The 56,680-nt window shown below is 57.9% G+C and carries 52 protein-coding genes and 1 pseudogene (1 of these 53 cut by a window edge); 17 read left to right on the forward strand and 36 right to left on the reverse strand.

Annotation, left to right across the window (positions count from 1 at the left end):
* A pseudogene (locus tag Q4Q11_RS02135) lies at window positions 1–418 on the forward strand (hypothetical protein); the annotation flags it as partial.
* A gap of 169 nt (window positions 419–587) precedes the next feature.
* On the opposite strand, the gene Q4Q11_RS02140 reads toward Q4Q11_RS02135, so the two are convergent.
* The 13 genes from Q4Q11_RS02140 to Q4Q11_RS02200 form a co-directional block, all read right to left on the reverse strand.
* Complete coding sequence (locus Q4Q11_RS02140) at window positions 588–1,847, reverse strand: ATP-binding protein (protein WP_498568497.1); 1,260 nt, start codon at window positions 1,845–1,847, stop codon at window positions 588–590.
* Window positions 1,848–2,265: 418 nt separating this feature from the next.
* A complete protein-coding gene (locus Q4Q11_RS02145) occupies window positions 2,266–4,299 on the reverse strand; it encodes a type IV secretory system conjugative DNA transfer family protein (protein WP_498568442.1) in 2,034 nt (677 codons plus the stop codon).
* Window positions 4,296–5,309: a P-type DNA transfer ATPase VirB11 gene (virB11, locus tag Q4Q11_RS02150; RefSeq protein WP_498568443.1), complete on the reverse strand. Its 1,014-nt coding sequence runs from the start codon at window positions 5,307–5,309 to the stop codon at window positions 4,296–4,298. Before virB11 ends, Q4Q11_RS02145 begins: the two co-directional genes overlap by 4 nt.
* On the reverse strand, window positions 5,284–6,516 hold the full coding sequence (gene virB10, locus Q4Q11_RS02155; RefSeq protein WP_498568444.1) for a type IV secretion system protein VirB10: 1,233 nt from the start codon (window positions 6,514–6,516) through the stop codon (window positions 5,284–5,286). The genes virB11 and virB10 overlap by 26 nt, the downstream gene beginning before the upstream one ends.
* Window positions 6,513–7,286, reverse strand: a complete 774-nt coding sequence (locus Q4Q11_RS02160) for a TrbG/VirB9 family P-type conjugative transfer protein (protein WP_498568498.1) — start codon at window positions 7,284–7,286, stop codon at window positions 6,513–6,515. The genes virB10 and Q4Q11_RS02160 overlap by 4 nt, the downstream gene beginning before the upstream one ends.
* Window positions 7,287–7,318: 32 nt before the next feature.
* On the reverse strand, window positions 7,319–8,011 hold the full coding sequence (locus tag Q4Q11_RS02165) for a VirB8/TrbF family protein (RefSeq protein WP_112511778.1): 693 nt from the start codon (window positions 8,009–8,011) through the stop codon (window positions 7,319–7,321).
* A gap of 25 nt (window positions 8,012–8,036) precedes the next feature.
* Complete coding sequence (locus Q4Q11_RS02170; protein ID WP_498568445.1) at window positions 8,037–9,065, reverse strand: TrbL/VirB6 family protein; 1,029 nt, start codon at window positions 9,063–9,065, stop codon at window positions 8,037–8,039.
* Between the two features lie 219 nt (window positions 9,066–9,284).
* Window positions 9,285–9,938, reverse strand: a complete 654-nt coding sequence (locus Q4Q11_RS02175) for a type IV secretion system protein (RefSeq protein ID WP_498568446.1) — start codon at window positions 9,936–9,938, stop codon at window positions 9,285–9,287.
* Between the two features lie 57 nt (window positions 9,939–9,995).
* On the reverse strand, window positions 9,996–11,078 hold the full coding sequence (locus Q4Q11_RS02180) for a lytic transglycosylase domain-containing protein (RefSeq protein ID WP_498568447.1): 1,083 nt from the start codon (window positions 11,076–11,078) through the stop codon (window positions 9,996–9,998).
* Window positions 11,075–13,489 (reverse strand): VirB4 family type IV secretion/conjugal transfer ATPase, encoded by a 2,415-nt coding sequence (locus Q4Q11_RS02185; RefSeq protein ID WP_498568448.1) that lies wholly within the window; start codon window positions 13,487–13,489, stop codon window positions 11,075–11,077. The genes Q4Q11_RS02180 and Q4Q11_RS02185 overlap by 4 nt, the downstream gene beginning before the upstream one ends.
* Window positions 13,490–13,491: 2 nt before the next feature.
* Window positions 13,492–13,791 carry a VirB3 family type IV secretion system protein gene (locus tag Q4Q11_RS02190; protein WP_112512108.1) on the reverse strand — a complete coding sequence of 100 codons (300 nt, stop codon included), beginning with the start codon at window positions 13,789–13,791 and terminating at the stop codon, window positions 13,492–13,494.
* Entirely contained in the window at window positions 13,791–14,129 is a 339-nt protein-coding gene (locus Q4Q11_RS02195) for a TrbC/VirB2 family protein (RefSeq protein WP_112511796.1), read from the reverse strand. Before Q4Q11_RS02195 ends, Q4Q11_RS02190 begins: the two co-directional genes overlap by 1 nt.
* Window positions 14,130–14,148: 19 nt before the next feature.
* Window positions 14,149–15,006, reverse strand: a complete 858-nt coding sequence (locus tag Q4Q11_RS02200; RefSeq protein ID WP_498568449.1) for a lytic transglycosylase domain-containing protein — start codon at window positions 15,004–15,006, stop codon at window positions 14,149–14,151.
* A 201-nt stretch (window positions 15,007–15,207) separates the two neighbouring features.
* On the opposite strand from Q4Q11_RS02200, the gene Q4Q11_RS02205 reads away from it, so the two are divergent.
* From Q4Q11_RS02205 to Q4Q11_RS02215, 3 genes are read left to right on the forward strand one after another with little or no spacing between them, the layout of a single operon-like run.
* Window positions 15,208–15,795, forward strand: a complete 588-nt coding sequence (locus Q4Q11_RS02205) for a hypothetical protein (protein WP_498568499.1) — start codon at window positions 15,208–15,210, stop codon at window positions 15,793–15,795.
* Window positions 15,792–16,121, forward strand: coding sequence for a hypothetical protein (locus Q4Q11_RS02210; protein ID WP_498568450.1), 330 nt, complete (start codon window positions 15,792–15,794; stop codon window positions 16,119–16,121). The genes Q4Q11_RS02205 and Q4Q11_RS02210 overlap by 4 nt, the downstream gene beginning before the upstream one ends.
* Window positions 16,108–16,803 carry a thermonuclease family protein gene (locus Q4Q11_RS02215; RefSeq protein ID WP_498568451.1) on the forward strand — a complete coding sequence of 232 codons (696 nt, stop codon included), beginning with the start codon at window positions 16,108–16,110 and terminating at the stop codon, window positions 16,801–16,803. Before Q4Q11_RS02210 ends, Q4Q11_RS02215 begins: the two co-directional genes overlap by 14 nt.
* A gap of 551 nt (window positions 16,804–17,354) precedes the next feature.
* Here Q4Q11_RS02215 and Q4Q11_RS02220 read toward each other — a convergent pair.
* Entirely contained in the window at window positions 17,355–17,765 is a 411-nt protein-coding gene (locus Q4Q11_RS02220; RefSeq protein WP_498568452.1) for a hypothetical protein, read from the reverse strand.
* Window positions 17,766–17,906: 141 nt separating this feature from the next.
* Between Q4Q11_RS02220 and Q4Q11_RS02225 the strand changes: the two genes are divergently transcribed.
* Complete coding sequence (locus Q4Q11_RS02225; protein WP_113222526.1) at window positions 17,907–18,383, forward strand: helix-turn-helix domain-containing protein; 477 nt, start codon at window positions 17,907–17,909, stop codon at window positions 18,381–18,383.
* Between the two features lie 365 nt (window positions 18,384–18,748).
* On the opposite strand, the gene Q4Q11_RS02230 is transcribed toward Q4Q11_RS02225, so the two are convergent.
* The 6 genes from Q4Q11_RS02230 to Q4Q11_RS02255 form a co-directional block, all read right to left on the reverse strand.
* Window positions 18,749–19,195 carry a helix-turn-helix domain-containing protein gene (locus Q4Q11_RS02230; protein ID WP_112512110.1) on the reverse strand — a complete coding sequence of 149 codons (447 nt, stop codon included), beginning with the start codon at window positions 19,193–19,195 and terminating at the stop codon, window positions 18,749–18,751.
* Window positions 19,196–19,497: 302 nt separating this feature from the next.
* A complete protein-coding gene (locus Q4Q11_RS02235; RefSeq protein WP_498568453.1) occupies window positions 19,498–19,683 on the reverse strand; it encodes a hypothetical protein in 186 nt (61 codons plus the stop codon).
* 39 nt (window positions 19,684–19,722) lie between these two features.
* The gene (locus tag Q4Q11_RS02240) at window positions 19,723–20,352 is read right to left on the reverse strand and encodes an acyl-homoserine-lactone synthase (RefSeq protein ID WP_498568454.1); all 630 of its coding nucleotides are present in this window, start codon (window positions 20,350–20,352) and stop codon (window positions 19,723–19,725) included.
* A gap of 75 nt (window positions 20,353–20,427) precedes the next feature.
* Window positions 20,428–21,186, reverse strand: coding sequence for a helix-turn-helix transcriptional regulator (locus tag Q4Q11_RS02245; RefSeq protein WP_498568455.1), 759 nt, complete (start codon window positions 21,184–21,186; stop codon window positions 20,428–20,430).
* A gap of 271 nt (window positions 21,187–21,457) precedes the next feature.
* Window positions 21,458–22,291, reverse strand: a complete 834-nt coding sequence (locus tag Q4Q11_RS02250; protein WP_498568456.1) for an IS5 family transposase — start codon at window positions 22,289–22,291, stop codon at window positions 21,458–21,460.
* A 35-nt stretch (window positions 22,292–22,326) separates the two neighbouring features.
* A complete protein-coding gene (locus Q4Q11_RS02255) occupies window positions 22,327–23,244 on the reverse strand; it encodes a HEPN domain-containing protein (protein WP_498568457.1) in 918 nt (305 codons plus the stop codon).
* A gap of 133 nt (window positions 23,245–23,377) precedes the next feature.
* Here Q4Q11_RS02255 and Q4Q11_RS02260 point away from each other — a divergent pair, with 133 nt between their 5' ends.
* Window positions 23,378–24,433, forward strand: coding sequence for a C45 family autoproteolytic acyltransferase/hydrolase (locus tag Q4Q11_RS02260; protein ID WP_498568458.1), 1,056 nt, complete (start codon window positions 23,378–23,380; stop codon window positions 24,431–24,433).
* Between the two features lie 7 nt (window positions 24,434–24,440).
* Here the strand turns inward: Q4Q11_RS02260 and Q4Q11_RS02265 are convergent, their stop codons facing one another.
* Window positions 24,441–25,604: a hypothetical protein gene (locus Q4Q11_RS02265; protein WP_113222529.1), complete on the reverse strand. Its 1,164-nt coding sequence runs from the start codon at window positions 25,602–25,604 to the stop codon at window positions 24,441–24,443.
* A 151-nt stretch (window positions 25,605–25,755) separates the two neighbouring features.
* Here Q4Q11_RS02265 and alr point away from each other — a divergent pair, with 151 nt between their 5' ends.
* The 3 genes from alr to Q4Q11_RS02280 are packed head-to-tail and all read left to right on the forward strand — an operon-like array spanning window position 25,756 to window position 28,539.
* On the forward strand, window positions 25,756–26,823 hold the full coding sequence (gene alr / locus Q4Q11_RS02270; RefSeq protein WP_498568459.1) for an alanine racemase: 1,068 nt from the start codon (window positions 25,756–25,758) through the stop codon (window positions 26,821–26,823).
* Window positions 26,820–27,677 (forward strand): DMT family transporter, encoded by an 858-nt coding sequence (locus Q4Q11_RS02275; RefSeq protein WP_498568460.1) that lies wholly within the window; start codon window positions 26,820–26,822, stop codon window positions 27,675–27,677. Before alr ends, Q4Q11_RS02275 begins: the two co-directional genes overlap by 4 nt.
* Before the next feature lie 4 nt (window positions 27,678–27,681).
* Window positions 27,682–28,539, forward strand: coding sequence for a TIGR01459 family HAD-type hydrolase (locus Q4Q11_RS02280; RefSeq protein ID WP_498568461.1), 858 nt, complete (start codon window positions 27,682–27,684; stop codon window positions 28,537–28,539).
* A gap of 212 nt (window positions 28,540–28,751) precedes the next feature.
* On the opposite strand, the gene Q4Q11_RS02285 is transcribed toward Q4Q11_RS02280, so the two are convergent.
* The 8 genes from Q4Q11_RS02285 to Q4Q11_RS02320 are packed head-to-tail and all read right to left on the reverse strand — an operon-like array spanning window position 28,752 to window position 36,643.
* Window positions 28,752–30,449: a dihydroxyacetone kinase family protein gene (locus Q4Q11_RS02285; RefSeq protein ID WP_498568462.1), complete on the reverse strand. Its 1,698-nt coding sequence runs from the start codon at window positions 30,447–30,449 to the stop codon at window positions 28,752–28,754.
* Between the two features lie 60 nt (window positions 30,450–30,509).
* On the reverse strand, window positions 30,510–31,232 hold the full coding sequence (locus Q4Q11_RS02290) for an amino acid ABC transporter permease (protein ID WP_498568463.1): 723 nt from the start codon (window positions 31,230–31,232) through the stop codon (window positions 30,510–30,512).
* Window positions 31,229–31,879 (reverse strand): amino acid ABC transporter permease, encoded by a 651-nt coding sequence (locus Q4Q11_RS02295; protein ID WP_498568464.1) that lies wholly within the window; start codon window positions 31,877–31,879, stop codon window positions 31,229–31,231. Before Q4Q11_RS02295 ends, Q4Q11_RS02290 begins: the two co-directional genes overlap by 4 nt.
* Window positions 31,872–32,648, reverse strand: coding sequence for an amino acid ABC transporter ATP-binding protein (locus Q4Q11_RS02300; RefSeq protein ID WP_498568465.1), 777 nt, complete (start codon window positions 32,646–32,648; stop codon window positions 31,872–31,874). Before Q4Q11_RS02300 ends, Q4Q11_RS02295 begins: the two co-directional genes overlap by 8 nt.
* 54 nt (window positions 32,649–32,702) lie before the next feature.
* A complete protein-coding gene (locus Q4Q11_RS02305) occupies window positions 32,703–33,584 on the reverse strand; it encodes an ABC transporter substrate-binding protein (RefSeq protein WP_112511850.1) in 882 nt (293 codons plus the stop codon).
* A 31-nt stretch (window positions 33,585–33,615) separates the two neighbouring features.
* Complete coding sequence (locus Q4Q11_RS02310) at window positions 33,616–34,752, reverse strand: NAD(P)/FAD-dependent oxidoreductase (RefSeq protein ID WP_498568466.1); 1,137 nt, start codon at window positions 34,750–34,752, stop codon at window positions 33,616–33,618.
* On the reverse strand, window positions 34,749–36,119 hold the full coding sequence (locus Q4Q11_RS02315) for an FAD/NAD(P)-dependent oxidoreductase (RefSeq protein ID WP_498568467.1): 1,371 nt from the start codon (window positions 36,117–36,119) through the stop codon (window positions 34,749–34,751). The genes Q4Q11_RS02310 and Q4Q11_RS02315 overlap by 4 nt, the downstream gene beginning before the upstream one ends.
* The gene (locus tag Q4Q11_RS02320) at window positions 36,119–36,643 is read right to left on the reverse strand and encodes a (2Fe-2S)-binding protein (protein WP_498568468.1); all 525 of its coding nucleotides are present in this window, start codon (window positions 36,641–36,643) and stop codon (window positions 36,119–36,121) included. The genes Q4Q11_RS02315 and Q4Q11_RS02320 overlap by 1 nt, the downstream gene beginning before the upstream one ends.
* On the opposite strand from Q4Q11_RS02320, the gene Q4Q11_RS02325 reads away from it, so the two are divergent.
* The 3 genes from Q4Q11_RS02325 to Q4Q11_RS02335 all read left to right on the forward strand — a co-directional run bounded on the left by Q4Q11_RS02325 (window position 36,536) and on the right by Q4Q11_RS02335 (window position 40,072).
* Window positions 36,536–37,900 (forward strand): MmgE/PrpD family protein, encoded by a 1,365-nt coding sequence (locus Q4Q11_RS02325; protein ID WP_498568469.1) that lies wholly within the window; start codon window positions 36,536–36,538, stop codon window positions 37,898–37,900. The two genes, Q4Q11_RS02320 and Q4Q11_RS02325, sit on opposite strands and share 108 nt — an antisense overlap.
* Before the next feature lie 62 nt (window positions 37,901–37,962).
* A complete protein-coding gene (locus tag Q4Q11_RS02330; protein ID WP_113215856.1) occupies window positions 37,963–38,754 on the forward strand; it encodes an IclR family transcriptional regulator in 792 nt (263 codons plus the stop codon).
* Window positions 38,755–39,076: 322 nt separating this feature from the next.
* A complete protein-coding gene (locus Q4Q11_RS02335; protein WP_498568470.1) occupies window positions 39,077–40,072 on the forward strand; it encodes a GntR family transcriptional regulator in 996 nt (331 codons plus the stop codon).
* An 11-nt stretch (window positions 40,073–40,083) separates the two neighbouring features.
* On the opposite strand, the gene Q4Q11_RS02340 is transcribed toward Q4Q11_RS02335, so the two are convergent.
* The 3 genes from Q4Q11_RS02340 to Q4Q11_RS02350 all read right to left on the reverse strand — a co-directional run bounded on the left by Q4Q11_RS02340 (window position 40,084) and on the right by Q4Q11_RS02350 (window position 43,682).
* A complete protein-coding gene (locus tag Q4Q11_RS02340; protein ID WP_498568471.1) occupies window positions 40,084–41,613 on the reverse strand; it encodes a UxaA family hydrolase in 1,530 nt (509 codons plus the stop codon).
* A 102-nt stretch (window positions 41,614–41,715) separates the two neighbouring features.
* Window positions 41,716–42,447: a response regulator transcription factor gene (locus tag Q4Q11_RS02345; RefSeq protein ID WP_112511863.1), complete on the reverse strand. Its 732-nt coding sequence runs from the start codon at window positions 42,445–42,447 to the stop codon at window positions 41,716–41,718.
* Window positions 42,444–43,682 (reverse strand): GAF domain-containing sensor histidine kinase, encoded by a 1,239-nt coding sequence (locus Q4Q11_RS02350; protein ID WP_498568500.1) that lies wholly within the window; start codon window positions 43,680–43,682, stop codon window positions 42,444–42,446. Before Q4Q11_RS02350 ends, Q4Q11_RS02345 begins: the two co-directional genes overlap by 4 nt.
* Before the next feature lie 295 nt (window positions 43,683–43,977).
* Here Q4Q11_RS02350 and Q4Q11_RS02355 point away from each other — a divergent pair, with 295 nt between their 5' ends.
* From Q4Q11_RS02355 to Q4Q11_RS02375, 5 genes are all read left to right on the forward strand, one after another.
* A complete protein-coding gene (locus tag Q4Q11_RS02355) occupies window positions 43,978–44,994 on the forward strand; it encodes an ABC transporter substrate-binding protein (RefSeq protein ID WP_498568472.1) in 1,017 nt (338 codons plus the stop codon).
* 106 nt (window positions 44,995–45,100) lie between these two features.
* Complete coding sequence (locus tag Q4Q11_RS02360) at window positions 45,101–46,564, forward strand: sugar ABC transporter ATP-binding protein (protein ID WP_498568501.1); 1,464 nt, start codon at window positions 45,101–45,103, stop codon at window positions 46,562–46,564.
* Complete coding sequence (locus Q4Q11_RS02365) at window positions 46,561–47,505, forward strand: ABC transporter permease (RefSeq protein WP_498568473.1); 945 nt, start codon at window positions 46,561–46,563, stop codon at window positions 47,503–47,505. Before Q4Q11_RS02360 ends, Q4Q11_RS02365 begins: the two co-directional genes overlap by 4 nt.
* A complete protein-coding gene (locus tag Q4Q11_RS02370) occupies window positions 47,502–48,452 on the forward strand; it encodes an ABC transporter permease (RefSeq protein WP_112511871.1) in 951 nt (316 codons plus the stop codon). Before Q4Q11_RS02365 ends, Q4Q11_RS02370 begins: the two co-directional genes overlap by 4 nt.
* 32 nt (window positions 48,453–48,484) lie before the next feature.
* Window positions 48,485–49,405 (forward strand): SMP-30/gluconolactonase/LRE family protein, encoded by a 921-nt coding sequence (locus Q4Q11_RS02375; protein WP_498568474.1) that lies wholly within the window; start codon window positions 48,485–48,487, stop codon window positions 49,403–49,405.
* 835 nt (window positions 49,406–50,240) lie between these two features.
* On the opposite strand, the gene Q4Q11_RS02380 is transcribed toward Q4Q11_RS02375, so the two are convergent.
* The 4 genes from Q4Q11_RS02380 to Q4Q11_RS02395 all read right to left on the reverse strand — a co-directional run.
* Entirely contained in the window at window positions 50,241–51,839 is a 1,599-nt protein-coding gene (locus Q4Q11_RS02380; RefSeq protein ID WP_498568475.1) for a purple acid phosphatase family protein, read from the reverse strand.
* Window positions 51,840–52,235: 396 nt separating this feature from the next.
* Window positions 52,236–54,656: a tetratricopeptide repeat protein gene (locus Q4Q11_RS02385; protein WP_498568502.1), complete on the reverse strand. Its 2,421-nt coding sequence runs from the start codon at window positions 54,654–54,656 to the stop codon at window positions 52,236–52,238.
* Window positions 54,653–55,702: a glycosyl hydrolase family 8 gene (locus Q4Q11_RS02390; RefSeq protein ID WP_113215846.1), complete on the reverse strand. Its 1,050-nt coding sequence runs from the start codon at window positions 55,700–55,702 to the stop codon at window positions 54,653–54,655. Before Q4Q11_RS02390 ends, Q4Q11_RS02385 begins: the two co-directional genes overlap by 4 nt.
* A protein-coding gene (locus Q4Q11_RS02395; RefSeq protein ID WP_498568476.1) for a cellulose biosynthesis cyclic di-GMP-binding regulatory protein BcsB crosses the window boundary here: on the reverse strand, window positions 55,699–56,680 show its final stretch. 1,523 nt of this gene lie beyond the right edge of the window; the window shows 982 of its 2,505 coding nt (coding positions 1,524–2,505); its start codon lies off the right edge, out of view — the gene reads right to left on this strand; the stop codon is at window positions 55,699–55,701. The genes Q4Q11_RS02390 and Q4Q11_RS02395 overlap by 4 nt, the downstream gene beginning before the upstream one ends.

The raw sequence follows: 56,680 nt of genomic DNA on the forward strand, positions 1-56,680 counted from the left end.
GGCGGCGCTGCAAGCCGATCTGCAGCGGGAAATCTCCAAGGCCGCCGAGCTTGGTGCGGAGGGTAATACTCTGATCCGTGAGATCGCCGAGGTTGACGAGGAGTTGCGTGTCGCGATTGAGCAGGCGGAACAGTCTCATGATGACCGCAAGACGCCGAAGCCCGCTGATGCGCCGATTGTTGAGGTCGGGACAAATAACAGTGAAAATCTTGGGCCTGAAGAGGAGTTCGGCCGTCGTTCCTCGGAACTGGAACGTGATCATGGTGCTGTTCATCCGGATCGCACGCCCGGAGAACAGACCGGACCAAGTGATGGGATCGGGATCGAGTTGGCGCGACAGCATGTCCGGCGACCTGAGCAGTTGCAGGGTGAGATCGACGACCGACGAGAGCAGGAGGGCGACGAGCGCGAGCAATAGGAGTTGGCGCGATGCGGCGGAATGAGTGGTAAGGGGTCAGGAAACGAGCAGGAGGGTGCCTGAAGGTTTTGTCGCGTTCGGCGCCACGATGATTTGGGTCGTAATGGCGATCGCGATCATTGATTATCGTCTGATGGCGACTTGGATAGCAGGGTGATACCGCTCATGGTCAACTTGGACTTGCCGCCTTCGGGAACGAACTGAAGATCGACACCGGTATCGCAAATTGCCCCTCTCCAAACGCCAGGAGCTGATCCCCGGTGTATATCACCAAGCCTAAGAAGTTCCATTTGGCGGCGGGGCCGCTCCTGAAGATATCGAAATTGTTGAAGTCGGCACGGGAAACGGTCGAGGAGGCTTTCATCTCGAATCCCACGACAACGTTTCCACTTTCCGCCACTATATCTACTTCCCGTCCTCTCCGGTCTCGCCAATGATAGAGACGCCATTCATCGCGCTGCAGGGAGACACATTTCAGCAACTCAGTGAACACGTAGGTTTCGAAAAGTGCACCTAAAGGGGTCTGATCTTTTCCGAGCGCGAAATCGCCTGCCGCCAATCCGCGCAAGGCAGCAGCAATTCCCGTATCGATCAAGTGGCACTTTGGTTGCTTGATATCACGACCGGCCTCGCCGGACGTCCAGGCTGGTAATCTGACGACAAGCGACAGGCGTTCCAGGATATCGACATATTCCCCTACGACCTGCCTTGTGAGGCCAACCTTGTCGCCAAGGTCGGTCATGTTAAGCTCGTTTCCAGTTCTGATGGCAAGTTGATTTATTAACCGGCGCATCGAGTCGGGCCGTCTTATCTTCATGATGTCCGCGACATCCCGGTCCACGATGGTGTCGATATACTCTCTGTATCTGCGTTGACGAGAGCGTTCCGATAAGGGCCGGATTTCCGGATAACCGCCGCGAATGATGCGATCGATCACCTCGATCTTCGATATGCTCCGGCAGGGGGGCAGCGCATTCTGGTCACCACTCTTCCTGGCCCAATCCAGTATCAAGCATGGACCGGCATCATCGATCTCCGCTGAGCTTAAGGGTAGCATCTTGAGTGTCTGAACTCTGCCCGCAAGAGAATCGAGCACATCTGCGGAAACGAAAACATTCGACGAGCCAGTCAGGAGGAATTGACCCATCCTGCGATCAGCGTCGACAACGCGCTTTATTGTGAGCGCAATCTTCTTTGAACGCTGAACTTCATCAATGATGATGGGCTCGTCGTTCGCGGCCGTGATCAAGACTTGCATCTGGCCTTGTGGGTCGGCTTCTATCGCAGCAAGAACATTTTCATCGTCGAACGACACGAAATGGCCACTTCCCAGCATATCACGCACGAGGGTCGTCTTGCCGATTTGGCGTGGGCCGATCAGGTTAACGACCCGCGCGCTTTCAAGTGCAAGCTCTAACTCCGACTTTATTGTCGTTCATATAAGCCGTCGGCCATGGCGATTTCCTGAACCAAGAAAAAAGCAAGATTAATCAGACGATTAGATCTTTGGGGTTGGGGCGGAATGTTAATCACGAGCTTGGCGGAATGTCAATTTAAAATTCGGCAAAACGTTAATTGGCAATATGGCGAAATGTTAATTAGAAAAGCGGAAAAACGTTAATTTGCAATGTCGTCACAGAAACGCTGAGTCAGTGAATTGGGCATAGAGGCGATGGAATGAAGAGCCCCGCCGTTAGCCACAGCGCCATCCAGACATACGATGCCATTCGCCCTGTATTCGGCTCGCCTGACAGAAGTGCACGTTATTGTGGACATACGTATCAATGATGAAAACAGAAAGGCGCGGTCGTGCCTGGTGCGTCCCGGGGAATAAACGCCAAGCTATTTTATGAGTTCACGCCGGAGTCCAATCCAAATTCTTCCGGATCGGGAATGGTTTGTGCCAGGATATCCTGAATGCTTCGCCGTTGGCGCCCCGGCATGTCGGGCGACGCCGCAAGTGACGACGCGACAGCCGCCTTCAGCCTTCGCGCGGAGCTTGCAACACCTGTCTCAGGAACATTCATGCTCGATGGCGTTTCCGTCGTTAACTTCCCTTGCTGCTTGGCAGTGGCTGTTCGCCTAATGGCACGCGCCACCTTCTTCGGTGTCTTCTCGACGATCGTTTGCGTACCGTTGAGTTCTCTCGACTTCTCCGTGCCACCGCTTCCATCGCCGTCGGATGATGTCCTCCCATAGCTGTACATAAGTGCAGGAACAGGCATGGCCTGGATAAATTCGACGACAGGGATCTCCTCGCGATGCGAGCGCGCGATTTCGGCGGCGCTCTTGTAAGGCTCCATTGCATAATAACGCAGCTTGTTGGCGAAGATCGGTCGCTGGCCTTCGATCAGCAGAATCATCCTATCCTCGGGCATCTGCCGAACCTCTTGCGGCATCATCAGGTCGCGCTCGCGAATTTGCTCCACCCTGGTCCGGCGTGGGATGCCCATCAGTTCCAGCGTACGCGATTCCGACTGATAGCGAATGGTGCGCTTACCCAGCGCTCTCGAGGCGTACTCCGCCGTTGCCTGATCGTTGGCGCCGAGGATCAGCTGAAGACCGCAATTGCCAAGCAAAGAATGTCTGGCCGTTTCGCCATAGATTTCGTCAAGGTTCTTCAGATCTTGGATAATGAAAGCTATCTTCACCTTGTAGCCAGCGACATAGGGAAGCTTGTTCAGGATCTCGTCCATCTTTTTCAATTGTCGGAATTCGTCGAGCAGGAAATAGACGGGAAGTGCATTTGCATCGTGCTCCCGAGTGAGCAGATCCATGACCTGCTGAACAAAAAGGGTTAGCAAAGGTCGAAGGATGGTCATATCGCTGATGTTCGGTGCAAGATAAATCGTGATCGGCCGCAGCTGCAGCGAAGCCAGATCCATATCCGTCACGGCTGTCGCCGCGGTCACTCGCTCATTGCGAAACGGTGCAAGCGCCTTCTGGATATCGAGCAGAGCAGAGCGAGCCGCACGTTCGTTTAACGATATGTAGGCGTTGAAACTGTCTATCGTGAATTTAGATAGACCAGGCTCGTTTTCCTTGATCAGCTTCATGAGGACCTGAAGGTCGACGCCGGAGTTGAAAAAGTCGTTTACTTCGCCAAGATTGCGCCGGTTCCTGTAAAGTGGGCTCTCCAGAACATAACTGATCACACCGGCGATCATTTGCTGAGCTGTCGCTTGCCAGACAGCGTTCTCGGATCCGGTCGTTTCCGGAATTAGGATTGCCGCGATGTTCTGGATGTCGATGGTTCGGCTGCCCCTGTCATTTCGTACGAAGTCGAGAGGGTTCCAGCGATGTGTCTGTTTTGATCCTGGAGAAAACAGGAAGATCCGATTTCCCCTTGTTTTTCGATAACCGGCCGTAAGATCGAAAATCTCCCCCTTAAGATCGGTAACGATCATTGATCCGGAAAACATCAAGGCGTTGGGAATGACATAGCCGACCCCCTTCCCGGAGCGCGTCGGCCCGATGATCAAATGATGACGGTCGTCCGCGCGCCGGAGGATGTTGCGGCCAATCCGTCCGAAGATGTGGCCGGGCTTGTGAAACCATCCGCCGCGTCGAAGGGACGTCATATCCTGGAATGCGGCATCGCCAAGCGGGTTTGATGGTCGCCGAAGCCCGACAATCGCGACAATAGAGGCTATAAGGAGAGAGGGAAGAAGCGCGCCGGTCGCGGCCAGCTGCAAAGGCCGACTGCTCGGATACGCCATCAATTGTTGAAACGGCGCCAGCGGATTTGTGGTCGTCATCAACTTGAGAACGCGACCGTCCCTCCATAAAAGTTGCAGGATCAAACCGTAGCTCAACATCCACACAGCGATGGCGATCAGCAGGCAGAAGACGAGATAGACAGGCAGGTAGGACCTTTTCATGAGGGCCGCCGGGAGAAGAAAATCTCGGAGACACCGCGGCGTCCGCCGTTGCGGCGAAGCTGGATCACCACCGGGATGACCATACGGATGTAGGACATGAGATCCTGCTTTGAATAGCCGGACGACATGCCGGCCTGCATCATCATCATGGCGAGTTGCTCATAGGCCCCCATCGGTGTGTCCGCATGCACGGTCGACATGCTGCCCGGATGACCTGTATTGATGGCGCGCAAGAAGGCAAAGGCTTCTGCGCCGCGGATTTCTCCGACAAACAGCCGGTCCGGACGCATGCGCAGGGACGCTTCCAGGAGTGACTGGATTGTTACCTGAGAGTTCCCCTGATCACCACGCGATGCCAACAGATGCACCTTATTGCGATGCGGCGGCAGGAGTTCGCGCGTATCCTCGAGCGTCAATACCCGCTCGTTCTTATCGAGACTCTTGAGGCAGGCATTGAGGAAGGTTGTCTTTCCTGTCGACGTACCGCCGCTGATGAGGATCGATACACGCTCGCGCATGGCCGTTTCGATGAAGTCATGAATGCGGCCCGCTTCCAGCAATCCAAGAAGCCTCTCCTCCGTTTCGCTCAAACCTCCAACCGTCACCGACACCTTGTCGAGCGCGCCGCTGTCACGATATTGAGCCAGCGTAAGATCGCTAATCACTTGCTTGCGAATCGAAATTGCCCCGCCATCTGGGGCGGCGGGCGGCAGAACGACCTGGATGCGCTCACCGGAGGGCAGGGAAGCGCTGAGCAGTGGGTTTGTGCGGCTGACGAACTGGCTGCTGGCAGCGGCAACGCGCTCGCCGATATGCTCGATTTCCACTGAGGTGAGCGCCGGCACATCATGAAACTCCATATGTCGGGCGCCGAGCCGCTCAACAAACACTTCCCCAGGTTTGTTCACGGAGATCTCCAAAACCTCTGGGTCGCTAAGGAAACGCGCCAGCGGCGACAGCGCGCGCCTCAGGAAGTAATGCGGATCATTGCGGGGCGAGGCCACGTTCATGCTTGATCTCCTTCAATGCTTCAGCGACCGGATCTGGATACATGGCGGAGAAATCGAGGTCTTGGCGGACGTAGACGAAGATGCGTTCGCCCTGATGGATGTTGATCGTCGGTGGAATGCGCAGGTTTTCCCCGAGCGCTTGGTTGGCCATGTCAGAGAATGTCCGGGCGATGGTCTCGCGGGCAAGGTCGGCAGCACGATCCGATTGGGACCCGCCGTTGCCGGACGAGCTGTACTGACCGCTGCCATAGCCGGTCAGGTATGAGGAGCCTCCTCCTACGATCGATAGCAGGATGGCTGAGCCAAAACGCTCACGCCATTTGTTATCGATGACACCGGTGAGCCCTGAGCGACCAAGGCTGTCCGCACCGATGCTGTTCAATCGGACGGAAACCCCATCGTCACGCAGCAATCGCGTCCAGATGACGAAAATGCGCTTCTGCCCGCGCGTGAGGTCCGACTGATATTCACCGATCAGGCGTGTACCGGTCGGGATGAGCACACGCCGCCCATCGAAGGAAAAGACGTCTTGCGAGGTGATCGCCCGGATCTGGCCCGGCAAATCCGAGTTGACGGCGGTTTCGAGAATGCCGGGGATCAACGTACCCTCAGGGATGACGGCGTCAATCCGAGCGATCTGGCGGGCCTTTGCCGATCGCTCGCCAATCGCTGTGGCCGCGGCGAGGAATTTGCTGTTGCGATCCTCTCCTGCAACGGTCGGCGCACCGTCGACCGCAGCGCCATTCAACGAGGTACGGTCGTCACCGGCTTTGGCAGTATCCACGATAATCTGTTTCGATAGATAGCGTTTCGCAAACTCTTCCGGCGGTTGCTCGGTATTCCGCGGTGCAGTTTCGACCGCGGCCGGCGGCGGAGGGACGTCGAATTCGGTCGTGTCCGAAAGCTCCTGCTTCTTCTCCTCGGGCGGCTCGGGCAGTTGAATAATATTGCTGTCCGGCTTCTGCTCAGGCTGTGGCTGTTGACGAAGGAAGGATGGCGGGCGAAACGTCGTCGTAGAAAATTCCTCATCCCCTTGAAGGGCGTCCCGCGGTGGTGTCTTCGGTGCGAAGACGAGGATATAGGCAAGCACCGCGCCCACGAGGATGAAGGCTATCCCACCGAGCAGTCGGTTGCGCTTGGCCCGTTGGTCATGAACCTCGCTGTGATCGGCTTCCAGCATGGCTTGCAGTTCGGGCGATCGCTTCATCCGTTGCCGCTCCATTTACGTGCGGTCGCCTTTCCATCGAGGACAGGCGCCATGATCGCCGGGTCTGGCGCACCGAAATCGGGTTTTCCGAGGTTGAAGATACAGGTCCACTGATTGCCGTCGCGCAGCGTATATTGCGTTGCGGTACCGTCGATGACGATGTAGTCGCCCTCGCGCCGGAAATTGCGCAAGGTCTCAGTGAAGTCGGCGTTGACTGCGAAGATTGCGGGAACCTTCGGCCCGAACTTGAGATATGTCTTCTTGCCATCATCGAAGATTACGAGCGGTTTCAAGCGACTGTCGCCGGAAAAGGAGTAGTCGATATTGATGTTCGCTTTGTCGATATTTGAGATGTTCGGATAGGCGGCGCGCTCTTCTGCTTGTCTGCGTAGCGAGGCGTTCAGATGCTTGTCGGGATAGATGAAGCGGATGCCGAAGACCTGTTTGTTCTCCTCTGGCGCAAAGTCGCTGAGTTCGAGATAGTAGATGCGCTTCGTGGTGACCACATTCAGGTTCGTCGCGGCTTTTTTTGCTTTCGGTTTGACGAACAGAATATTGCCCTTGTCGGTCGGAACTACGTCCCAGCTATCGCTGTCGCCAACGGCGATGGTCTCAAACTTCTCTTCTTCGTCAAAGATGATCATCGTCGAGACGCCGTAGGTGGCAAAAACGCGCACCACATTGTTCGGCCGATAAACGACGCTCGTAACGCGAGGATCGAGCCGGCCGGCTACGGGCGTTTCGGCGGCCTTTGCAGCAGATAACGACATCGCGCAGGTCAAGAAGACGAAGAGGCTCCGGATCACTGGCCGCCTCCCGTCACAGTCTCCTGGTCGCGCCGATAGTCATAGACCTGAAACCCCAAGGGGTTCTCAAAGCGCCATTCATTGGTCGCGGGCGTGTCGGTATAGCGATAGCGTACCACGGCGATCCAGTGGCGGACGATCGAATCCGTGTCTGAGACTTCCGTCGTTAAGAAGCGCACGATGCCGGTGCTGTTGTTCGAGAAAGTCACGGACGCGATCTCGGTCATGACACGCTTATTGTGGCCGTAGGCCTTGGCCGGGTTTTTTGGGTTGGTCGCGCTGTAGAGATCCTGCAACTCGCGCGCTGCATTGCCGGTCGAAAGCAGGGCGGCGATTCCGAAATTCTGTTCGATCGCGTAGGGATCATAGCCTTCGCGAGCGCGGATGTAGCGGACAATATTGGCCTGGGTAATCGCCTGCTGTTCGGTAAGATTGGCTGGCCGCGTCAGACCGGTCTTCACCTCGATATAGCCCGTGCTTTTATCGACCTCGACGATATAGGGCTCAAAGCTCTTGAGCGGAACCAGCATGACGAGCGCGATCAAGCTCAGCAGCGTGATGGCGCCGAAGATCATCGTCACGAACCAAGCGAATGTGCGGGACCGCTTGGCCTTCTTGACGATCTCCTGTTCCCAGATGTCGCCATTTTGATAGTAGGTCCGTAGAGCGAAGTCTTTGGTGTCGGCCATGTTGTCCCCTCTTAAAATCGGATGTTCAGTGCGGTGTGCCTTGGCGAGCGATCTTGGCCTGCATGGCCGATTTTGTGGTGGAGGTGTTGTCGCCGTCGCCGTCGCTGCGATCTCTCTTGCGCAAGTTGCGACCCGCACGATAAGCCCCGCGGCCGGCCGCAATTCCGCCGTGCGCCGCTCCCAGTGGATACCGCACTCCGAACCGATGCGCGATTGCGCGCGCCGCGTTGCCGACACCTGCCGCAACACCGGATGTTATGCCCTGGCCGAGGGACTGGATGTAGAGCATGACAAAGGCACCTGCAGCACATAGCAGGATGAAGCCAGCGATGTCGGCAAGGGTCAGCGTTCTTGAACCACTTGCCGCATCGATTTTTGTCAGTTCGGGATTCATGGCGGCAATCAAGAAGGCTGCGATCACATAAATGAACAGAGGTAGCAATGCATAGGTCAGAACCTGGTTGAACCATCCGACACCGTAACCCCGGCTCTTTTCGAACAGCATGCAGGAGACGAAGATCGGTGCAGTTCCGATCAGCACCCAGAGCATCACTTTGGCAAGGATCAGGATGGCAAGAGCAACGGCGATGAAAATACCCGTGGCGAGCATGATCAGGACGCTGACCATGCTGGGAAGGATCGCAAAGTAACCGGATTGCTCGGCAAAGGCGGAAGCCGCCCGGCTTGCCGTCTGCCAGATCATCGACATGCCATTGGTCGGCTCGGTGACGCCGGTTCCGGAGGCGGCAAGGATCGCGCGGCCGACATCTTCCGGCGTGTCGTTGATCCAGCGATAGACAAAATTGTTGAAATTGCCCCAGGAACCGACGAGGACGAGGATCATCACCATGCGAACGATGCGAAAGACGATCTCCCCGACGCTGAGGCGCGCCGTGCCCATGGCAAGCTGCAGGCCGTACCAAGCGACGTATGCGACCAACATCAATCGTAGCAGTGGCACGATCTCATTGCCGACGATCGTGTAGGCCTGCTCGGAAAAGCTTGCACCGGAGTTTTCGATGCGGTTGAGGAGGTCGCCGAGAAAATTCTGCATTCTACTTCGACGCCTCCTGAAGCAGACCGATTGCGGCAAATGCGCGTGTTGGATCGTTGATGGCCCGCATCGGCCCGCATCCGTGACGTTGGTCCTCATTGAACGATGTCATGTTGGCCGGTCGCTTGCAGGGCGCCGTCCTTTCCTTGGGCGTCCCACAGGCTGTTAAAGTCAGGCAAAGCGTCACGACCATGATCAGACCAGCAAGCTGCGGCATCGTCATTTCCCGTAGGTGAGCGCCTTCTTGGTATTGGAAATGTCGGTTAGGCGGCGCTGGTTTTCGGCCTGCAACGACGTGACGGCACCGTTCAAAACGCCGATCATCTCATTGAGCGTCAGCCCGGATTGCACCTGAAGCTGGGTATTCTGATCAATCGAACCCTTAAGATCCTGAGCCGTTCCGATCCGGCTGCCGGCCTGTTCGAAGGCGTCGCGGCGGTTCCCAACCGCCTGCTGCGACCCGTTGACCAGCGCCGATACGCCAAGCACCGTCTTGATCAGCTGTTCATAGGACTTGTCGCCGGAGAAGGTGCTGTTTTCTTTGCCGGAGAGCGACTTCACCAGCTGCAATTCGTTGATGAAGGCGGTCGTCGAGTGCGTGATGTCACCGCTCAAGTTCCCGAAATTTGGGACGCCGTCTTTAAGGATGCTGTCGAGGGCGGGGATTGAAGAGACGCTGAAACCATTGCCGACCGCAAGGTTCTTCAGCGGCCCGGCCGTGCTGGCGCGATCGCCGGTGACGGCCTTCAGGGTATCTTCCACAGTCGTCAGGATATTCTTGTTGGTGTCGAGAATCTTGTCTGTCGTCTCTGCGGTTTTCTTGGCGACCTCATAATTGGTTCGATCGATCACCGGCACATCGGCGAATGCCATGACAGGCAATGCAAACAAGGCCAAGCTGCTTAAGACGATCATCCGCATATCATTCTCCTATGATTGAGGCCGCAGCATCAGCTGCACCTGGTTTTCGCTTTTTCGCATCTCGACGCAGGCCTGCTCGGCAGCGTCCCAGACGCGGTTCTCGCGCCGGTCGCAGATGGTGGTAATGCCTCGCAGTCTGCTCCCGTCCGGTTCTTGATCGGAACTCCGCGAAGAACCGGAGAGAGCGACCGACGAGACTGCATTGCGCGAATTGATCAGCCCGGCCATCGCAGTGCCGAGTTCGATGACGTTGTTCATCATCTCGACATTGGCGTTGCGGACGCTGGAGTTGTGATCCCAGCTGTCCTGGATGGTGCCCGTTTGCAGCTGCCCGATTTGCTCGTACCAGCTTGCAACATTGGCCAAGCTGTCGCCGGTTGCTGCAGTCATCCCCATGGCATTGATCGTCGATGAACGCATCGCCGCATATGCAGATCCTCCTCCTCCAAAATTGAGAGGTATTCCCGACTTGTCCGAGCCGCCAAAGGCTGGAAGCCATTGCCGTGTTATTGAGGCGACGTAACCTTGCGTCTCCTTGAAAGGTGGAATTCCACCATATTTGTTGACGTTGCCGGGTCCTGAATTATAGGCGGCAAGGGCCAGCGAGACGTTGTTGTCGTAACGCTCCAGCTGCTGCTTGTAGTAGCGTGCGCCACCGCGCAGGTTCTGCTCGATATTATACTCGTCCACGCCAAGCTGTGCGGCGGTGCCTGGCATCAACTGGGCAAGGCCGGTGGCACCAGCACTGGATTTGGCGCAAGGGTCAAAGCGGCTCTCCTGATAGATGAGAGCCAGAAACTGGTTTTCATCGACGCCCTCCTCGCGAGCGACACGCCGCACCAAACCGGAGATCTCCGGATTAGCCTCGGCCGACCCGACGGGATCATTTCGGCGTGCGGGCCGATACATCGAGCAGGTAACCGATGTATGGATGCTATGGCGCTCGTGATCTATGTCCTTGATGCCAGTCGTTGATGTATCGCGAGCCTGCCGCTCATCAAGGTTCTTATCGTCTGACACTGGCACGTCGGCTGCCGCCATCGAGGCGAAGATCGTCGAGAACAGAAGCGTTGAGAAGGCAGTGGACCTCATTCATTGTCCTCCCACCCGCAAAATTTATCCAGCCATCCAGTCGGATCCTCGCCATGGATGTCGCGCAGACGTGCGCATTCCTCGATCGTCTCCTTCCGGCCTGAGAGTACCTTAATGAGATCGGGCATAGCGCCGAGATCAAGCCTGGCAATGACACTGTCACTGCCGTGTTTGATGAGGAAGGCGCGCTTTTCTGGAGGGGTGTTGCGGACGAAATGGAACTCTTTTGCTGTCAGGCCGAAACGATGGACGTAGCTTTCCTCGTCGGCGCGGGGGTTGGGAAAATGGATGTTGGTCGCGGACTGTTCGATCAGCGCATGTGCCGCTGGCGAACGCACGATATCGGCCGCCGATTGCGTACCGAAGCCGAGGATGCCGTTCAGCTTGCGGATCGTTTTCATCTTGTCGATGATAAAGTCGCTGAAGATCGGATCCCGTAAGAGCCGCCAGCCTTCATCCATGAAAATCATCACCGGCGTGCCATCGAAGAGCTCATTGAGGCGATGGTAGAGATACATGAGCGCAGGCGTACGCACGTCGTCGTTGTCGAGAATACTGGTCATGTCGAAACCGAAGACCGCATGGCCGGAGAACGACAACACGTCGTAGGGCGCGTTGAACAGCCAGGCCTTCTCGCCTTCGATCCAAGGCCTTAGCCGGGAACAAAGATCGTTTGGGTTGGCGCGTGAGCGACCCGTTAGCAGGCCTGCGAGATTGGCGAGGTTGCGCTCGGCTAACGGTTCTTGCATCAGTCTGACGATGGCGCGCTCAAGGATGTCGCCTTCTTCCTGGGTGAAAGCGCTTTCGTCTCCCGCACGCAACATGGTTTTCAGCAGTCTAAGGAGAAATTCTCGGTTCTGTGCGGTATTGTCGAGCTGCAGCGGATTGAAACCGGCTGGTGTGCCCGGAGACAGAACCTCGTAGGTACCGTTCATCGCACGGATAAAGATCTCTGCACCCCTGTCTTTGTCGAAGAAGACGGCGCGAGGGCTTGGCCGGATCCGGAAAGCCTGCGCGAGCAGAAAAGTCAGGGCAACCGTTTTGCCAGATCCTGTCGGACCGGTCACCAGGAAATGGCCGATATCGCGCTGGTGAAAATTGAACCAATAGGGCGTTTGGCTCGTCGTCTCCAAAATGGTGATCGGGCGTCCCCAATGCAGCCCGTCTTTCCGGCCGGACGCGAAATTGTGCATCGACGATAGGCCGGAAAAATTGGCGCTGGACAGCATGGCTTTGCGGGCGATGTAGGCGTGGTTGCCCGGCAATTGCGCCCAGAACGCTGCCTCCATGTTGAGGTCCTCGCGCAACCAATTGATGTTCATGTCTGTGAGGCGGGAACCAAGATCGGACACAGCCTTGTTGACACCTTCGAGGTCGCGCGACAGGCAGAGCAGGGACAGGTGATGGAAGCCAAAGACGGCCTCCTGATTGAGGAGGCTGTTCAATGCATAGTCGATGTCGTTTTCCACGTCGCTACCAGCCTCGTCCGAGGCGCTGATCTGCCGTTGCAGTCGCGTGATGCGTTCCTGGGCAATCGGCTTGTCGGCCACCGTGAACGATTGGGTCAGAATGAACTCGTGATTGACCTGCAGCAGCCCGTCCAACATTCCCGGGCCTGTGAACGGGGGGTATTCCTTGATCGAAAGCATGGCGCCAAAGCGGTTTTCTTCCGCAGCACCGGCTTGCGCTTGCAATGTCCGTCGGGAAAAGTGCAGCCGCGACGTCCCGATATAGTTCGCGATCCCCATGCGCGGCAGGCGTTTGCTGCGTGGCACACCGCATGTGAGGATCATGTCCAGGAACTCGCAGGGTTCCGAATAGGGGTCGCCTTCCCGATACGTAATGCCGAGTGGCCGCGCGCCGTATTTGGCAAGGTCGCGGACGATATTTTCGGCAAGTTCCTCGAGTTCGCTGACAGCTTCATCGATTTGCACAGCCTCGGCCGCCCGCCCGGCAGCTTTGTCGAGAAAACGCCTTATCTGGTCGCCAGCGGCCAGTGCACCGCGAATGCCGGAGCGAAGAACGGTTAAATAGATCTCGTTGGCGAACATTCGCTTCCTACCAAGCGTCGCCATATAGCGCTGGTCGAGAATGTCGCAGAAGCGGTCTTCGAATTCGCCTGGCATGACTGTGTCGACCTCGCGCCGGATGACGGTCGACCACAGCGAAAAGCGGCTCGATCCGAGCGCGCGGATCATTGTGTTCTGTACGACCGAGCGCATGTTGAGTTCAGCCTGGTCTTCAGTCTGGAAAAAGAGGCCCTCCAAGCGAATGACCGTCATCAGCGCGCCGCCTTCCAACCGAATGACGGAATCGGCAACGTGGCGCAGATAGGGGATGTGAGCGGCCATCGGCCGCTCCCTATGACCAGCTCCGCCAAAGCCCAACTCATCGCGGATCACCTTCAGCATTGTCACGGTCCGTAGGAGTTGGCACCCCAGAACGTCTTGTTCGGGGTTCGGGGTGTGAGCCGCGTTGCGACCTGAAGCACATCGAGGATCCGGGCGTCCCAGGTGCAAAGCGTGAAAAGCGAGAGGTAGGCAACCGGTGCGGTCAGGAAGGCCCACATCGTGTTGGATGCGAGCCAGGCAATGATCGTCAATCCAAGAATGATAACGCCAGCAAGATACGGCACCCCCCACAGCGTCGGCGAGCGGGTGAGGCCGATAACGAGCGGCGTAAGGACGGGCTTGTCGAGGTTGTTGTCGCTCATCATGAACCCACAATCGCGATCAAAGCATCGACGATGGATGGGCCGCCGAAAACGAGCCCGATACCCATGGCGACACCGCCAGCCAGAAACCAACTGAGCCTGCCGACCCAGGCAAGAAAGCCCATGGACATCACGGCGATGATGGCGCACAACCGTCCGAAGGGACCGGTGATGAAGTCCACTACGGCCTGAAAAATCGCCTGAAGCGGCGCAAAGGCCTGTCCGAGTTGTTGGGCAGCTGCGACCTCGGAGAAGACCAGCTGCGAGACCGCAAGGGTCACGCCTGCGATCAGCGCCTGGTGTCGACGACGCGCGAATGAACGAAGCAGTTTTCTCATGTCCTTGTCCTCTTCCCTGTCAGAATTTCATGACGCCACCGACGAACTGGCGCCCGGATACGGCACCCACGACACCGTTACCCCGGGAAGGCTTTGTCGGTTTGTTTGAAGCTTCTCCGGTCCTGCGCGGACGGAGCCCGAGCTGAAAGTTCAAGATCTCCGAGACGTAGTTGATTGTCTCGGAGTAGGGTGGAATGCCGCCATGGTCGCGTACCGTCTTGGGTCCGGCATTGTAGGCCGCAGCGGCAAGCAGCGGGTTTTGAAACTCCTCGACGAGATCCCTCAGATACCGAACGCCGCCGTCGATATTGGCAGCAGGATCGCAGACATCCGTGACGCCGAGGTCACCTGCCGTGCCAGACATCAGTTGCATGGGGCCGCGCGCACCTTTCGGGCTGTTCCGGATACGGTCAAACCGACTTTCCGCCCAGGCAACCGCCAACGCGAAGTCGGGCTTGACCTCGTATTTGCGCGCCACTGCCTCGATCAGAGCGACAATCTCTTCTGACGACAGAGGCGATGAGGGGCAGATATCGGGTGAGGCGGGGTGCCTGAATTTATCATCTACCATGTGCTTTGCGGATTGACTACGGATCGGGCGATGGTCGACAGGTTTGTAATCGAGAGGGTTATCAAATTTGTTCTCTCTGCCATCGTCGGATGCCGGTAGCGCAATGCCCTTCGGATCAAGATAATAGCCCCGCTCGGCGTTGTCCGCTGGTGCGGATTTCTCGTTGGGCCGTGTTGCTCCAACAACAAGGAAGTCCGAGAAATGTGTATATTTATCATATTTATAAGCGTCACTTGCTGAAGCTGGACCGCATCCAAGGCCCAGTATTAACGCTATGACGCTGAGATATTCGAACCTGCCTTGCATGGGATAGCCGCCTGAGTGACCTAACCACAAAATGCTCGCCAAAAGGGAAATGGCACCGATTTTCGATTGAATTATGTTACTAAATTAGGTAACACGTATCTCAAAGGTTTCGAAATGAAAAGAAAAAAATTCAATCTTTCTCCAAATCGAGAGATACCCAAAATGGATACGTCTAAGCTGCGTGGATTCGTCGGGGTGCTGATGTGCGCGGCGCTTGCCGGCGTTTCGGCGCAGGCTGCCGGCTCCGTGAATAGTGACTACATCCGCTCGCTCGCCGCACCCGGGAAGACCGTGCTGGTGATCGAATATTATGGTTCGGACAAGACGGTCGCTAGCCGGAAAGGCTTCGTCTCAAGCGAGGGCTTCAAGCCGATTTCACCGACAGACTTTCGCGTTGACGAGAAGGTGTCATTGCACCTCTACGGGCTTGAACCGTGCCGCGGCGAGATGGTCAACCAGAGGGACGGGTTTGCGGGATCCTGCGATGACTACGCCAAGGAGCAGCTTTCCATCAAGCTGATGGCCGCCAAGGTAATTTTCTGCCGCGCCTTCCTGACAGAGGAGAAGGCAGCAACACAGGATGCGACGTGTTTTGGCTATTACGCCTATCCCGGCACGCTCGACACCGTGGACAATTTGGAGGAGCAACTGGTTTCGATCGGCGCCCTGAGGCTTGCGCGCAGATCGGATGGCAGTCCACTTAGAGCTGATCTCGTCGATGACGAGAAGATTGGACGAGGCGGATTTGGTATGTGGGCCGACCCGCGAGTTCAGGAGCAAGCAAAATGAGATGGCGTCTGCTCCTGGTTCCCGTCGCGATCTTGACGAGCGACGCTTTCGAGGCCTCCGCCGCTTCCACGCCGCTTACGACTGCAGCCACGCCGGTGACAGGCGACAGATGTATCAATGGCGAGTTGCTCGATCCATCGGCTTTGCTCATTGCCAAAGGTTATGCCTTTGCGACCCTCAATGCGGAGTGGCTGCCGATACGCATATCCTACGCCATGGTTGAGCAGTGGGTCAGGGCGCGAAAGGCACCTCTTTGCCAGTTTTCTGACGTCGCACATCCCGCTTGGGTTTTGAGCCGAGGCGTCACGCAGCATGAGGGTCGATGAAATGGCGTTCAGGCTTGTTCTTGCGCTGGCGATATTCCTGGTCCCTGTTCTTGCGACCGCAGCAGATCCTGTCTTAAGTCCGTTCGCAACGGATCCGGTGCGGGCACATGGTCGGAAGACCATCGAAGGGCGAGCAGTAGCGCGCGATGGAAGAACCCTTTGGTTTCCGGTGCAAGGCCGCGCCGTCAGATTGGTCAGCATCGACACATGCGAATTACCACAATGGGCATTCGATCCAAGGAAGCCGACGAATGGCGCGGCTTATGCACTTGCGCCCGTACCCTGCGGAGCAATGGCCAAAGCGTGGCTGAAGCGTACCATTGGGTCCAAAAGCGTCTCTTGCGATATCACAGCTTCGGCTCGTGATGGCACTTTTTCGGGAACATGTCGGGCCGGCAGCCGCGATCTGGCAATCGAATTGCTGCGCGTAGGGCTGGCCCGATTGGCGGCCTTAGATGCCGGTCGCGCAGACTACGCCGGTGCACAGCGCTATGCGATGTCGGCGCGCTATGGGATCTGGGGAACCTACGTTCTCGACATGGACGAGTGGCGCACCAAGGCGGTCGATCGAACGCTTCATCGCCTTCCTGTTGCCGACATCGATTTGTTGAAAGAACGAGATGCGGAGATCACGCCGCGCTTCCATGAGAAAAAACGCAGACCTGCCAAAGCCGACCGTTAGTCGGCAGAGCCCGAGAAAGACTGAAATGAGATCGATTGCTTTGTTCCTCACCTGCTCTGTCAGCATTGCATTATTTACCCACGATAACGCGGATGCCAGCGAATGGGGTTGTGAGGTGCTTCTCTGCGCGGCGTCTTCAAATCCCTCTTGGCACTCCATTGCTAGTTGTCGCCCACCCATGGAAAGGCTGATCAGTGCGATGAAGCGGCCCGGGTTTTCCTGGCCAACCTGTCCGGAAGGCGGAGCAGGGCGGCCGGGCTTTGAACTCTATGCCGATTGCCCATCGGGGTGGACCCCGACGCAGGGCGAGGACATTGGAAGCCGCTCCGGTCAGGGCCAGTTGTCCCAATGCAGGCGCATCGTCGGCGGATGCGGACGGGGGCCGCAAGGCGGCGGTAGCGCCCCGATAGAAAGGGCGAACGGTGTCAGACGGGTCTATTCGGGCGATCACTCCTGTTCCCATACGGAGTTCATGGATAGGCCTCTTCGCGACGACCCCTATTATTTCGACATCAGAGACGGTGCAACAAATGCCACGAGCAGACATTTTTTCAATCTGAGGGAATAGGGCATCCATCTGAAGCGCCCGGAAAATATGAAGTCATACCCTTCAAGTCCTCACCTGCTGAAACGTTCGGACCGGCTAATAGGATCGCAGCCGAGATATTCGAGTGCAGAAGATTTTCAGCAGCCTCCGAAGCGATGACCAGTGCTGCAGCAAGCAAATGGGGTCGATCGTCAACGGCGCCGACTGCGTCGGCTTCCAAAAGAACCTGATGAAAAACCGACCGCGCCACTTGTCGAAGTGAGTGCAATTGTTCGCGGTCCACGTCGAAACGCCTCAGCTGAAGTCGCTTGGCTTGTGCGCCGACTGCGATGAATTGATCAATCAAGTGATCCAGTCGGTCGTGTTCCGGTTTGCGTTCATCGCCCGTCCGAAGGAGGTCTTCAGGATCTGTCATTGGACGTTCCTCCTGCTAGCTTCAAGTATTTCACCGGCGTACAAACTGACGGCGTGTTCAACGCGCGTTTTGGCTGCCGGGCTTGTCGTGATAAGGAGACCTTGTGATATTGAGATTGATTGACGCATTCAGGCTAGCCAGATGGACAAGAAGACCGAACTTTATATTGAGCGAGCGCATCTCGTAGAAGAGCGCGATCCCGAAAACGATAGTCCAATCTACCGACGGCCGGGTTTTGAAGGCGTGACTACGCTTGGCGATATGGACAGCCGCATCGGCGAGGCCTTGCGTGAGGCACGAGAAAAACAGGGACTGACTAGGCCACATTTGGCGCCATTGCTCGGTCTCGCAACACAGGTTTACGGCCGATATGAGCGCGGCGAGGCAAAGCTGCATGTCACCCGGCTGGTCCATCTCAGCGAATTGCTTGATTGTTCGCCGCTCGACGTGTTGTTTTCCGCTGCCCCACATCTTTGGGGAGATACACGAGAAGAAGCCGATATTCGTATGCGGCTGATGAAGCATATTGAACAGCTTCCGTTGGACAAGGCCAGGCTATTGCTCGGCGTCGTTGAGTCATTTCTTGCTCTCCAGCCGCAGAGAGATGAGATCAGTTGACAAGCTTCAACATCTTATCGGCCCGTCCCAATGGTTAGCGAAGGCTCTAGGATCAGCCAGGCCGCCTCGTTCCGATTTCCTCCGGTTGTCGTCACGTCCGAATTTGTCAACGAAACTATAAGCCGTCGCATTTAAGCTACTGCAAAACAAAGGCAATTTGACCGGAGAAATCGAACGGATGCGCTTGGAGATCAGGTCCTCGACAATCATGTCGACGCCGCGGAGAAACTATCCAACCTGGTGAGTATCCAGGCAGTTCTGAGAGATTGTTATGAAAGAGGTGGAGATCGCCGGCCACATGAGTACAGCCGTTGGCCCGATGCGATCGCCGAAATATTGGGACAATTCGCGATGTGCCGGCGCCCTCAGAGCTCCGTCGAAAAAGTCGTTAATAGCGAGATTATTTTCGGTCGCGTCTTTTTGGGAATTGCAAGAAAGGCGTCCACAAGGCGCTGGCCCTCATCTGTCGCAACAAACTCCTCCCTGATGGTCGCCTTCCGGTTCAACTCGCAACTTGCCGCCGTTGAGCCTCTTGTAAGAGTTTCAAAGAAATAGGTAATTGACGTGTCAAGAACTCTTGCGATCTCGTAGAGAGTGGATGAACTCACACGATTGGTGCCCCGCTCATATTTCTGGATTTGTTGAAACGATACGCCGACTGCCGCGCCTAATGCCGTTTGAGACAGCCTAAGTTGCTGCCGGCGCTTCTTGATGCGTTTGCCTATCTCGATATCAGCAATATGCTGCGCGGTGGTATCATCTGTGGCATCGCGAAGGATGGATGCAGCATCACTCAATGTTTTCTGCAACATAACGGCGCTCCCGCTGGCCAGACAAGCTGGCAACCAGAAGCCGGGGAGTTGGAAAACCGTCAACCAGGCGGCCCCATGGACTTTAGCGCGAACGCCTCTTGTATACGCCATAGGCTCCCCGACCATGATTGGTCGCGAAGAATACGCTCGGGCAAAGAGCAGTATGGTTGAAATGGGGTTTCCACGCCCCAAGGCGACTACGTCGCCTGGGTTGTAGTGTATCAACAGGTTTCACGTTTGCAAAGAACTTTAGGACGACGTCCTAACATTTGCGAAAATTGGTTGACCGGCGTATGTGGTACCTAGGTGTCGTCGGGAGGCACGGTCGGTTTCGTTTCAATAACAATCATGCGCAGCAGATAGCGAACGAAATGCAGGTCATCATTGGGGGGATAACGGCGGCATATCTCGTCGATTATCCTGAGCAGTTTTGACGTCTCCTCGTGTACGATCGCGATCGCGAAGCGGCGGGCATCGTCTTTATCCATCACGGATTTCTTGCGACGGACCACCTCCCGGCACCAGTGTTACGCCGCGGCCTGCGGGCGTTGTGGAAAGGCGGTGCGATCACGCCCCCAAGCCAATAGTGATCGCCGTATGCCATATCTTTGCCTGTGCCGCGCAAGGAGATCGTGCGGCAAGTTGGATGAAGCGATCTCTGCTCGATCACCGTTGCCGAGCGAAACAATGTCCAGGCATTGTACTGGATATCCCCGTCGCTTCATCATATTGACAAGCGGTGAACAGGTCACGAAGAGGATGGTTCTAGCGCTCAGTTGCACCAGGCATTCAAGGACACCGGTCATAAGCAGATCAGAGGTCGCATAAGCGCCTATAGAAGCTTGGTGAAGATCCGTTGCGCAGCGGCTCCACTCGAATATATCGGAGCCTATTGGCAGTTTGGCGGTTAAAGGCCGGTGTAAGCTGCTGGTGAAATGGGGACGCGTCGTTGGAATGAGCCGTGAATATCCCAGTATTCTCCGGCCGTGAATGAGGATTGCATGAATGGCATCTGCGGTATCGTATTCATCCCGTTCGCGACCGTCTTCCCGGCGAAGTTCGTCCCAGCCTAGATGCTGAACAAATATCTGGTGTCGGAAGAACCAAACCTGTTCCATAAGTTCAGGGTCGTCCGCCTCGTGGATAATTCTCAACATCTCAAATCCCCCGCGTGCACTCGATTAGAATGCAACCAAGGATAATTGAAAACTATTCGTAAATTGTCGTATTTTCTACCGTTGTAGACCATTGCGAAACGCTTCAGCGATCAGCTGGGCTCGATTGGTAACCCCGAGCTTGCGCTGGAGATTCCCAAGGTGCACCTGGATCGTGCGAGGAGATCGGCCAGTTAGCCTCCCTATTTCGCGATCGGTCTTACCCGAGGCGCACCATGTCAGACATTCGCTCTCTGTTTTGGTGATGGTAAGATCTTCTCGTGGCCGTGCAGGCGGGGGAGCAAGATCGAGCAAGCGCTGGTGGGCGCGTGTCGCGATAATCTCCAACAGCGCAATCTCCGGCGGTCTCAGCTTCGGACCTCTGCCTGCAACGGAGAAAACGCCGCTTATCCCGGTTCTTGAATGAAGTGGAATGGTAAGCCCGTCGATAAGGCCAAAGTCGCTGGCCTCGTCCATGATCCGCTTCGATCTTGATGGCAGAGCTTGCAGTTTTAGCGACTTGGACCAGATTATAGATCGTCCGGACTGGCGGACAAAATGCACGACGGGATCCGAGTGGAAGTAATTGTATTTCAGGTAGCGATCAAACCACCGCCTTGGCCATTTTTCCCAGATGAAATAGGCGTCAAGCCGCTCATGGGCAAGCGGGAGGAATGCTGCGGCAAAATGCTCTATTCCAAGCTCGCCTGTCGCCCGCTCAAGGGCGGCCATTAAGTCATCTCTGTCGGCATCACCCTCAGATGTTTCAAGAAAATCTGTCAGAATCGCTGTCGGAAAAAGATTCATGGAAAACCCCCGCAAGTTGATTTCGGACAACAGCCGCTCCGACTAATAAATCGTCGTGAGATGGTTGAGACACGCACGGTGCGACCGATGATTGTATGTCTCAATAGCCGCCTACAAATCAAGCCTCAGTGGTTGCTCTCCCGACTAACCGATTGTGCCAACTGCTGTTGCGGCGATCGATAGGGATTTGTTGGGGCTCCACCTATGCTGCCCCGTTTACAGGATCTCATGTCAATATCAAGTATAGTCCAGGTTATCTCAGCCGTTCGTCGCAGATGTTAGAGGCTGACTCAAAAAGAATTCAGCGATATCGGTATCTTGCGAGGCGGCGTGTTAGCATTCGGATGTGAGCGATGGTGATCCATGCCTCGGCGGATGCGATTGATCTCTCCCAATCCTTAGCCAGTCGTCGGCAGCGGCCGAGCCATGCGAAAGTCCGCTCCACCACCCAGCGGCGCGGCAGAACGGTGAAGGCTTTCGCATGGTCCGAGCGCTTGACGATTTCCATCGTCCACTGACCGATCTTTTTCAGCCGCCCCTTGAGCTTGTCGCCCGCATAGCCGCCATCGGCAAAGACATGTCTGAGCCAAGGCCACCGGTGACGAATGGATTTCAAGAGATCGGCGGCACCGTCTCGATCCTGGATATCCGCCCCATGCACTATCAGCCCGACCATGAGCCCCAGCGTATCGACGACGATGTGCCGCTTGCGACCCTTGACTCTCTTGCCGGCGTCATAGCCGGAAATCCCGCCGCTTTCGGTGGTTTTAACACTTTGGCTGTCGATCACACCGGCGCTCGGCGATGCCTTTTTGCCTTCCAGTTCGCGCGCCTCCATCACCAGATGATGATTGATCCGCCGCCACAGGCCTGTCGCCCGCCATTCATAGAAATAGGCCTGCACCGTCGTAAATGGTGGGAAATCCTTCGGCAGCATCCGCCATTGGCAGCCCGTCGAAGCAAGATAAAGCAGCGCATTCACCACCTCGCGCAAATCCGTCCGGCGCGGCCGGCCCAGTCGTTTCGGTCCAGGTAGAAAAGACGCGATCAAACCCCATTCCCGATCCGTCAGGTCGCTTGCATAGCGGCTCGCGCGTCGTGCATATTGCCGCCGGGTGAAATCAGTCCAGCCCATAATGGTCTCCGTTCGTCCTAAGCAAACAAACGGAATCACAACTGACTGATTTCACTCAACTCTTTTTCGGTCAGGCTCTTAGCAACGATCTCTTGCAAAACGCCCACGCGCTCTACCACCCAGTCGAGTTCTTCGTTGGTGATGGAGTATTCTGGTGAATAGCGGGCATCAACATATGCGCGGTCGATTTTGCTGAAGCATCTCCGAGCAAATTTCGTGTCGCGGGGCCAAGCGTCGATCAGACGAACGTCGACGCGCTCGGCATGGGAGCGCAACACCGAAAGCCGATGCGACTTCGGGCTATACAGCGTTATGACCTGAAGAACGCAATGATAGAGGCGTTCGATGACTTGATGGAGATCGAATGCAGCCTCCTTGGAGTATTTGCGACCGATTGCCTCTTTCGCGAGGTCAAGTCGATGCATCGCACTGGGGTACCACTGATCGTAATTGCGCTTGGCTTCCTGGCGCGTTTCTTCCGGAGAAAGTTGTCGGGGCGATGCAAGCGGATGGCCGGGCGCTTCATAGAGCGCAATGCCGTCGCGGGCGATGTCGACGAAGAATGGACGGCCCCGGGCAAGCAGATCGTTCACCTCGTGAAGCGAATGGACGATAAAATTTACCGGTGTCTCCAAATGCTTCGTAATTGTCAGCTCACGCACGAAACGCTCAGAGGCATTCTCCCAACAATCAGCACTTTCGGCCGCGGAGTGGGAATCGACGACGATCAATATATCATAGTCGGAGCGGTAGCCGCTTTTGCGGTCCTCGACCCAGTCGCCACGGGCATAGGAGCCGAAGAGTATGATTTTCAGGATGCGCGCGTTCTTATGCTCCGCCTTCAGCTTCGACCGTCGCGCCGTCTCGAACTCCTCAAACAGAATTCGGGCGACCTCGGCAAGTTCCTCTTGCTTGCGTTGCGGCAGATGATCGAGGCTGTTCATTTTTGTCATTCCATCCCTTACAAGCAGCGGCCGGACTGGCCGAGAGCTTACACCAAGACTACGTCACGCTGTATCGAAGTTTCGCACAATTCACACGGGCATTCACTGGATTGATCGCCTTATCCACAATATGGATACCTGAGTGAAACATATTCCGATTTTTTCGATGAGCCAAGTTCAAGTGCCAATTATTAAACTCCGCGGTTCGCCGAGAGAGCGCGGGCAACAACATGGTATTCGACTGCGTGCCATGATCCTGCAAGCTTTCCACGATCTTCGGCGATCGACCGATCGCGCTAGCTGGAACCTGGCGCAGACCAGGGGGGCGGCCTGCATTGAAGAGCTTTCCAGATCTGCGCCATTCCTCGTCGCGGAACTCGACGGCATCGCCGAGGCTACGGAGCTCTCCACGCTTGATGTCAGTCTGCTTTCGGCGTTCGAATATTTCGGCACGGCTCAAACCGGATGTACCACGGCAGGACTGGTGAAGCATGATGGTGCCGTTATCGCGCAGAACTGGGATGCCCCGCCCGGTACCGAGCGTCATTTGGCGGTCTTCATCCACGAAGATAAAGAGCAGCACCTTGTTACCGTCGCGTCGGCCGGCACTCTTGGGTGGGTTGGCATGAACAGGCACGGGCTCGCCTTGGTCAACAACGATCTTATACTCGACACGTCGCAAAACGGCCTTCCGAGCCTCATGATTCGTCGCATGATGCTCGAGCAAAAATGCCTGGACGGCGCGATCGGTATTCTGCGAGCACATCCGCATATGTCTGGCCGATGCTTTCTGCTTGGTGACGCAAACGGTGGTCTGCGGATGGTCGAAGTAGGGCCGTCGGCCGGCGTGAGTGATCGCGCTGTCCGCACGATCGTTCATACGAACCATCCGCTTCTTCCCAAAACGGCCATGTGGGAGGACGTGGAACAAGTCGCCCGCCATTATCCCTCGAGCCGCTCTCGTCTCCGTGCCGCGCGCCGTTTCTCCTTGACCGGTATTGAAAGCATCACCGCATTGCTGAGGGATCGCTCCGGTGCGCCTGACGCGATCTGCAAATCGCCCTCGACTGGCGAGCGGACCGAGACGGCCTTTTCGGTCATTTTCGATTGCGGCCGGCAAGAGGCCAGAGTCGCGATCGGCCGCCCAGACCAGGCGGACTTCTGCCCTATCGGAATGCTGCATCCGACAGGCGTCTAGGACCTGTTCAGCCCACCCTTGCATCCGGCATCCCATTGTCTCGCGCGAACTGCGCAAAGTGTGCCGCCAGTTCCTCGGCGCGGGTCTCGCATTCCTGCGGTTGATAGGCTTGAAGATCGTAACCGAGCACCTCTTTCAAAACGCTCGCAGCTGCATCGGTAAAGCGGACGGTTCCATCGTCGTCAACGCTCTCGATGCCGTCGTAGCGTTGGCATTCGCAGTTAATGGCGATCGCTTCGTCGAGACTGAGATTGGCGGGAAGATCGACGAGCAGACCGTCTTTCGAAACCCTGACCGGATATCCGCCGACCAGTCCGAGCGGGCCTGGAGCGTGAACGACGTCTCCTGATCGACGCACAAGAGCCAAAAGCATGGCAGTCGCCGATGAGGCCGTGACCGATTGCCCCGCGAGCCCTTTAACCCGACGAAATCTTCCCGCAACCAGAGAGAAAAGCGCGGCGTGATCGATCTCCTCGCGAGGCACCTCGAATCCGTTTGCATAAACGCTTAGGTGATAGGGCGCCCCATCAGTTCCGCCGGTACTTGGCATCCTATAGCTGAGATAATGATGAGCGAAGAGCCTGACTTCGATCAACGCCGGAGACAATCCAAGCATGTAGGCAGCGGCAAGCCGGATCCCGGGAACTGCATTGGCAATGTTGCCAATACCAACGGCAGGCGCCAGCCCTTCGGCGGCCAGTGAAGCATTGACCACGTCGGGATAGGAGGCGTTGACGACAACCGCTTCGCAATTGGCAAGCCGGACGGCTTTCATCAGTCTGCGGATGAGGACTTGATGCATCGGCGTCCATATACCGCCACGCGCCGCGTCGATGCGCTGAAATGCCTGTTGTGGAAGCTTGGTGATCACCCACCAGCTGTGTAAGGTCGTGGCATTGAAGATAATGTCAGGTTTTAGCTGCGATAGGCGTTCTGCCGTGGCTTCGACATTCATGAGGTCGAGCGGGATAATGTCGACCGACGGCGAAAATCCGAGATTCATGGCCGTGTAACGCGCCAGATTGACGCGATGAAGTGCCTTGTCTGGATTGCGAACGCCAACGGCGATTTCGAGATTTTCCCTGCTCTGCAGCAGGAAGTCGAGAACATCCCCTCCAAGGACGCCTTGTCCAATGATCAATATCTTCTTTTGGCGTTCCACCCATGCCATCTGCCTTCTCCTTTTGCACGCATAGCGGATTGTTTTATTTCCTAACATCCAGGAATTGCATTATGCTGCCACTAGCTCTAGAATGCAACCATAGGAAATTAAGATTCTGCGATTGCCCTTCCTGGTGGTTTAAATGCACTCATGTGAACCCGTGTTGTCCGTCGACTTGGCGGCGATCCAAGCCAACTTCCAGGTCGTGCGCTCGTTGGTGGCGTCAACCGTGGAGATTAGTGCGGTCGTCAAGAGCGATGCCTATGGGCTAGGCCTTGAACGCGTCGTTGGGACTCTTTCTGACATCGGTTGCAGAAGTTTCTTCGTCGCGAACGTGAAAGAGGCAATCCGTGTTCGCCGCCATGTGACGCAGGTGGATATCAACATTCTCGAGGGCTTGCGGAAGGTCGGTATCGATGCATACCGACAAGGCCGTCTCATACCGGTTTGCAATACTCCAGCCGAGGTTTGCGCGGCCACATCCAATAAAATCGCTTATGTTCTGAATCTCGAAACGGGTTTCGGGCGCCTTGGTCTGGGGCTTGACGAGGTTCGTTCGCTCATTCACTCAAAGCCACGAATGCCGGAGCTGGTGATGAGCCATCTTGCGTGTGCAGACGATGCTGTGAACCCGTATAATCGGCTACAGAAGGACCGATTTGTGGGCATGAGTGCCATGCTGGTGCCTTCCACGCCGCGCAGTCTGGTTGCGTCCGCTGGTGTTTCACTTGGCTCCGACTATCATTTCGACAGAGTGCGCATTGGTTCAGCGCTGTACGGTCTGAATAACGCTCATCTTGATCCCAACCCGTTCAAACCAGTCGTCCGACTTAGTGCCCGGCTAATAAATATCCGACAAATCCATCGCGGCGAAAGTGTCGGGTATATGGGAACATTCATGGCAGATCGGCTGACCTGTCTCGGTATTGTCGCGATCGGTTACAGGCACGGGCTCGCCTGGCAGGTTGCAAACCACCTATCTGCAGAGTGTGCCGGCTGGCCGGTGCGGATAATCGGGCGGATATCGATGGAATATTGTGCAATCGATCTGACCGACATACCAGCCAAACTCGCTCGCATAGGCGCTTGGGTGGATTTCATCAGCGTAACGGCGCCGCCCGAAGTCATGGCGCGGTCAGCGGCAACCGTCCCGCAAGAGGTTCTTGTCCGCACGGGTGCATCATGCACCCGCAGATACCGCCCCGTGCCGTCCGGACAACAGCCATGAACATAGAGCGGCAAGCGCAGCTTCACGTGCTCCTGTCCGCAGTGTTTTTCAGCACGGCGGGTCTATTCATGGGTCTGATCGAGGCCGGCGTCTGGGTGATCGTCTTCTGGCGCAGCCTCTTTGCTTTTATTTTTTCTTGCGCACTTATGCTAATCACACCTAATCGAGGATCTACACAGCTTGATCCAGCTGGCCTCGCCGCAGCCATGTTGTCGGCTGCGGCCATGCTCGCTTTTATTCCGGCGCTGCGCCTGACCTCTGTTGCCAATATCGTGGTCATTCATGGTTCTTTGCCTTTACTGACATCACTGCTTGCGCGCGTGATGCTCAAAGAGCGTCTTTCCTTGTCTACGGGGGTGCTATGCGGCATGGCCGGAACTGGTGCCGCCGTAATTTTTTCCGGCTCGGCCTCATCCGGGCCGCAGCTTGCGGGAGATGGCCTCGCGCTTCTGATGACGAGCCTCATGGCATTGATGACGATCGCTTTGCGGCGATCGCGGTCACCAAACTTCTTGCTCGTGGTGCTTTCCAACGGCTTTGCCGCAATCATGGGTGCGGTTATGGCTCCGTCACTTGAGATCTCAGCAGGGCAGGGTGCTATTGTTGCCTGTTTTGCCTTTGTGCAGATGACGCTGGGCCTTCTCTTCTTTGCCACCGGCGCACAGATATTACCGCCTGCCGAGACGGCACTGATCTCCGTGGCCGAAGTACCACTATCGGCTCTCTGGGTCTGGCTCGCATTCAATGAAGTGCCAGCAAGCGAAACCATTGCCGGAGCGGGTATCATTCTGACCGCCGTTCTTGTTGATCTTGCTCCGCCATTTCAGCGGCACCGCCGCGATCTTGAGGATTAACCTGATGCACCCCGACCCGCTACCACATGAAAAGACGATCAAGGAAATAATTGCATCCTTTCGAGGTGTTGCGCTCGATATCTTCGGCGTCATCCATGACGGCGAGGCGCTTTATCAGCCGGTTCACGAGACGCTCACCAAAATGCGTGCCGCCGGTGTTCGGACCTGCTTGCTGTCCAATTCGCCGCGGCGCGCCGCGGCTGTCGCATCCCGCCTTTCCAGCATGGGCCTCGGTCCTGATCTCTATCATGGTCTTATCACCTCGGGAGAAATGGCTCACGCGGCGTTCGGCGGTATCGCGCGAACTATGCCAAGGCCGAATGGAACGCGCTATTGGCACGCCGGGCCGCCCGATCTCGCCGGACTTCTTGATGGGCTCGCGGTTGAACGTGTCGCGGAGATCAAAGACGCCGATTTTATTCTGGCGACTGGCAATGTGGAAGAGAGCGATTATTTGCTGCAACAGGCGCGGCAGCGAGAATTGCCAATGATCTGCGCCAACCCCGATCTTGAGGTGATGATTGCCGAGCAACGAATTCGCTGTGCCGGTTGGCTCGCTGCCCGGTATGAAACAATCGGCGGTAGGGTGATCCGCTTTGGAAAGCCGGAATTGTTTGCCTATATTAGCGCGCTGCGAGTTCTCGATCTGCCGGCAACGGAAGTGATCGCGATTGGCGACAGCCTTGCAACCGACATTGCCGGTGCAAATCGAGCCGGTATTCATTCAGCGCTCGTGATGACCGGCGTTCATCATGTTGAAGCGGGTCCGGATAATGTTCCCGATCATAAAGCTCTGACGGCCCTCTACGAACGGTATAATGCAGTACCCGACTTCCTGCTCAAGAGGTTTTCCTGGACCTGAGACGAATGCGGCTTGACGTAGATTGAGACACTGCATGGCCTCCACGGCAGAGCTTACCTTCCATCAGGTAACCGGATTGGTTTTGAAGCCTATGTCACCGTGGTCTGCCCTGCCAGGACCGGCAAGGAGAAGCATCCGGCCGGCGAAAGCCGGCGGAGACTATCAACTTGAGCTCCCATATCCGGCGATATAACGTCAGCCGGACGGGCGAATTACTGAAGCGTAGCCTTCAACCAAACCACGACCGCGGCCGCGCCCGCATCAGGACTGCCGATCGCGCGTTGCCCGAGATAGCTTGCGCGTCCAAGCCTCGGATACATGTTATTCGTTCGCCTCATTCCTTCCTCGGCAGCCTCTACAGCTTTGCGCCATGCGACATTGAATTCGACGTCCGAATCGAGTTGATCAACAAGTATCCGGGCTGCGGGCTCCAACGCATCAATCATGGTCCGATCGCCGGGACGAGCACCACCAAGATCCATAATCGCCTGAACCGCGTCCGAAAACGCCCCCGCGATATCGGCGGCGGACGGCTCGTCAACTCCCGACAACCGACGTGCCGCACGCACGAGTGCTGTGGCATAGAATGGTCCCGAACTTCCGGCGATTGCTTTTCTAACGCGGTCGCCGGCTTGCGAGAGCCCGTGGGCAATGTTGGAAAATGCAACATCCGGCAGGGAGAGTAACGCTTCTGCGCCGCGTCGCATGCTTGCTCCAAGGTCCCCGTCGCCTGATAGGCTATCCAGTCGTGCGAGCTCACTTTCCGCATCCATGAGGGCGCTGGCGATCTCGGCAAATAGTCGACGCAAATGCCGGCCCGATTCAGAAACAGTCACCACGGGCCGATCGCCAACTTCGTGTGTGGGATGGCGGCTTTTGCTAATCGTTGGTCTGACCTTATTGACTCTGCCTCCACCTGGCCAAGCGAGTGCTTCGACGGGATGGTCAAGAAACTCCAAGTCAACCGCTGTCATCGGCAAAACTGACAGGGAAAAGCCGGGCATGTCGAGCGCGGAAAGAAACGTTCCGGCAAAGGCACGAACCACCGTAATTCCTTCTTTCTCCAGCCGAGCAAGCCCAGCACGTGCCAGTATGGCAAGTTCCAGAGGTGGTGTTGATCCAAGGCCATTCACCAGCAGCGCGACATTGTCGCCGCGCTTAACTTTCCCATCTGCGATAATCGTGTCGAGAACGAGATCGACTAATGTATCGGCGGAAGTCATGGTCATTCTTTGCACGCCCGGTTCACCATGAATGCCAAGTCCAACCTCGATTTCGTTTTCTCCGAGTGTAAAACTCGGTTTTCCGATAGAAGGAAGCGTGCAGGAGCCAAGTGAAACACCCATAGAGGAGATCCGATCTGCCGCAGCAGCGGCGATCGCTGCGACGCGCGCAAGTGAAAGGCCTTGCGCAGCAGCCGCACCGGCGAGCTTGTGAACAAGAACAGTGCCGGCGATGCCACGGCGTCGCTCTGGAGGAACCGTTTCCCGAAGTGCTGCATCGTCAGCGACAACAACGACCTCGACAGGGATGCCTTCAGCTCGGGCCATCTCGGCCGCTAGGCCGAAATTTAACCTGTCACCAGTGTAATTCTTAACGATGAGAAGAGCGCCAGCCGGGCCACTCACGGCCAGAATTGCAGCCAAGACAGCATCTGCACTCGGTGAGGTAAAGACATCACCTGCGACTGCCGCGGTAAGCATGCCGCGTCCAACATAGCCGGCATGGGCCGGCTCGTGACCGCTGCCGCCGCCAGAGATGATCGCAACCTGGCGCGCATTGGGTTCCGGCAGGCCCGCCTGCACAATGATGTTCTCCTCAGAGAGGACGGCTGTTGCCGGCGATAGGGCAGCAATGCCTTCCAACATTTCTCTGACAATATCTTCTGGTCGGTTGACTAGCTTTTTCATCTTCATTCCTGTGAGATGCGAGAAAAGGAGGCCGATGCAGCCGCAGAGAGTAGGCCGCGGTTATCCCAAGGCCGCGAGCTCAATGGCACTATGCTTGCCGCGCTGCACAGCACGCTGCCTCTCTGGCGTATGGAGACGTTGCTCGACGGCGCGAGCAACAAGTGAAGCGGGCCAGGCAAGGCCGAAATAGCAAAGGGCCGTCAGCGCGAAGACGGAGAGCGGCATGAAACTCTCCGACATGATCTCCCGCGAGACGAGCGTCAGTTCGGGAACTGCGATGAGCGCACAGACCGAACTGTCCTTCAGAAGTGAGACCAGATTGATCAACAGCGGCGCGATCGTGTGCCGAACCGCTTGCGGCAAAAGTACAATCCGGAACGTCTGAAATGGGGTCATGCCGCTCGCTAGAGCCGCCTCGCGCTGTCCCCCCGGGATCGCGCCCAGTCCGGCTCGGAACACTTCCGCGAGATAGGCTCCATACACTATGGCAAGCCCGATCGTTCCGGCAGACCAGGACGACAGTGTAATCCCGGCACTCGGCAATGCGAAATAGAGTAGATAGAGGATCACGAGAACCGGCACGCCACGGGCACATGCGATATAAAGGTGTGCGGCGAGCCTTGTCGCGGTATGGCGGCGACTGCGCAGATATTCGATCAACAGCGCCAGCACCAGGGCGAGGCAAAATCCGCCCACGGTCACCGAGACCGTCAATCGCAGCCCATCAAGGAAGCGTGGCCCCCAGTCAGCGATATTTTGCTCGATGGTCTCGAAGAACATCATCGCGCCTCCAGTCGGTGCTCAATCAGTAATGTAAACTGTGCCACCATGCCAGTCAGAACCAAGTAGACAAGTGCGGCACTTCCATAAATCAACGCTGTATCAAAGGTTTCATTCACGAGTTGACGAGCGTTGAACATAATCTCGGGCGCAGCAATGGCAGCGACGAGGGAAGTATCCTTGACCAGCGCGACTGCGTAATTGCCGATCGAGGGTAGAGCCAACCTCAACCCCTGCGGCAACACGATTAAGCGGAAGGCTACGAAGGGTGTCAAGCCGATGGATATGGCCGCTTCGCTCTGGCCGGCGGGAACGGAGCGAAATCCAGAGCGAAATATATCCATGGTGATCGCGCCGCCGATCAGACCAAGCCCGAGGATGGCTGCCGTCATCGATGACAGGCGAATTCCAAGGGAGGCAAGGCCGAAGTAGAGAAGGAACAGGAAGGTTAAGCTCGGTACATTACGAAGTATTTCGACGTAGATGCGGATGGCTGTCTGGAGCATACGGCTGTTCGTTAACACGGCGATTGCCGCCAATGCGATGCCAATAGTGAGTGCCACGACCAGCGCTCCTGCCGTTACCTTGATGGTGACCAGTGCCCCGGTACATAGAGCTTCCGCAATTAATCTTGGAGGTGCTTCATTCATGTTTCCCTCCCAACTTCAGGCTTGCCAGGAACTGCCTCAGGCGAGGTGACCGTGGTTGATCGAGTACAGACTTTACCGATCCCTCTTCGACAATCTGCCCGCCATCCATGAAAATGATGCGGTCGGCGACCTCGCGCGCAAACGCGATCTCGTGCGTGACCAAAACCATCGCCCGCCCCTCGGATGCCAGCTCCTTGATCACGGTCAAGACTTCCCCGACAAGTTCTGGATCCAGCGCCGATGTTGGTTCGTCGAAGAGCAGAATTTTGGGTTGCTGCGCCAATGCCCTGGCAATGGCCACGCGTTGCTGCTGACCTCCGGAGAGCTGCTGTGGCATTGCCTCGGCTTTGTGCGCGAGGTGGACCTTGCCGAGGAGATCATCGGCAAGCATCTCGGCATCGCTTCGATTCATACCTCTAACCTTCTGTGGCTGTAGCGCAACATTGTCGCGAACGGACAAGTGTGGCCAGAGGTTGAAATGCTGGAAAACCATTCCGATTTCAGCGCGCTGCGGTGCCATAGCGCGGTCTGTCATTCGTTGGCCATTGGGGCGGCGGCCGATCAACTGCCCTTCGAGACGGATCTCGCCCGCTGTCGGTGGTTCGAGATAATTGATGGACCTGAGGCATGTTGATTTACCAGAGCCGCTCGGACCGATTAGAGCGACACGCTCGCCGCGCTCAAGTTTGAACGAGATGTTGTTGAGAACTGCAAGGTGACCGAAAGCTTTGCTGAGACTGGTAACCTCCAGAAGAGGGTTGACGAGCATGGTGGGTTCCCCTGTTTGCGCTGTAGATGCGGTCCATAACCAGCCGCCCCTTTGCTATTTTCCGCAGGTCGGCGGTGTCCAGCCGGCGGGGCGATCGACACCGACCCGAAAATTCTCCCCCGACGGCGTGTAGTTCGCATCGCTGATATTGCCATAGCGTTTCCCTATCGCCTTCACTTCGCACGAGGTCCAGAGCGCCCGGATCTGGGCGCTCAGATCTGCGGCAAGAACAGAGTTCTCCTTGGATAGGCCGAACACGTATTGGCGACCGAGGCCAGTCAGAAGTGGAAAGTCCGCGTTGTCGTCGGTGAACGCGCGATTGACGAGGTCCCATTCGGGATTTTTCGACAAGGCATAGTCGATGACCGGCGGGTCGCCCACTAATGCCTCGATGCGACCGGCCAGCAGATCGCGAAGTGCCGCGTCACTGCTGTCATAAAGCGAGAGTTCCAGCCCAGGCACCTTGCGAAGCTCCGGCAGGAACGAAAAGCCCGTCATCGAGCCGACTTTGCGGTTTTCAAGATCCTTCAGGGTATGCCATGCGAAAGCCTTCTTCGAGGTGATGCCGTTTTGAAAATAGCCAGTCGGATCCGTCATCGAGAGCGTCTCGGCACGTTGCCTTGTCCAGGCGACATTGCCGCCGATGATGTCGACGCGCCCGGTCTGCACAGCTGCGATCGCGCCGGACCATTCCATCGGCACGGGCTTGATTGTCAGGCCGAGCTTTTCTGCTGCAATCTGGAGGATGTCGCCATCATAGCCAGAAAGCCGCCCATTGCGGGCCACCAGTCCTGGCATGTCTCCTGTGATGGCGACCGAGAGCACATTGGGTTCGCTCAGATGATAAGCGTGATCGATAGCTGCAGCCGGAGCTGATGCCAGAGTGGCGGCGAGCGCCACGGCGCTGCCGAGGAGCTGATAAATCTGATGTCGCATGTTTGTTCCCTTTCGTTTCCTTTGCAGATTTTTAAGATTGGACAACCGTCGCCAGAGCGCGGTCGAGCCGATTCATGGCCAAGCCCGATATGGATGTTGGCGAATGGCCATCGAGGCAAAGCTCTGCGAGCACGGCGCCGACGGCCGGCCCCAGTTGGAACCCGTGGCCAGAAAAGCCGAAAGCGTGAAAGAGTCCCTCGACGGTGGGGCTTGGGCCTACCACAGGCAATCCGTCGGGCATCCGTCCTTCAATGCCCGTCCAGCTTCGTAAGAGTAGGACGTTCCTGAGTTGCGGCACCATGGTGATTGCAGCCGCGGCAGCCTCCATCGTGACCTCAGCCAGTGGCCTGGCGCGCAGATGTTCCCGATCGGCAATGCCGAGGCCGGCGCCGAAAATGACGCTTCCATGGGCAGTTTGGCGAATATAGATGCCGCCGCCGCAGACGCCGAGATTGGGACCGATCAGGGGAGCGATCGGCTCAGTCACACACATGTTTGGCGCCATTACCACCTCATTAACGTGATCACCGAATTGCGCGGCGATCGCCGAGCCCCACGCACCGGCGGTGTTGGCCAGCCGACGGGCTTTGACCACAGTAGGATCACCATCGAGCCGGATGAGAAATCCATCCCTGGAAGGCTCGGCACTGATCACCCGGCAATTCTCACGGATATCAGCTCCAAGTTTGCGGGCGGCACGCGCAAAGGCGGGCGCGACAAGCCGCGGGTTGGCTTGGCCATCCTCGGCGCAGAAAGAGCCGCCGGCATAGCGGCTCGAAAGATACGGAAATCGAATTTTGAGATCGTCTGCGTCGAGAACGAGAGTGTGAATTCCATGCTCGCGAAGGAGCAGATGATGCGCGATCAGCTCAGCCATATCGTCATCATTTCGGGCAAGCTTCAAATGGCCGGTGGCCGTAAACTCGCAATCCGTTCCGATCAAATTTTCTAAGTCGCCCCAGATTGCACGGCTCCTGCGTGCAAGGGCAAGCTCGGCGGGATGACGCCCCTGCTGACGCACGCCTCCATAATTGACGCCACTTGCCTGCCCACCGCAGCGACCGCGCTCCAGCAGTAATACAGAAGCGCCTTTGAGGCGGGCATGGAGGGCCGCTGAGCAACCGGCAAGCCCACCGCCGATGATCGCCATGTCAAATACGCCCGTCACGGCTCGCCTCGCACAAGATCGGCCAGTGCGATTGGCTTGACCGGCGCCTGGCCACGCAAACGGCCAACCGTCTCGAGACTTGTACCGGTCGTGGCTGAAATGAGTTCGGCAGCGGCGCTACCGCAGAGCCTTCCCTGGCAGCGTCCCATGCCGACCCGACAAAACGCCTTAATTCGGTTGATTTCGGACTCGCCCGACATCGCAACCGACTGACGGATAGTGCCCGCGGTCACGCCTTCGCAGCGGCAGAAAACAACGTCGTCCGACAGTTCGGCAGCAAGTTGATGTGGGAAGGCGAAGATTTGATCCAGCGCCTTTCGAAAGCGCATCGCGTTCTTGATCGTTTGGCCGTCGCGCCGGATCGTACTCAGCTCTGCCTGACCGAGATCATGGAGCAGTGCCGACGCTGCCAGCCGTCCGCTGGCCTGCGCAATCTCGCTGCCACGGATCGAAAGCCCATCACCGGCAAGGTAGACACGTGCGTTTGAGGAGCGTCCTTGGTGATCGGCTCTGGGTAACCATTGTCTTTGAACAGGATCAAAGGAGAAGTCCAGCCCGAGCAGATCAGCGATTTGAGTTTCCGCTTTTAGGCCGTAACCAATAGCGACACCATCGCAGCTTGCGACCTCGTCGCGGCCACGCCATCGAAAGGAAACACCCGTAACATGATCATCCGCGCCGCGAAGGATTTCGGTCAACCGGACGTCGGTTAATAGCCGAATGCCGCGCGCTTGAAGCATGGCGATGTAGAACAGCCCTTTTGCGAAAATGGTTCCGCCCGACGCAAGCGCAGGCAGCCTCTTTATATGACCGAAGGGATTTCCTGCTTCGAGCACAGCGACCACCCTCGCACCTGCCCGGGCATATTGGTAGGCTACGAGATAGAGGAGAGGACCGATACCAGCAAGGACGATACGTCGGCCGATCAGGGAGGCTTCGGCCTTGATCGCGATCTGTGCGCCGCCGAGACTATACACGCCCGGTGCCGTCCACCCCTTCACCGGCACGATCCTGTCCATGGCACCCGTCGCGATGACGAGGTGTGACCAGTTTTGGAGGGACGACCCATGTCTGTCGAGAAGATGCAGCTTGCCGTCGGACGCGCTCCAGATCTGGGTCTCGGGTCGGTAATCTATCTTCGGTCTGAGCGCAGCGAAGGTATTCCGGAATTCGGCCGCCCTTCGTCCATCGAACCCGTAGAGCTCGTCGTCGGCTCTCATGAGCTCGGGCCGTGGATGGCGGAAAATCTGCCCGCCCGGGAGAGATCCTTCGTCGATGACAACAGGGCGCAATCCTGACCGCACAAGGTCGGCCGCAGCCGAAATACCTGCTGGTCCAGCGCCGATGATAACGACCGTGGTATCCATCATATGGTCTCCGGTGCGATTGTCGAAAGTTTCATCCCCGCTTCGACGCGGTTCGTGCAGGCTCGTAGGCGCTGCCCATTATCTCGCCACAACCAGCAATCCTGGCATGCTCCCATCAAGCAGAAGCCGGAACGCTTTTCGGGGGCGAACTCAAAGTTGCGTGTGTGGCCCACTCCCATGCGGATGGCAGTCAGCACAGTTTCACCTTGCCGTGCTGCGTAGGATTGGCCGTCGACTGTGATGCAGATCGTCTCAGCATCACCGATACTAAGCCTCCCAGAGCCAAAACGGGGCTGATCTCTCATTGTCATACCCTTCCTCGAGTATTTGATGTTGACAGCGTATATATCCATATTATGGATGTCAATGTGGATATGAATCCATATAGAGAGATGCAATGAAGAGGTGTTCGAAAGTTGAATACGACCATAAAGAGTATTTGTGCGACGCCCGATGACGAATTTGGCGCTTTGGTTCTGGCGGCTCGTTGCAACGGGATTGGATCCATACCCGCAAACGTCCATAGATCCGCTCGCCTAACCCTTTTGGACACGCTGGGTGTCGCTGCGGCAGGATCAATGACCACTGCAGGAAGGGCATCGCTCAAGGCGGCAGGGGAGATATGGGGCGAGGGCGGAGCGACGGTCTGGTTCTCAAAACGTCGGCTGCGTCCTGTTGGCGCTGCCTTTGTCAATGCGACTTATGCGGCCGCGCTCGACCTCGACGACGGGCATAGGCAGGCATCGGGTCATCCCGCCGCAGCGATCGTACCTGCGGTGCTCGCCGTTGCCGAGCACATCGGTTGCAGTTCAGACCGCTTGTTGAGCGCACTCGTTCTCGGCTACGAGATCGCCGTACGTATCTCGGCGGCCCGCGATATCAAGACGATTCGGACAACGGATACCGGGCTATGGTGCGGACCTGGCGTTGCGGCAGCCTGCGGATGGCTGACAGGCCAGCCGACGTCCGTGATCGCCCACGCCATCGCGATTGCGGGACAAACGGCAACGTCTCAAGCGGCGACTGGCTGGACCAAGCTTGGCCATACCGTCAAGGAAGGCATACCATGGGCAACAGCAAATGGACTTCAGGCCGTGGCGCTCGCAGCCGCTGGCCATAGGGGACCGCTCGACCTTCTGGACGTTCCATCATTTTACGACCGGCAGCGCCTGTTGAACGACTATTCGGAGGACTGGGCCATACAGGGGGCTTATTTCAAGCTTTACAGCTGTTGCCGTTGGGCTCATGCCGCAATCGATGGAGCATTGGAACTCGCGGCTAGATTGCAGGTGGATGCAGATGACATCGAAGATTTGTTGATTGAAACCTTCGACCGTGCACTGACGTTGCCGAACCAAAGCGAACCACAATCCGCCGAGGCCGCACAATATAGCATTCCATTCTGCGTGGCTTTGGCGTTGATACATGGTCCGCAAGCGCTGCTGCCGATGGCTGATACGTACCTTTCCGACAAACGCGTAATCAGTCTCGCAAGACGCGTCCGGTTGTTAAGTATCAATAAATACGCTGACGTCTTTCCCGCCAGCACGCCGGCGTGCGTGACGATAACGGCAAAGGGCAGGAGCGAGGAGGTCGAAGTGCTGCACCCAAAGGGCGAAGCGCAGAATCCCCTAACGGTGAAGGAATTGCAGGAGAAGTTTTGGAAGCTCTCATCGGCACTCTGCAAGAAGCAAAGATTTGGAATTGTCGCGGCCGCCGACGGCCTCGGCGTTCATGACAGTGCGACAGCACTTTTTGAAGCCTTGGGCGGCTACGGCTAGACGTTTACAACGAGCCCCAGATGTATCAGGAATCCCTCTGACGCTAAGTTTGAGGGCAACGGATGGCGAAAGACGAGATTGCGGCGACAGGAACACAACTGCTTGACAGAGCGGTTACGATTTTGAAGTTCCTTGGCGATGCCGGTCAGAGCGGTGCATCAATGGCAACCATTGGCGAGGTGATTGGCCTGAAACAGCCAACCGTCCATCGCATCGTTACCGCCCTTGAGCGCCACGGGCTTGTCGATCGCGAGCGGGAAACCAAGCGCTACCGGCTGGGACTTGCGCTATTCGCAATGGGAGCCGCCGCCGCGGACGGAACCGGACTTCGTCAACTCGCTCGCCCGGCATTGTTGAGACTTGCCGCAGCAACAAGCGACTCGGTTTTTTTGATGGCTCGTGCCGGCTTCAATATAGTCTGTGTCGATCGCCAGCAGGGCACATATGTGATTGACAGCCTGACTGGCCATATTGGCGGGCAGATTCCGATGGGCATAGGGCCGGCAAGCCAGGCGATCCTTGCCTTTCTCCCACCGGCCGAGGCCGATGTCATTCTCGATACGAACGCGATGCTCTACAAGAAATTCGGCGCGCTCACGTCGCGTAAAATCAAAGATGCGCTCGAAAACATTCGCCGGCACGGATATGCGATCGATGATGGAGAGCTCGTAGCTGGAATTTCGTCTATTGCCGTGCCGATCTTGCCGTCCGGCCGCGACGCAATTGCATCGATCGCCATCAATCTCACCAGCCCGCGATTGACAGCCGAGCGAATTCCGGAACTTGTCGCCCTTCTCAAAAACGAAGTGCGAGAAATTGAGCAGCAGCTCAATCCGCTCGCCGAACAAGGGTGAAAATGAATTGCAGCTGTCAAGGTCGTCTTCGGCGTGGCGCCAAGCGCGAGCATTGAAGTCTCTGTAAAGTTGGAGTGTCGCGCTCCCTCAATCTGCCCAATTGCCGAAGGCTCCGCAGGGAGCAGCCGGCCGCAACGTCCGGGATTACATCTGACCTTAAATTAAAACAATCCGATGCGTGCCTATCGATCAAGGTCGACGAAATGTCATTGAACTTGCATCCGAACCGGAAAGTCGGCACTGAAAGGTGAGAAGGTTTTGAATTCGACATGGCGACGTGGACAGTGAACATACCGCCCTGCTTGATGAAGCGGGAAGCGAAATGAACCAATCACATCCGGAGAGCGGCGGCCCGCGCAAGACCAGTCTCTATGAGCAGCTCCATGGGCGATTGAAGACCAAGATCCTCGCTGGAGTGGTGCCTGAGGGTGCGGTCCTGACTGAGGCTGCCCTTGTCGATCTGATCGGCACCAGCCGGGCGCCGGTTCGCCAGGCGTTGCAGATGTTGTTTGATGACGGCCTGATCGTTCGCTTCGAAGGTCGAGGCTTCATCATCGGCGCACCGGGAACGGTGCCGAGGCGGGTAAAGCTCGCCGATTATCTCGGTAAATTGTTCGATGAAAATGGCGACAGGCCAATATTCGCCTGGCAGGCGCTTTACGAGGATGTCGAGCGCATCGTCGTCCACCGCTCTTTCTTCGGCCGCTATCGTATCAACGAAAATGAGCTGGCACGACATTTCGGCGTCGGACGCGCCGTGGCGCGCGATGTGCTGTTAAGGCTCGAGACGCTCGGCATCACCGAGAAGGACGACAATTTTCGCTGGTCGATCGTACCGCTCGACAGTGGGCGCATTCGAGACCTCTACGAGGTGCGCGAACAGATCGAGCCGGTGGCGCTCGCAAGTGCCTTGGGCGGACTTTCAGAAGAGCATGTTGACGCGATGCTCTCACGGCTGTCGCGAGCGCTTACGGATTATCCCGAGATTTCCGCATCGACCATGTACGAGTTGGAGCTCGATCTCCATCTGCGCAGCCTTCAGGCCTGCCCGAACAAGGAGTTCCTGAGTATCCTGAAGCGGACCCATTGCATCCTGACGCTCAGCAAGCACGTCGTCGGTAGCCGCGTAAAGATGCCGGACCACGAGCCTTTCCTTGCCGAACATATCACTGTCTTCAAGATGGTGCAGAAACGGGACGAGGAGGGGCTGCGGAAAGCCATGCGAGACCATATCCGCAATTCACAACCCAATGTGCAGGCCCGCGCGGCCTATATCCGTGAGCAATACCAGCCGGACGAATACGCCTTCATCATCTGATGCTTGGGCTATCAGGTGATGGCGCCGACCTGCCAGGGAACGAATTCGTTGTCGCCGTAGTCGAAGGTCTCGCTCAGCGTCTTCTTGCCGGAGGCAACCGCGATGATCTCTTCGAAAATCCGCTCGCCCGCCGCCTCAATCGTGTCGTCGCCGCTGACGATATCGCCGCAATTGATGTCCATATCCTCGCGCATATGATTGTACATCTCGGTGTTGGTGGCGATCTTGACGCAAGGAGCGGGCTTGAAGCCGGAGACGGAGCCTCTGCCCGTCGTGAAGCAGATCACGTTGCAACCGCCGGCGACCTGGCCCGTGACGGCAACGGGATCGTAACCGGGGGTATCCATGAAGACGAAACCGGGTTCGTCGACGATCTCCGAATATTCATAGACAGCTTTGAGCGGCATGGAGCCGCCCTTGGCGACTGCGCCCAGCGACTTCTCAAGGATCGTCGTCAATCCGCCGAGTTTGTTGCCATAGGACGGGTTGTTGTTGAGTTCGGCGCCGTTGCGGCGGGTATAATCGCGCCACCAGTCGATCCTCGATAGCAGCTTTTCGGCAACCGCCGGCGTGACCGCGCGGCGTGTCAACAGGTGCTCCGCACCATAGATCTCCGGAGTTTCCGCCAGGACCGACGTGCCGCCATTGCGCACGAGAAGATCGGAGGCATAGCCGAGCGCCGGGTTGGCCGAAATACCCGAATAGCCGTCGGAGCCGCCGCATTCCAGCGCAAGCTTGATCCCAGAGACCGGCTGAACCGCGCGCTTGGCGGAATTGACCTCCGGCAGCATGTCACGGATCATTTCGGATGCGGCGGCGATCGTCTTGCGGGTGCCGCCAAGATCCTGGATCGTCATGGTGCGCAGCCGGTTTCCTTCCTCCAGCTTGTAATGCTCCAGAATGGGTGCGATCTGATTGGTTTCGCAGCCAAGGCCGATCATCAGGATGCCGCCGAAATTCGGATGGCGTGCGTAGCCCTGGAGGGTACGGGCCAGATAGCGGTAGCCCTCCGACTGCGTGTTGATGGCGCAGCCGCCGCCATGGGTCAGCGCCACGACGCCATCGACATTGTCATAACCTTCAAGGCCGCCGGTGCGGTTGAAGTGTTCGGCGATATATTTCGAGACCGTCGCCGAGCAGTTGACCGTGGTGATGATGCCGATGAAGTTGCGCGTGCCGACGCCGCCAGCTCCGCGGTCGAAGCCCATGAAGGTCCGGCAGTTCTCTTGCGGCAACATGCCCGTTTCTTCGATATCGACGCTGAACTGATAGGGATGGTCGGATTCGATCACTGCGAGATTCTGCAGATGGACATGGCCGCCTGCCGGAATGAACCGCGTCGCAACGCCGATTGGCTGGCCGAACTTGCGGATCTCCTGGCCGGCCTCGATATCGCGCACGGCCACCTTATGGCCGCGAGGAATTTGGTCCGCAGCGATCAAGCCGTCGATGCCTGTCTGGCTGCCAGCACGGATCATCGCACGAGCGACCGCGACGTCGTCAATGGGGTTGAGCAGGATAACAGGCGAAACGGCGGACATGAGAAATTCCATCAGGTTGAATTAGTGTCTATTGCTAGCAATAGACAATTTTTCGGCGGAAGACGTCAAGGGCGATCGACGTTGGCCGCGAAGTTCTCTCCTTCAATCGTGCGGGTGGCGAGCGAGCCATGCCGCAAGATCGGCCTCCGCTCGCTCCAGGGCGTTGTGATTGAGCAGCTTTCTGAGAAATGCCACCGCAACCGCACGCGCTCTCAGATTGAACCGGCCATCGTCGTCCTGGCTGCCGAGCGGCTGATGGACGCCCAGTTTCACATAGAGCTGCTGCAATCGGTTCTGAACGCTGCGCACCGAGAGATTGCGCCTCTGGGCAATGGCGCGGTCGGTCAATCCGAGCGCGATGTCGACCAGGATCTCATATTCGGCCTCGGTGAAGCCGTTGACGTTTCCCAGGCTTTTTTGCTGCATGCCGCGCACTTCGCGGTCGATCACGCACTGACTTTCGATGAAGATGCTGCGCAGCGCCAGCTTCAGCCGGTCGTCGGAAGCCGATTTCAAAACATAGCCGTAGACGGCGCCGACCGGCACGATACGCGAGACGCCGCGGACATAGGCCTCATCCGAATAGTTCGACCAGAAGAGGATGCGTGTTTCGGGCCGCTCCTTCCATATCGTCCGGGCAGCCTCGATGCCGTTGCGCTGGCTCATCTGCAGGTCCATGACGACGTGGGCGGATTTCAAATCCCGCGCCAGCCGTTCGCCGGCATTGCCGTTTTCAGCTTCGAGCACGCCGTCGCATTCGGGAAGGGCGGCGCGGATCGCTTCATTCAAATAGGAGCGATGAAGCGGATCGTCTTCGATGATCAGAACCTTCATGCCGCCGCACCTCCTGCCGATTGTGTCCTGGCGGGCAGGCTGACGCTGACCAATGTTCCGCCGGATGTGCCGGCCGGCTTGATCGTGAAGCGCGCCGAGATCAGCCGCGCGCGGGTCCTCATGTTTTCGATGCCGCCGCCCGACAATCTGCGGGCATTTCCAAGCCCGACGCCGTCATCCATCACATCGATGGTTACCGCACCTTCGGCCGTTTTTAGATGAACCTCGACGCTCTCAGCTTGGGCGTGGCGGATAGCGTTGTTGATCGCCTCCTGCGCGATGCGGAACAGGGCAATCGATACCGGCTGTTCGAGGCAGTCGATGGCGCCACCTGTCTCATCCTTCAGCTTCCAGATCAACGTGGCCCCGCTCTCCTGGATCGACCGTTCAAGATGGTTCTCGACCGCCTGCGCAAAGCCGAACAATTGGAGGACCGAGGGCTTGGCTTCCTCGATGATCTGACGAAGATCGTGCATGCTGTGCTGCAGGCCGCGAAACATTGGCTCGAGCGCTTCACCGGTGACATCGGGCTGTCGGGCAAGCCGCTCCAGCCGCCGGGCAAGGCGGGTCAGATCGGCCAAAATCTGGTCGTGCAGGTCCATGCCGATGCGTTGACGTTCCGCTTCCAGAGCTTCGGTCAGCTTCAGGGCGCCGAGCCGCAAACCCTCTTCGCGGGCGCGGGCCTCGGCTTCCACGATCGCCGACCGTTTGGCCTGGTCGGCGGCGCGGATGGCAAAGAAGTGCGGTGCGAGGAGATCGGCAATCACGCGCGCGTTCTCGATATCCTGCATGGTGTAAAAGCCCGTCCGGTGGCTTGAGCAGGAGAGGGCGCCGATGACGTGGCCCTGCACCTTCAGAGGCACATGCAGGCGGCTATGCAGAGACTGATGGAAGATCGGATGCGAGAAGGCGCCCTGGAAATGGAATTGCGGATCTCTCCAGGCATCATCGGTTAAGAGATAATCGGTCTCGCCCCATAAAAGCGTGCGGATGGGGCTGTTGCTGACGGGTGCCGGAAAACGGCGGCCCCAATCCGTTTCCATGCCGCTCTCGTATGCTGTGTGGAATTGCTCGTCCACCAGCATGATGCATACATCCAGATGATCATGCGGAATGACGTGACTGATTTCCGCCGCCACCGCCCGAATGACGGAATGAAAGTCGAGTTGTCCGGCAAGCAGCCTTGATATGTTGAGGTAATGGTCGAAGACCGATTCTGGCGCCAAATTGCGCAAAACACGCCCTCCCAGGCAAAGCATCGACCTCTTCTCCTCCGGCCGATGACGGCATGCGAATTCCCGACGCCATTAAGCGCCGATCCAAGCGATCCGTCTTGCGGACTTGCGCATTTTTTCTGCGGGATCCCGCAGGGATCCGCATGTTAAGCGCCTGTACAAGCGAAACAATCTCCGACATCCTGTTTCTACTGACTGGGGAACCTTCAGTGCAAATATTATTTTCGATCGTTCGAGGAGCCCGTTCGAAGATCTTGGCCCGACGGTCGAAGCTCGGGCTCATTGGGAGGAAAATATGAATATTGCCAAGATGCTTCTGGCATCCGCCGTCGTCGCTTGCGTCGCCGTGCCGGGTTCCGCTTTTGCCGATACATCGTCCAAGAAAATTGCATTGTCGAACAACTATGCCGGCAATTCCTGGCGCCAGGCCATGTTGACCAGCTGGCAGAAGGTCACCGGCGAAGCGGTCAAGACCGGTGTCGTTGCTGCCGCCGATCCGTTTACGACAGCCGAGAACCAGGCGACCGAGCAGGCCGCCCAGATCCAGAACATGATCCTGCAGGGCTATGATGCGATCGTCATCGACGCCGCATCCCCGACCGCGCTCAACGGCGCCATCAAGGAAGCCTGCGATGCCAAGATCGTTGTGGTTTCCTTCGACGGTATCGTCACCGAACCCTGCGCCTGGCGCATCGCCGTCGACTTCAAGGGCATGGGCGCCAGCCAGATCGAATATCTCGCCAAAAAGATGCCGAAGGGCGGCAACGTCCTTGAAATCCGCGGACTTGCCGGCGTTTCCGTCGACGACGAGATTTCCGCCGGCATCCACGAAGCCGCCGCCAAATATCCGCAGTTCAAGATCGTAGGTTCCGTCCATGGCGACTGGGCACAGGATGTGGCTCAGCGTGCCGTCGCCGGCATCCTGCCGAGCCTTCCCGATATCGCGGCGGTCGTAACCCAGGGCGGCGACGGCTATGGCGCAGCCCAGGCATTCGCGGCAGCAAAGCGTCCGATGCCGACGATCGTCATGGGCAACCGTCAGGATGAGCTTGCCTGGTGGAAGAAGGAAAAGGATGCCAGCGGCTATCAGACCATGTCGGTCTCGATCGCGCCCGGCGTCTCGACACTCGCCTTCTGGGTTGCTCAGCAGATTCTCGACGGTCAGCCGGTGAAGAAGGATCTTGTCGTGCCGTTCCTGCGCATCGATCAGGATAACCTCGAAGCCAACCTCGCCACGACACAGGCGGGCGGTGTCGCCAACGTCGAATACACGCTGGACGATACGAAGAAGGTGATCGCCGCGGCGAAGTAGTCGATATCGATAGGCAAATGAAGGCCGGTGCTGCCAACGAGGCGGCGCCGGTCGGACGCAACGCCCGGCCGGACGATCCATGATTGCAGTCAAAGACAATAGCGCGATGAAAGAAAATGCCGGGCGGCAGGCCGTCGTCTCGGCCAGAGGCGTCAAGATGCATTTCGGCGCCGTCAAGGCGCTCGATGGTGCCGATCTCACCATTCATGCCGGCGAATGCATCGGCCTTGTCGGCCACAACGGCGCCGGCAAATCGACGATCGTCAATGTCATCAACGGCGGTCTCAGCCCCCACGAAGGAACGGTCGCCTATGAGGGCAGCGATAAGGTGCACGGAATCAATGCGGCGCGTGCGCATGGCATTCGCTGTGTCTTCCAGGAGCTTTCGCTTGCGCCCAATCTGACCGTCGTCGAGAACATGCGGGTCGTTCACCATGGTCTTTCCGGCTGGAGCTGGCGCCGGCGGGCAGCAGAGATCGTTCGCGCCAAGCTCGATGAGATTTTTGCCGGCCACAGGATCGATGTCATGCGCACGGTTGGCGAGCTTTCCATCGCCGAACGGCAGATGGTCGAGATCGCGATCACTTTCTCCACCGTTAGCGAGAGGCCGAAACTCGTCATTCTGGATGAGCCGACGTCCTCGCTTGATGCTGGGCTTGCGGCGCAATTGATGGCCTATGTGCGTAGCTTCGTCCAAGCCGGCGGTGCTGTGATGCTGATCTCGCATATTCTCGGCGAGATCCTGTCGACCGCCAGCCGCATTCTCGTGATGAAGGACGGCCGTGTCGTCGCCGATCGCGCCGCTCAGGATTTCAGCGTCAACAGCCTTGTCCAGGCAATGGGCAGCGTCGTCAAGGAGCAGGACCGCAAGCGCCGCAATGAGGAGCGTGCCGCAACGGCTCCGATCCTTGCTCTGCCTTCGCGCGGCGGAAAAGGTCTCGCCTTCGAAGTCCGCAAGGGGGAGGTCGTTGGCCTTGCCGGTCTTGCCGGCCACGGTCAGACCGAAATGCTGCTCGATCTCCATCGGTCATTGTCGGGCAATTGGCTGCCGGGAAGGCAAAACAATATCACTTTCGTCGCCGGCGATCGTAGCCTGAACGGAACCTTCCCTCTGTGGAGCATCCTGAAGAACCTCAGTATCGCATCGCTCGGCGATCTATCGAAGATGTCTCTCGTCAACAGGCAGCGTGAGGAAGGTCTTGGAGCCGACTGGAAGGGACGGATCGAAATCCGCACGCCGACGATGGCAAACGGCATCCTGTCGCTGTCGGGCGGCAATCAGCAAAAGGTCCTGTTCGCGCGTGCGCTGGCGACAACCTCGCCGATCGTTCTGATGGATGATCCCATGCGCGGCGTCGACATCGGCACCAAGCAGGAAGTCTATCGGATCTTAAATGACGAGGCTTCCGCCGGGCGCACCTTCATCTGGTATTCCACCGAAATGGACGAGATTTGCCTATGTGATCGCGCCTATGTCTTTCGCGATGGCGCAATCGTCGCGGAACTGGTTGGAGAAGATATTACGGAGGAAAATGTGCTGGCAGCTTCCTTTGAAGGGGAGGGCGCATGATCCGTCCATCGTCCTCCACCTTGCGTTTGCTCATCCCGGCGCTGTCACTTGCCGTCCTGCTGGTCGCGGTCTTTTATCTTCAGCCGCGGGCCATGAGCTATGTCGGCCTCAATCTGCTTTTCAATCTCGCAGTGCCGATCGCGCTGGCGACGATCGCCCAGATGATGATCATGTCGGTCAATGATCTCGATCTGTCGATGGGAACCTTCGTCAGCTTCACCGCCTGCGTGGCCGCGACTTATTTGCAGTCGGCGCCGCTTTTGGGCATTGTCATCCTTGTCGCCGCGATTGCCGTCTACGCCGTCATGGGTGTGATCATCTACGTCAGGGACTTGCCATCGATCGTCGTTACGCTGGGCATGAGCTTTGTTTGGGGCGGGTTCGCGGTATTGCTACTGCCGGCACCGGGCGGCACGGCACCGGATTGGATTCGCTGGCTGATGACGTCCAAGCCGCCGCTCGTCCCGATCGCGATTGTTGCGAGTGTCGTCATCGCGCTGATTTCCCACCTGATCGTCATGCGTTCGTCGTTCGGCGTGCTGATCCGCGGCGTCGGCGGCAATCAGCGTTCGCTTGAACGTGCCGGCTGGTCCGTCGTCGCCCTGCGCGCAGCAGCCTATGGGCTTGCCGGTCTCTTTGCGGTCTTGTCCGGCATTGCGCTGGTCGGGCTTACCACGTCGGCCGATGCGAATATCGCGCTGCGCTACACGCTGTTGTCGATCGCAGGCGTCATCCTCGGTGGCGGGGAATTCATCGGTGGCCGAGTCTCGCCGATCGGCGCTGTCGTCGGTGCTTTGACACTGACCCTGGCGGGCTCCTTCCTGTCATTCCTGCGGATTTCGCCGGACTGGCAGATCGGCGCGCAAGGCGCCATCCTGATCATCGTGCTGGCCCTGCGGCTCCTGCTCAACCGTGTCGAAAAGCGGGAAAAACAATCATGATCGCTCTTCGTGCGCTCGGCCGGAAGCCCTGGATCTGGTCGTTCTTCGCCACCATTATCGTCTGGCTTGTCACCGTGCTTTTCACCGGTGGCGCAAGCTCCCTTGGCCTGTCGCAGGCGGCGCTGACCTTCGCAGCCTTCTCCGTCATCGTCGGCATCGGGCAGATGTTCGTCATCACGCTTGGCCCAGGCAATATCGATCTTTCCGTGCCGGCTACCATGACGCTTGCCGGCACCTTGGCGCTGAAGCTGATGAATGTCGAGGACGGCATGATCGTGCCCGGTTTGCTGGTGTCGATCCTGATCGGCCTTGGCATAGGCATCGGCAATTATGCCCTGATCAAGCTCTTGCGCATCCCGCCGATCATCGCGACGCTCTCGATGAGTTTCATCATTCAGTCGACGGCAATCTGGAGCAACCGCGGCCTGCGCATCAAGCCGCCGGAGCAGCTCGCCGATTTCGCCACGTCCGGTTTCCTCGGCATCCCGAATGTTGCGATCGTTGCGCTCCTGCTCTCGGTTCTTGCCTGGGTCCTGCTCGAGCGAAGCATTTACGGCAGATGGATCTCGGCAATCGGGCAGAGCATGTTCGCGGCGCGCATGGCGGGTATTCCCGTCGACGGAACGCGGCTTGCGACCTATGTGCTCTGCGCCATTCTTTCGTCGATCTGCGGCTATCTGCTGGCAAGCTTTTCCGGCGGCGCTGCCCTTAACATGGGAACCGAATATCTGCTGATGTCGATAGCTGTCGTCATCATCGGCGGAACGGCTGTCGCCGGTGGCGATTCAAACGTGCCGGGCATATGGGGGGCTTCCCTCTTCATGTTCCTGGTCGTTTCCATGCTGAACACATATGGCTTCGGCGCAGGTCCAAGGCTCGTTCTCACCGGCCTCATCATCATAGCCGTCATTCTCGTCGCAGGAGGCCGCCCTGTCGGCGGGCGCTGACACTGTTCCCTCAGCAGTTTTAGGAAATAGCAATGCCAAATGATGTATCGTCCCTCTATGAAATCTACGACATTCGCTTCCGAAACCTCGTGGTTCCAAGTGCCGGGCTTGACGAGCTTTATTCGGACTGCCGTTGGGCGGAAGGCCCTGTCTGGTTCGCAGATACCGGATGCCTGATCTGGAGCGACATTCCCAGCGAACGCATGCTGCGCTGGGTGCCGGGAGGCGGCGTATCGATCTTCCGTGCGCCGTCGAATTTTGCCAATGGCAACACGCGGGATCGTCAGGGGCGGTTGATATCCTGCGAACATGGCGGCCGCCGCGTGACGCGCACCGAGATCGACGGCTCGATCACCGTGCTTGCCGACAGCTACAAGGGCAAGCGGCTGAACTCGCCGAACGACGTGGTCGTCCGCTCGGATGGATCCATCTGGTTCACCGATCCGACCTACGGCATCCTCTCCAACTACGAGGGCTACAAGGCGGAGCCCGAGCAGGCGACCCGCAACGTCTACCGGCTCGATCCGTCAACCGGAGCACTGGAGGTGGTGGTCGACGATTTCCGCCAGCCGAATGGCCTGGCTTTTTCTCCCGACGAGACAAAGCTCTATGTAGCGGACTCGGCGGCAAGCCACGACGTCAATGCCCCGCGGCACATTCGTATCTTTGACGTTGTGAATGGCAAAAAGCTCGCAAACGATCGGGTCTTCTGTAACATCGACACCGGTATCCCCGACGGCTTCCGGGCCGATGTCGAAGGCAACATCTGGACCAGCGCCGGCGACGGCGTCCATTGTTTTGCAGCCGACGGAAGCCTGATCGGTAAAATCAAGATACCGCAGACGGTCGCAAATCTTACCTTCGGCGGACCGCGGCGGAACCAGCTGTTCATAACCGCGACGCAATCGCTTTATCGCGTTTTTACGACGGCAACCGGGGCGCAGATGCCTTGAACGGTTGGCGTGGTGTAGATAAGGCGACGAGAAAGCTGCAGCACCGAAAGCTATGCTGCAGCTGTAGCAAACCGCCGACAAGATAGTGCCGCCTCAGGGTCCGAGGCGGCGCTATTCGGCTCATAGCAAGCCTTCGCGAATATCTTGACGGGGAGGTTTGTCGAGCGTTCAGGCCAAAACTACCGACTAATCCTAGATAAAATGGGGCCTTGCCGGACAAGGCCCATTTCAGAAGTTTGATTCCTTACACGCCTAGTCGCAGACGGTGCTGCGGACCACGACCCTGTGGTGATGGCGGTACGCGTAACGCCTCTCCGTCCAGCACCGCCGGCCATAGCGATATCTCGGGCCGTCATAGTAGCCATCATATGCATAGCCTGGCGGGTAGCGATAGTAGCGTGGTGGTGGCCTATCGTAGTCGTAGCGAGGCCCAACACCGTACTCAAAGTAAACCTGGGAGAATGCCGGCGACGCTGATAACGTCGTTGCAAGCACCAGCGCTGCGATTGCGATCATTTTCATGTCTTCGTCCCATCCGATTTGGACACACTCATTGGCAAGGCTGTATCCCACGCCACGGATGTTAATACGTCATGAGCGTTGCTCCTGAAATGGACCAAAGTCCCGGTCTATCCGGACTTTGGCCCCATAAGGCGCAAAAGCATTTCCGCTTGGACCAAGAGGCTGTCTAGTCGCTTCGGTTCAATGAAGTTCGTCGGGATGCCGAAATTTCCAATGTTGACCAAGCTATTGACTCGGCGGCAATGCGGCCCATCCGCTATCAACGCTGGGATTTCTGACGATATTACCGTCGACGCCTGCCTCTTCTCTCGCTTTAGTCTCGCCGTGGGCGCCGCAGAGTGAAGCTTTCAAACGGTGCGATCTGACCATCGGGGCCGACCACGTCGTAATATGTCACCTTGATCGTCGTGAAGTCACCCGGATGGGCGCCGGGGTCTAGGTCGAAAGCGGCAAAACCATAGGCGTGGGCGACATTTCGCACAGCCGACCATGGCGCTTCTTCCACGACATAGACCGGTGGGCGCTTGTGAGTGTCGGGATTGAGATCGCCGACTCGCATGATGACACGGCAGCAGGGCGGGTTGAAGAAAAGTTCGTTCGACGGGACCGAAGTGCCGCCGCCGCCGATCACCATATGCACCGTGCCCTTGGTCGTGTCGATCACGTCGGTTGCGGTTCCAACCGGGATCGGCGTCAACGTTTCATTATTCTGCTGGCCCCGGATGGGATGGGAGCGTTCGTAATGGTGCTCATGTCCGCAAACCACCAGATCCACGTCATACTTATCGAACAGCGGTAGCCATTCCTGGCGGATACCAAGGTCGGCTCCATTGAACTTGTCGGCTGTGGAAATGGCGACCTGATGCATGCATACCACCAGCCAATCAATCCCCTTGTCGGCTCGGGCGGCGGCGAGCTCCTTCTCGAGCCAGGCCTTCTGGGCGCCGCCTGAATAGCCGCGCACATAGGAATCGCCGCCATCCTGGTAGACAACGTCGTCATTGGCGATCGCAACCACCCGCACCGAACCTGCCGTGAAGCTGTACCAGAGACCATGCGTTACATCGGTCTGCCCGTCGGCCGTCGGCAGAGAGAAATAGGTCTGGTAGGCCTTGTAGCCGATCGGTCCGTTTCCGAGCTCGTTCTCGTGATTGCCGGGGGAGGGCATCCAAGGGCGGTTGCGGGCGCTGCGCGTATTGTTGTTCCAAAAATCCCACCAGGTGCGCACGCGGTCCTGAGCGAGATTGGCGTAGCATAGGTCCCCGTTGAAGAGATGAAAGAGCGGACGCAGGCGCTCGACGCCGAGCGTGGTATCGCCAGCGGCGGGCGAGCCGAGATTATCATTAATATAGGTGGGGCCGTTCAGCTTCACGCCGGCCGGCGGAACGAAGACCTTGCCGAGGGTGGGCGTGCCTTGATCACCGAAGCTGGTGAAGCGCAGGGGCTGGCGCCCGCGCGGAGACGTTCGGAACGTGCCGAATTGCGGCTCGGCGCCATCATGGAGGGCCGCGTAGAGATAGGAGGCGTCCGCATCGAGCCCCCTTACCTTGGCATGATATGCATAGACGGTTTGGTTGGACTTGGCGTCGACATAGTTTGCTTCGTCCGCGGCCACCGTCTGCTCGAGCTTGCCGTCGGGGCGGCCGATAAGCACGCGCGGCTGCTTCACCGGTTGCAACGTATGCCAGGATACGACCATTTCAGCAGAAGCATCGGCGCCAAACTGGAGATGGAGCCCGGCGACCGGCGGCGTTACGATCGGATCCGGCAAATCAGTGGCAGCCGCTGTTGGCGCATCCTCGTCAGCGCTGGCAAACGAGCCCGTCAGCAGCACACCAGTACCGATGCCGGCGGCGGCAAGGAGCTTGCGGCGGCTGATATCAAAGTTCTTGTCGCTGTCGGGTGTTGTCATGGCGGGGCGCTCTAACGAGTTTGGGTGCTTCTTGCTAGCGCGAGACCGTGACTGTGGTGCGACAGTCTGGCTAGGCCGCAACCACAAACGGCGACCAATCGAGACATCCCGGCTCGACTGCTGCCTGCGCCGATAGATATTAATCGCTGCTTTTTCTCAGCAGTTCCGGTCCGGAACAAATGGTCAGACAGGATTGCCTCCACCCCCATCTGGCCGCGAGACAAAACATCTCTCCGCGTGGTCAAAGCTGATTGGCTCGGTTGCGCTAGCTGAACTGAAAAAACCGCCCAGATCGAAAGTCATGCGGCATGCACTCCAGACTGGCTAGATCAGTGCTATCCGGTTGTCGGCCAACAACTGAGATTTGACCGATGACCAGTCGATTTCCCATCAATCTCAATAGGCACCCGGCTGCGGATGGGTCGCAAGCATCAGGTCCCGCAGGCCGCGGCTGCCGTCGCGGTTGCCGGTGGCGGCGACTGCGGTGAAGATGCGCTCGGCGTCGTCGTACATTTTGAGATTGAGATAGCAATATCCGCGCAGCACCATGAGGTCGATGCGCTCCTCCTGCAGCTGGGCGCGCTGATCAAGATAAAGCAGGGCTTCATGGTAGCGTTTGGCGGAAAATGCCGAGAGCGCGCGATCGGAGAGAATGGCAACCTGCAGTTCTGCGGCACGTTGATGGCTCATCGGCGCCTTGGTTGCAGCAACGGCTGCATTGTTGGCAAGGCCGGCTCGCAGGTAGGCGAGGCTCTGCCCGTAGGCTGCCTCTTCCCGTGACTTGGGATTGCTGTCGTTCAATGCAATGCCGAAGGCTTCCACTGCTTCCATCGGGCGATTGAGGTTCATCAGGCACCAGCCGCGAGCCAGCGCGTTTGCAGGCGTCAGTAACTCTGAATTGGCCGTAGTGGTGCATCCCGCCCGTTGACGGGAGGCGCGGCTGGCTGCTCGGAGCCGGGTTTCGGGTGCCACATATTCGGCTGAAGGCACACGACGAACGGGCGCAGCCGGCTGTGCTTGGACTTGCGTGTTGACATAGGGCTGCGTTGCTGGAGGTTCAGGTGCCGCTTGGGAAGCGGCCGGCGGAGCGTTCGGGATCGCGCCTTGCGGCGTTACCTGCTGCCCAGTCTGTGGCAAGGCTTGCGGTACGACCTGGAGTATGGGCTGTGCTGTCTGACTGGGCGATGGCAGTGGCGCGGAAGCGGGGGGGCGGGATGCCGGCTCGTTGAGAACCGCAATGCGTTGCGAGCGACCCGCCCAAAGGCGTTGTACTTCGGCGACGCCCTGCCGGTCGTTCAATTGATTGCGCGTGATGGCAAGGCCATAGGCGGAAGGCTCATCATCAGGCTTCCAGCGCAACGCCGTCTCGAACCAGCGAGCCGCCGCTTGCGGCTGGTTCATCGAGCGGGCATACCAGCCGAATTGCTGCGCCGTCGGAACATATTTCTCCTTCACGGTCTCTGCGGCAACGCGCTGCAGGACATCTTCGCTTAGATTAGCGGGCGGTTGCAGCGCCATCAGATTGGCTGTCGCCGCAAGATAGGTCGCCATGGCATCCTTGGATTCGTTGCGCCACTTGTACATGGCGTCCTCGGCTTCCTGCGGCTTATGGTCCGCGATCAGCACCAAGGCGAGGCCCTGCGAGATCGTCGCGGAGTCTTCCTTCTCATGCGCAGCCTTGAACCATTGTTCGGCATCGCTGTAGTTACTGCGGCGCAGATAGTACCAGCCGAGGAGCGCATCGTCTGAGGCAAGGTCCTGGCTGCGGGCGACGCGCTCGACCTGGGAAAGATAATCCTGCGAGACCGTAAGCTTCGGATCCTCGTTGCCCTGCGCCACGAAACGGCGGGCGAGATCGATCCTGATGCTGTCGAACTCGCGGCCACCATTGCCGTCGGGCTTTTCGAGCGCCAACAGGTCCTGCATCGGCTGGTAGGGCAAAAGGACCGCAGCCTTCTGGATGGTCGCGAGCCTCTCCTGCGGATTGGTGCAGGATTTCAGGATGTATTTGTAGGCGTCCTGGCCGCGCGCCGCACGATCAGTGCGGACGAAAGCTTCGGCGACGCGCCAGAGGACATCGATGTCGCTGCATGTCAGCAGGCTTGGGGTCCGGGCGCCGATGTCAATGACGGTTTGATATTGCTTGAGGTCGGAAGCATTGACCAGGCGCGTGCGCGCTTCTGCGACGTCCAGACGTTCGAGCAGATCGGCAGGCGGTTGCCAGCCAGCTTCCGCCGACTGGCGATCTGCGATCGCTTTACGCACCTCGCCGTAGCGTCCCTCCGAATAGAGTCGCCACATGGCTTCGAGCTGCTTGTCGCTGTTTTGCGGTATGGCCAGCGGGTCGGCGGGCGGCGTCCAATTCGGATAGAGCGCCTGAAGCCGGGAGATTTCGGCCTGAAGGCGCGCCTTGTCGCCGCGGCTGGCGAAATAGCGCAACGCGCTTTCGTCGACTTTGGGCGGATTGTTTGCGGGTTGGGCCTGGCCCGGCTGCTGCGCCGATGGCTGCTGCGTCGGCTGAGGGGTGGCCTGTGCCACGGAATCCGATGCGACCGCGCCCGTTTGCGGTGCGCTTGACGCATCGGAAAGAACTGCGGAGGGCGCAGCTGCCTGTATATGATCAGAGAGCGTTCGAACGTCGATGAGCTGGCCGGAGCTGCCGCCCTGCGAGGTGTCCGCGGCAAGCATAATCTGCGGATCGATGCGTCCGGACTTTGCCAGCTTGATCTTGTCTTCCGGCGTGTCGTGGTCCTTCGTCGCGAGCGTGAAGCCCGCCACGGCGACGGCCATGAAAGCCATGATCAGGGTGGACTTTATAAACACTCGGGGTGTTTCTCCGTGACGAAAGCAAGGCTCAAGAGTTGCAAGGTGGCCGGATAATACAGCGACGGCGCAAACTGACGGACCGAAGTCGGCAGCTTCGTTCCGTCCACCACACACGCCACAACATGGTTAACAATTTTATAACCGGGGTCAGAAAGCAGGTCTTTCGGCCTGCCCGTCGTGAGGTCGATCGTCGCCGGCTCATCCCCTTCAACAGTCATGCCTTGCTGCAGACGCGTGAGCAAGGCTTTGTCGCCGACGCCCGCGCGGGCGAGGTAGAGCGGGATTCTGACGGCATTATAGCCGAATTCCGCTTCGAAACCGTCTGCCGGTGCCGGCTTGGATCGCAGGCTGACCCAATCCGCAGGAAGCTTGCGAGGGCCGAACTGCATCGATTGCAGCAGGGCAAGACCATCGTCGCTCAGTTTCTGCCAGCGATCGGAAGGCGCCAACAGCGCCATGACGGGAATAGCCTCAAAGATCCAATAGGACGGATTGATGATCGGGCCGTCCTTTTGTCCAGGCGGCTGATAGCCGTCCACGCCGGGAATGAGCAGTGTGCGGCCTCCGGCATTAATGATGAGGTGCGAAAGGATGGCCTTGGCCATGGTCGCGGCGGCCTGCAGATAATCCGTCTTGTTCCAGGCGGATCCCGCAAGTGCCAAGGCGTAGGCGATCAACAGATCTCCATCCGACGCGTCGTTGGTGTCGGTTACGTGCGGCGTGGCGGCCGGATCCCATTTCCAGACGGCAAGACCATCGTCGCGCAGCAAAAGTTCGGTGCGGGTGAAATACCAGATCTGCTCGAAGTCGGCCGGATTATTGGAAAGATAGGCAAGCAGCAGGCCGTAGCCTTGCCCTTCGCTGTGGCTGATGCCGCTATTGCCGTTGTCGATGATGCGGCCGGTCGCGTCGAGGAATTTCGCCTTATAGGCAGCCCAAGCCTGCGGGTCGATTGCGGCGCGCTGAGCAGCCGCCGGCTGGGCCATCGCAAGGATGGCGGCGCTAAAGACCGCAAGAATGGAGCGCCAGGGTTTCATTCGCGCCTGCCAATCCTGGAAAGAACGCTTGCCGTGCTGACGCCGAGCAGGAAAGAGCCGGCCACGAACAGGAGTGCATATGACAGGATATTGCTGGAGAGCCAGTTCGCAGCAATCAGCCGGTAATTGGTCAGCGACCAGGGCTCCGACATGACAAAGTCGAAACGGCTGACCGCTACGGTGTTGATCTTTCCGGTCTTGCCGGAATAAACGGTGATCCGCCCGCCGATCTGCGGCCAGGTATTCTGGTTGGTCATCGCATCGACGCCGGCACGCAGGTCACCAGCACTTGGCGCCGTCACGACGGTCCAGGTTGCGTCATTGGTTGGATTGGCCTCCTGTGCAATCAGCAAGGTATTTGCATTCGAGGGTGTGAACACCTGTTCCGAGCCGGGCACGAAGCGCAGCGAGCTCAAGGTGATATCGAAATTGCGGTGCATCCATTGCTGGAAGCTTTCGAACTGCCCCTGCAGCAATCCGCCGCTGATGCGAGAGTTCCAATCGGCGATTGTGACGGAAGCTTCCGGCGTAGCGTTTTGGCCCGGAGCGGGCGGGCGCCAGGCCACCTGGCTGGAGGCGGCGATGTTCATTTGGGTCAGGATCGTCGAGGGGAGTTGCGAAATCGAGCCGATGAACAAGGCGTTGCGCGTGCCGACCGTGTTTGGGGAGGCCGTCGGTTCAACGGCTATGGGGCGCCCGGCGACAAGCGCCATCTGCCCCAGAAGGGTCGCGGTTGCAGACAGGGTATCGGCATCCGCCCGGTCGATGAACAGCGCGGTCGGTTCGCTGTCGCGATTGTATGGATAGCCGGTGCCGGAGAATGCTGCCAGGTTAGGTCTTTGCGCGACACGAGCGAAATCCGGAATGCTGAACTGGCTCGTATCGAACAAGGCAAATCGCGGTGTCGTATTGGATGTGGCTGCAGGGGTGCACGCCGTATCTTCGTCTGCCATCAACATGGCTTCAAGCGTCACCGTG

This window comes from Rhizobium sp. UFLA01-1127 (genome assembly GCF_059803845.1).

What these genes read in the sequence shown, in the direction of transcription:
- Q4Q11_RS02145 (WP_498568442.1), bottom strand. Translation starts at nt 4,299, where the DNA reads ATGAAAAGGTCCTACCTGCCTGTCTATCTCGTCTTCTGCCTGCTGATC.
- virB11 (WP_498568443.1), bottom strand. Translation starts at nt 5,309, where the DNA reads ATGAACGTGGCCTCGCCCCGCAATGATCCGCATTACTTCCTGAGGCGC.
- virB10 (WP_498568444.1), bottom strand. Translation starts at nt 6,516, where the DNA reads ATGAAGCGATCGCCCGAACTGCAAGCCATGCTGGAAGCCGATCACAGC.
- Q4Q11_RS02160 (WP_498568498.1), bottom strand. Translation starts at nt 7,286, where the DNA reads ATGTCGTTATCTGCTGCAAAGGCCGCCGAAACGCCCGTAGCCGGCCGG.
- Q4Q11_RS02165 (WP_112511778.1), bottom strand. Translation starts at nt 8,011, where the DNA reads ATGGCCGACACCAAAGACTTCGCTCTACGGACCTACTATCAAAATGGC.
- Q4Q11_RS02170 (WP_498568445.1), bottom strand. Translation starts at nt 9,065, where the DNA reads ATGCAGAATTTTCTCGGCGACCTCCTCAACCGCATCGAAAACTCCGGT.
- Q4Q11_RS02175 (WP_498568446.1), bottom strand. Translation starts at nt 9,938, where the DNA reads ATGGCATTCGCCGATGTGCCGGTGATCGATCGAACCAATTATGAGGTC.
- Q4Q11_RS02180 (WP_498568447.1), bottom strand. Translation starts at nt 11,078, where the DNA reads ATGAGGTCCACTGCCTTCTCAACGCTTCTGTTCTCGACGATCTTCGCC.
- Q4Q11_RS02185 (WP_498568448.1), bottom strand. Translation starts at nt 13,489, where the DNA reads ATGCTGAAGGTGATCCGCGATGAGTTGGGCTTTGGCGGAGCTGGTCAT.
- Q4Q11_RS02190 (WP_112512108.1), bottom strand. Translation starts at nt 13,791, where the DNA reads ATGAGCGACAACAACCTCGACAAGCCCGTCCTTACGCCGCTCGTTATC.
- Q4Q11_RS02195 (WP_112511796.1), bottom strand. Translation starts at nt 14,129, where the DNA reads ATGAGAAAACTGCTTCGTTCATTCGCGCGTCGTCGACACCAGGCGCTG.
- Q4Q11_RS02200 (WP_498568449.1), bottom strand. Translation starts at nt 15,006, where the DNA reads ATGCAAGGCAGGTTCGAATATCTCAGCGTCATAGCGTTAATACTGGGC.
- Q4Q11_RS02205 (WP_498568499.1), top strand. Translation starts at nt 15,208, where the DNA reads ATGTGCGCGGCGCTTGCCGGCGTTTCGGCGCAGGCTGCCGGCTCCGTG.
- Q4Q11_RS02210 (WP_498568450.1), top strand. Translation starts at nt 15,792, where the DNA reads ATGAGATGGCGTCTGCTCCTGGTTCCCGTCGCGATCTTGACGAGCGAC.
- Q4Q11_RS02215 (WP_498568451.1), top strand. Translation starts at nt 16,108, where the DNA reads ATGAGGGTCGATGAAATGGCGTTCAGGCTTGTTCTTGCGCTGGCGATA.
- Q4Q11_RS02220 (WP_498568452.1), bottom strand. Translation starts at nt 17,765, where the DNA reads ATGACAGATCCTGAAGACCTCCTTCGGACGGGCGATGAACGCAAACCG.
- Q4Q11_RS02225 (WP_113222526.1), top strand. Translation starts at nt 17,907, where the DNA reads ATGGACAAGAAGACCGAACTTTATATTGAGCGAGCGCATCTCGTAGAA.
- Q4Q11_RS02230 (WP_112512110.1), bottom strand. Translation starts at nt 19,195, where the DNA reads ATGTTGCAGAAAACATTGAGTGATGCTGCATCCATCCTTCGCGATGCC.
- Q4Q11_RS02235 (WP_498568453.1), bottom strand. Translation starts at nt 19,683, where the DNA reads ATGGATAAAGACGATGCCCGCCGCTTCGCGATCGCGATCGTACACGAG.
- Q4Q11_RS02240 (WP_498568454.1), bottom strand. Translation starts at nt 20,352, where the DNA reads ATGTTGAGAATTATCCACGAGGCGGACGACCCTGAACTTATGGAACAG.
- Q4Q11_RS02250 (WP_498568456.1), bottom strand. Translation starts at nt 22,291, where the DNA reads ATGGGCTGGACTGATTTCACCCGGCGGCAATATGCACGACGCGCGAGC.
- Q4Q11_RS02255 (WP_498568457.1), bottom strand. Translation starts at nt 23,244, where the DNA reads ATGACAAAAATGAACAGCCTCGATCATCTGCCGCAACGCAAGCAAGAG.
- Q4Q11_RS02265 (WP_113222529.1), bottom strand. Translation starts at nt 25,604, where the DNA reads ATGGCATGGGTGGAACGCCAAAAGAAGATATTGATCATTGGACAAGGC.
- Q4Q11_RS02275 (WP_498568460.1), top strand. Translation starts at nt 26,820, where the DNA reads ATGAACATAGAGCGGCAAGCGCAGCTTCACGTGCTCCTGTCCGCAGTG.
- Q4Q11_RS02280 (WP_498568461.1), top strand. Translation starts at nt 27,682, where the DNA reads ATGCACCCCGACCCGCTACCACATGAAAAGACGATCAAGGAAATAATT.
- Q4Q11_RS02285 (WP_498568462.1), bottom strand. Translation starts at nt 30,449, where the DNA reads ATGAAAAAGCTAGTCAACCGACCAGAAGATATTGTCAGAGAAATGTTG.
- Q4Q11_RS02290 (WP_498568463.1), bottom strand. Translation starts at nt 31,232, where the DNA reads ATGATGTTCTTCGAGACCATCGAGCAAAATATCGCTGACTGGGGGCCA.
- Q4Q11_RS02295 (WP_498568464.1), bottom strand. Translation starts at nt 31,879, where the DNA reads ATGAATGAAGCACCTCCAAGATTAATTGCGGAAGCTCTATGTACCGGG.
- Q4Q11_RS02300 (WP_498568465.1), bottom strand. Translation starts at nt 32,648, where the DNA reads ATGCTCGTCAACCCTCTTCTGGAGGTTACCAGTCTCAGCAAAGCTTTC.
- Q4Q11_RS02305 (WP_112511850.1), bottom strand. Translation starts at nt 33,584, where the DNA reads ATGCGACATCAGATTTATCAGCTCCTCGGCAGCGCCGTGGCGCTCGCC.
- Q4Q11_RS02315 (WP_498568467.1), bottom strand. Translation starts at nt 36,119, where the DNA reads ATGGATACCACGGTCGTTATCATCGGCGCTGGACCAGCAGGTATTTCG.
- Q4Q11_RS02320 (WP_498568468.1), bottom strand. Translation starts at nt 36,643, where the DNA reads ATGGACGTTTGCGGGTATGGATCCAATCCCGTTGCAACGAGCCGCCAG.
- Q4Q11_RS02330 (WP_113215856.1), top strand. Translation starts at nt 37,963, where the DNA reads ATGGCGAAAGACGAGATTGCGGCGACAGGAACACAACTGCTTGACAGA.
- Q4Q11_RS02335 (WP_498568470.1), top strand. Translation starts at nt 39,077, where the DNA reads ATGAACCAATCACATCCGGAGAGCGGCGGCCCGCGCAAGACCAGTCTC.
- Q4Q11_RS02340 (WP_498568471.1), bottom strand. Translation starts at nt 41,613, where the DNA reads ATGTCCGCCGTTTCGCCTGTTATCCTGCTCAACCCCATTGACGACGTC.
- Q4Q11_RS02345 (WP_112511863.1), bottom strand. Translation starts at nt 42,447, where the DNA reads ATGAAGGTTCTGATCATCGAAGACGATCCGCTTCATCGCTCCTATTTG.
- Q4Q11_RS02355 (WP_498568472.1), top strand. Translation starts at nt 43,978, where the DNA reads ATGAATATTGCCAAGATGCTTCTGGCATCCGCCGTCGTCGCTTGCGTC.
- Q4Q11_RS02360 (WP_498568501.1), top strand. Translation starts at nt 45,101, where the DNA reads ATGAAAGAAAATGCCGGGCGGCAGGCCGTCGTCTCGGCCAGAGGCGTC.
- Q4Q11_RS02365 (WP_498568473.1), top strand. Translation starts at nt 46,561, where the DNA reads ATGATCCGTCCATCGTCCTCCACCTTGCGTTTGCTCATCCCGGCGCTG.
- Q4Q11_RS02370 (WP_112511871.1), top strand. Translation starts at nt 47,502, where the DNA reads ATGATCGCTCTTCGTGCGCTCGGCCGGAAGCCCTGGATCTGGTCGTTC.
- Q4Q11_RS02375 (WP_498568474.1), top strand. Translation starts at nt 48,485, where the DNA reads ATGCCAAATGATGTATCGTCCCTCTATGAAATCTACGACATTCGCTTC.
- Q4Q11_RS02380 (WP_498568475.1), bottom strand. Translation starts at nt 51,839, where the DNA reads ATGACAACACCCGACAGCGACAAGAACTTTGATATCAGCCGCCGCAAG.
- Q4Q11_RS02390 (WP_113215846.1), bottom strand. Translation starts at nt 55,702, where the DNA reads ATGAAACCCTGGCGCTCCATTCTTGCGGTCTTTAGCGCCGCCATCCTT.